The sequence below is a fragment of the Xenorhabdus santafensis genome (assembly GCF_033949405.1).
Taxonomy (GTDB): domain Bacteria; phylum Pseudomonadota; class Gammaproteobacteria; order Enterobacterales; family Enterobacteriaceae; genus Xenorhabdus; species Xenorhabdus santafensis.
Window position 1 is genome coordinate 1 of sequence record NZ_VCDN01000010.1, and the last position, 57,671, is coordinate 57,671.

Genomic DNA, 57,671 nt, shown 5'->3' on the forward strand with positions numbered 1-57,671 from the left:
ATCCCGCTTAGCTCCACCAAAATTTTAAACCCCTGAAGACATCTGTTTTCAGGGGTTTTTCTTTTGGCTAACATATTGCCGTATTTATTTTTTATGAATATACTTCCCGTTAGCTTTATAAATGTGTTATTTCATTACACTTATAACTAAAAATATCCATCTATTTTAATGTAAGCTAGCCTCATTTAGTGCCAACCTCTGCCCTTTATATTTTTCATTAACAAACAATACATCTGAAAGTTAGCAAAAAACTTGTAAAAATTCTTTTTTTAAATTCCGGGAAAAACAATGTAGCAATAAAATCCAATAAGGATAGTTATGCAAAATAAAAATTTGTTCAGTGAATTAAAATACCTGTTTTTATTATCAACACCCATCATAATAACGCAGTTAGCCAGAACAGGGATGGGGGCTACTGATGCGCTCATGTCAGGTCATTATTCAACTATTGATTTAGCCGCCGTTGCTCTGGGTGGAAGTATTTGGTTCCCCATTTTTTTATTGGGGCACGGTGTTATTATGATGCTGTCTGCGGATGTGGCAAAATACAGATCTCACAACAATATTGAAGAAATAAAAGAGAGTGTAAATAACTATATATCCGCCTCTATTCTTCTATCAATTCCGATTATTATTTTTCTATTTGCTGCTGTGCAGCTTCTATCTTTTATTGGTGTTGATGAAGGTGTGGTGAGAGTTACGAAAGGCTATATTACAGCGATGGTTTTCGGTGTTCCCGGGCTGATGCTGTTCAACGTATTTCGTTCATTGCTACAAGGGTTGGAAGACACAAAAATCGCTATGTATATTTCCTGCATCGCTTTTTTGGTTAACATACCTGTCAACTATGCTTTTATATTTGGCAAATTTGGCATGCCGGAAATGGGGGGCATCGGCGCAGGAATTGCAACAACCCTGATCAACACACTTAGCGCCATTGCCCTTATTTTGTATTTTTTATACAAAAAAGAATATAAAAAGTACCAATTTAAACTCTCTTTGCAATTTAATCAGAAATTAAAGCAATTATTTGCAGTAGGTATTCCAAGTGGAATGGCTCTTTTTATTGAAGTGCTTTTTCTTGATATCATTGCATTTGGTGTCGCTACCCTTGGCCCTGTTTACATCGCTGCAAATAATATCAGTATAACCGTGGCATCTTTAATGTTCACTGTAACGGGTGGGTTTTCTACTGTGACAACAGTAAAGGTGAGTTATCTCAATGCCAAAAGAGATATCCAATCGATATTCCGTTTTAGTGGCATAGCAACGGCAGCGGCTTCATTTATCGCTATTGTATTATCCGTTCTTTTTTATCTATACCCCGACTCTATTATTCGTTTGTATACAAAAGATATTTTGGTGATCAATGCGGCCATGAGCCTTGTGATTTTTGTATGTTTCTTCCATTTACTTGATGCTTTTCAGTACATGCTATCGGGTATTTTTCGAGGGTTACATGAAACTAAAATAGTATTCTACGCACCTATTGTAGGTTATTGGGTTATTGGTGTTCCTTTAGGTTTTATCCTAGGGCTGACAGACATCATCACAGAAAAAATGGGGCTGGTTGGTTTTTGGTACGGGCTCGTTCTAGGCTTGATTATCAATGCGATAATACTCTCAATAATATTGAAGATGAAATTTAAAAGATTAGCCAGATAAACAGTTAACAGAGCCTATTCGGTTTTATTCACATGAAATAGGCTCTTCATTTTTTTATAGTTATTACTGTCTTATATTCACTGCCTTGTGATTACTGTATTGCATGTATTGAACTTATTGTGCCGTATAGCCGCCATCAATTGCGTAATAAGCCCCTGTCGTAAACGAACTTTCATCTGATAATAGAAATGCCACGGTCTTAGCCACTTCTGCTCTGGTTGCCATTCGTTTCATTGGGTGCGTGCTTGCCATCCATTCTCTGGCTTCGACGGGTAAAGCTTGCATATGCGGCGTTTCAACATAACCCGGCCCAACTGCGTTGATGCGGATGCCTTTATCAGCAAATTCCAAAGCCGCTGAACGCGTTAACCCGAGTACACCATGTTTAGCTGCCGTGTAAGGAGCAATGCCGGGAATTCCAACAATACCATTGGATGATGACAGGTTAACAATTGCCCCTCCTCCACTGCGGAGAATGGCGGGTATTCCATATTTCAAACCGAAAAATGTGCCGCTGAGATCAGTGTTAATCACATCATTCCAGTCATCGATGGAGTAATTACAGATATTGACGTTATGTGGCCCGGTAATGCCGGCATTGTTGACCAACATATGTAATCCACCGAACTTTTCTACCGTATTATCAACTAATGCCTTGACTGAAAGATGATCCCTGACATCTGATTCCATTGGAATGACATGCTGCCCTGTGGGATCCATCCGTCGAGCCGTTTGTTCGACACTGGCAAGCCGACGGCCGGTAATAATGACCGTTGCGCCCCGCTGACATAATTCTTCTGCAATCCCTTCCCCTATTCCTGTTGTGGCTCCTGTAACAATCGCCACTTTTCCGTCGAAATCATTCATTTTGCCCCTCCGTATATATCGTGTTTTTATCCACTCAACGCTTATCGCCCAATTAATTATGTTAAATATTAGTGCAATATAAATAACGACGAAGGGATCCAATGTCAGAAAAGTGTCGAATAAAATCTATGTATTGGCGTTTTTCAACGGTTTCACCAATGATTCCAGCCCCTCAATTTTGATAGCCAGCGTCATTTCCATTAATGCCCCCAGTTTGCCCTGCGGAAACTCCCCTTTTCTGGCAAACCAAAGTAAATATTCTTCCGGCAAATCAATCAGCATGCGCCCTTTATACTTGCCAAATGGCATGGCTGTATTGGCGATTTCCAGCAAATTTTCTTTATTCATTGTATTAGCCTCTCCAGTTTGCAATACAACATATTTTCATATAAAAAAAGTGGTATCTGTAAAGACACCACTTTCATTCATTATCACCACAAATTACGGGGCAGAGATTAAATACTCATTATCAACCCTGTAATTGCAGCAGACAAGAAGCTAACCAAAGTAGAACCAAACAGCAGTTTCAGTCCAAAACGGGCAACCGTATTGCTCTGTTTCTCATTCAGCCCTTTAATGGCTCCAGCAACAATCCCAATGGAGGAAAAGTTGGCAAAAGAGACCAAAAATACGGACAAAATGCCTTTCGAACGCTCACTCAGTTCACCTGCAATTTCCTGCAACCCCTGCATCGCCACAAATTCGTTGGAAACCAGTTTGGTCGCCATGATACTGCCCACTTTCAGTGCTTCATCACTTGGAATGCCGATAATCCAAGCAAACGGGTAAAACACATATCCCAGGCATTCTTGGAATGTAATACCAAATACTAAGTGGAAAATGGCATTGATGCCCGCAATCAAAGCGATAAAGCCAATCAGCATTGCAGAAACAATCAAGGCGACTTTGAAACCAGCCAGAATATACTCACCCAGCATTTCAAAGAAACTTTGCCCTTCGTGAAGATTGCTCATCTGAATTTCTTCTTCACTGTCAACAGAATAAGGGTTGATGAGCGACAGAACGATAAAGGTGCTGAACATGTTGAGAACCAATGCTGCAACGACGTATTTCGCATCCAGCATTGTCATATAAGCGCCCACGATAGACATGGAAACCGTAGACATTGCCGTCGCAGCCATCGTATACATCCGGCGCTCAGACATTTTTCCCAACACATCTTTATAAGCAATAAAGTTCTCTGATTGCCCCAAAATCAATGAACTGACCGCATTAAACGATTCCAGTTTTCCCATCCCGTTCACTTTCGACAACACCGTGCCTATCGCTCGGATGATAATCGGCAGTACTTTGATATGCTGCAAAATACCAATCAGGGCGGAGATAAAAATGATCGGACACAATACATTCAGGAAGAAAAACGCCAGATTCGCTTCTATCATGCCGCCGAATACAAAGCTGGTACCCTTTGCGGCATAAGACAATAAATGAACAAAAAGATTGTCAAATGCTTTAACAATCCCCAGACCTGCATTAGAATTCAGGAAGAACCATGCCAAAAAGAGCTCAATGACAAGTAACTGAATAATATAGCGAATCTGAATACCTTTTCGGTTATTGCTCGCAAAGACAGCTAAGCCGCCAATCACTGCTAATGCGAGGAAAAAATGAAAAATATGAGACATAAAAAGAACTCCAAACGTGACACTGCGCAAATTTATAACTGTATTTTATGTAACGCAAAGCAATAAATTTTGACTATTATCACATTAATTTACTATTTAGGCGGCTATAAATTTCTATTTAGCCAACCCGATCACATTTTCTTCATCATATGATTGATGTGAAACGGATTGGCTAAACGAAACAAATTACTCACCCAACAAACGAATCATCTCTTCTTCATCAATAACCGGAATACCTAATTCATTGGCTTTAGCTAATTTAGAGCCTGCGGCTTCGCCAGCGATAACCAGATCTGTTTTTTTCGAAACACTCCCTGTTACTTTTGCCCCTAAAGCCATCAACTTATCTTTAGCCTCATCTCTGGATAAACGGCTCAATGAACCGGTCAATACTACGATCTTACCTGTAAATGGGCTATCAACTTCGTACAAGGGCAAGCTTTCAGCAGATTCCCAATGAATACCAATATTATTGACCAAATCATCAATTACAGATTGGTTGTGTGGCTCATTGAAGAAATTCACAACATGGCTGGCAACAATGCCCCCTACATCCTGTACTGCGATTAATGCCTCGATATCCGCCGCACGCAATTTTTCCAGCGTGCCGAAATGAGAAACCAAATTGGCGGCCGTGGCTTCACCAACTTCACGGATCCCCAAAGAATAAATAAAACGGGCAAACGTGGTTTTTTTGGCATTTTCCAAGGCGTTAATGACATTTTGGGCAGATTTAGGCCCCATTCGATCCAGCCCGGTCACTATCCCTGCGGTAAGACGGAAAAGATCGGCTGGTGTTTTAACATATTCTTTATCCACCAACTGCTCAATGATCTTTTCTCCCATGCCATCAACATCCATGGCACGACGGGAAACAAAGTGCTTCAACGCTTCTTTGCGCTGTGCCCCGCAAAATAGCCCTCCGGTACAGCGAGCTACCGCTTCACCTTCAACGCGCTCTATATCAGAGCCACAAACCGGGCAGCTCTCAGGGAAAATCACTTCCCGGCTTTCAGCCAGCCGATGTTCATGCACAACTCCCACCACTTGCGGGATAACGTCCCCAGCCCGGCGGATGACCACCGTATCGCCAATGCGCAAGCCCAAACGTTCAATTTCATCTGCGTTGTGCAATGTGGCATTGCTGACCGTCACTCCCGCAACGGATACCGGTTCCAAACGCGCAACAGGCGTAATGGCACCGGTACGCCCTACTTGAAACTCAACATCACGGACAATCGTCATCTGTTCTTGGGCTGGAAATTTAAAGGCGGTTGCCCAACGTGGCGCTCTGGCAACGAAACCTAACTTTTCTTGTAATGCAAGGGAGTCAACTTTGATTACAACCCCGTCGATATCAAAACCCAGTATTGGCCGCTGCTGCTCAATATCACGGTAAAAATCCATTACCTGCTGGGTTCCCTGACACAATTTCACTTTGTCACTGACGGGCAGGCCCCACTGTTTAAATTGCATCAAACGCTCATAATGGCTTTCAGGCAGCTTCCCATTTTCAAAATTGCCACCTTCAAGAACACCGATACCATAACAGTAAAAAGTAAGTGGGCGCTTGGCCGTAATACGTGGATCAAGCTGGCGCAAGGAACCCGCTGCTGCATTGCGAGGATTGGCGAATACTTTATTGCCGGTACGGCGGGCTTCTTCGTTGAGCTTTTCAAAGCCAGCCTGCTTTATGAAAACTTCGCCGCGAATTTCAACACGATCGGGGATATTCTTCCCTTGTAAACGTAGGGGAATCGCATGAATGGTGCGGACATTGGCTGTAATGTTTTCCCCTGTCGTTCCATCACCACGAGTTGCTGCTCGCACTAATTCACCATTTTCATACAGCAGGCTGACAGCCAGACCGTCCAATTTCAATTCACAGCAAAACACCAAATCCCGGCTATCTTTCAGGCGATCACGGACACGTTTATCAAACGCCAGATAACTTTCCTCATCAAATACGTTATCTAAAGACAACATAGGGATTTCATGGCGAACTTGCTCAAATGCAGTTAATGGCGCAGCACCGACGCGTTGGGTGGGAGAATCTGCCGTAATTAATTCTGGATGCTGTTCTTCCAATGCTTTTAATTCACGCATCAAACGATCGTATTCTGCGTCAGGGATCTCTGGCGTATCCAAAACATGATACAAATATTCATGATGGCGCAAAGTTGTTCTTAGTGTGTTGATTTTTTCGATAATATTTTTCATGACTTCTCACCAGAGATGAAAAAACCCCCGACTGGCGGGGGCTTAAAACTAAAGAAGGATTTATTCACCGATGTTGAGCGTATTGCGGATACGCGCTTTGTAGAGTTCGATCATCTGGGGTGTCAGCATCTTGCGTTCACCATCCAGAACCACTCCTCCTACATCAGCAGCGATGCGCTGTGCTGCCTGCAACATCAATTTAAAATTCTGATTGGAATCACCATATGAAGGCACAAGCATAAACATGGAAATACCCGGTGTTGTGAAATCGGTCATTTGCTCCGGATCGAACGAACCCGGTTTCACCATGTTAGCCAAACTGAATAACACCGCACCACTGCCTGACGGATGAAGGTGGCGGTGGAAGATATTCATGTCGCCAAACCGGAAGCCTGCCTGCAAAATACTTTGCAGCAATGCTTCGCCATCCAATTCCTGACCATGATGGGCAGCAACATGCAGTACCAGCACCGTTTCTTTTGGCGCTTTTTCAGCTTCAACCGACGTTTCTGCTTCCACTGCATTTGGATTCTTTTCAACCATCAGGTCATCAGCGGCGTGCTCCCTGAGCGATTTATCGCCCACATCCCCAGCGGCTGCCTCTTTCGATTCAACTTGCTCAACAGGATCAAATAACCCAAGTTGCGGTTCATCCTGCTGCTCATCAACAGCATTAACTTTCGTCTTTGCTGCTGATTCAGCTGGTTGATTTCTTGCAAGTAAAGGATCAGAACCCTCATCAGGTTCAGCCACGGATGATTCAGATGCACGACGTTCGATAACGGGCTCTGCACGATGTTCAGTATGCGGCTTGCCCGATTTCTGCACATGTGATTTGGGCTCATTATCAAACAGTTCATCGTTATCACTATTTTCCAGCTCTTCCTGACGCTCCTGTTTATGACGTTTAACTGGGCGATCACGAAAGAGTGATGAACGCTCTTTACGGCTGGTCCACAACCCATGTAATAGCAAAGCTATTATGGCTATCGCACCAACAACGATTAATATCAGACGCAAATCCTGCATCATTGCTATCTCTGTTGTTTAAATTAATTGCCACTACGGCGGAATATTCTTTAGATAAGAGTATTTGCCAAATAAGACAAGTGCAAGTCTCTAAATACTTTTCTTACCATAAAGAGATAATCAAACTGTTTTTTAGGATGTTTTTTACACACAAAACTACTGGTCAGTAGAAAATCCTGACTATATCATACCGTCTCAAACATATAGGAGAGAATAAGAAAATATGACGAATTCGACAAAATCGCCAAAACATTTGGGAGGATTTCATTATATTGCGCAAGGATGGCAGCTTATAACCCGTCCTGGCATTAAGAGATTCGTTTTATTACCCTTACTGGCTAATATGTTATTGCTGGGTGGTTCATTCTGGTGGCTATATCAGAAATTGGATGGCTGGATACAATGGACCCTCGATAAAATACCAGATTGGATGCAATGGCTCAGTTATTTAATCTGGCCACTGGCAGTTATTTCTATTTTGCTGATTTTCACCTATTTTTTCAGCACACTGGCCAATTTTATTGCTGCCCCTTTCAACGGGTTGCTGGCAGAAAAGCTGGAAGCCAGCCTGACAGGCATTCCGGCACCTGATACCGGCGTCATGGATTTACTTAAAGACACTCCCCGTATTTTAAAACGTGAAGTGGTGAAAATTATTTATTATATTCCCCGTGCGATTGTCCTATTGTTGCTTTACTTTATTCCCGGTATTGGGCAAACCGTTGCTCCGGTACTTTGGTTTATTTTCAGCGCATGGATGCTGGCTATCCAATATTGTGATTATCCATTTGATAATCACAAGGTTAGTTTTTCCACGATGAGAACAACTCTGAGGCAAGATAAAATTGATAACCTCCAGTTTGGGGCTGCCGTGAGTGTATTAACGATGATCCCTATCGTGAATTTGTTCATTATGCCGGTTGCTGTCTGTGGCGCTACGGCAATGTGGGTTGATCGTTACCGCACACAGCACGCGTTAACTCACAAAAGCTTTAACTCAAATATCTAATCTTTTTAATACCGAATTAATCAAATAACCCCCTGACATCTTTGTCATTTGTCAGGGGATAAATTCCAACCCTAAGATAATACGGCCTAATAGACATTGGAATTTACTGATCTCATTGCCGATTATGCTGATTCTGCCCCTGCGTTATAAGCCTCATTCCTTGAGCAGTGCCATAATTGCTGCATTCTACTTAATAAATCTATGAACCCGATAATGATTACAGTAACTAAGATTATTCTTTGCGTATCGCCTCAAAAACATTCGCAAAGAAACATTTAATTATTTGATTTAATTAATAATGTAAGTTTCTCTATCGAACTGATTTATTGTTCAGCTCTAAAATTGACCATCAAATGATATGTTGTACATTGATGGTTGGTTTTTTAGGAGGTGAGAATGTTAGTCATCAAGGATGATTAATAACTTATTAAAAAAGAGGGACGGATTGTGGCAAAGGAAGGAAAAAAGCCTCACCATGATGGATTATTCAAACATTTTTTAACACAGCCAGAAACAGCCAGAGAGTTTTTATCTCTCTATCTGCCTGAAGAAATCCGGTCATTATGTGATTTAACCACGCTGAAGCTGGAACCCGGTAGCTTTGTAGATAGACAGTTACGTCAGTTGCACAGTGATGTACTGTATTCTGTCGATACAAAACAAGATGTTGGTTATATTTATTGTCTTATTGAGCATCAATCCACGCCCGATCCACTGATGGCTTGGCGGTTAATGTATTATTCTATGTCAGCAATGGCTGCACACCTTAAAAAAGGACATACTGAACTTCCTTTGGTCGTGCCTTTGTTGTTTTATCATGGAGAGGTGAAACCTTACCCCTATTCAAATCGATGGCTGGATTGTTTTACGCTCTCTGAACAAGCCTCTCGTGTGTACAATCAGCCACTTCCGTTGGTGGATATAAGTGCGCTAAGCGACGAAGAGATCTTGACGCATAAGAGCATTGCCTTGATGGAGCTGGTACAAAAACATATCCGCTGCCGGGATATGCTGGTATGGGTTCCCCAACTGGTGGCACTTTTGAATGCTGGTTATAATACAGCCGAACAGCGCAATATTGTGTTACGCTATGTTTTGTCGAATGGGCATACACTGGATCTCTCCCAATTTGTCCATCACCTCATTGAACAATCTCCGGAGAATGAAACAATGTTGATGACTATTGCAGAACAGCTTGAACAAAAAGGCCGGGAGGAAGGTCGAAAAGAAGCTATGCTGGAAATGGCTCGCGCGTTATTGCGAAATGGCGTTAGCGTGGACATCATTGTCACCAGTACCGGACTGAGCCGGGATAAAATTGAAACGTTAACTCACTAATTCCCTCCTTCCCAATAGAAATGCCGAATCTTGAATATCGGCATTTTTTCCCTCTCTCACTGATCATAAATAATCTAAAGAATATAAAACGATCACCAAATATTCTTTTATATAATAAGAATAGATTGAAACCTTATTTCCATAAATAAGATGTTAGCGTATGGTTAAACAGCATTTAACGGTATTTTAGGGGCAATCGAACAATGAGCAAAATTTATGAAGATAATTCGTTTACTATTGGCCACACCCCGCTGGTACGCCTGAAACATTTCTCTGATGGCCGCATTTTGGGAAAAGTAGAATCCCGTAATCCCAGTTTCAGTGTAAAATGCCGCATTGGTGCCAACATGATTTGGGATGCAGAAAAACGCGGTATTTTAACCAAAGATAAAGAATTAATTGAGCCAACCAGTGGCAATACGGGTATCGCACTTGCCTACGTTGCAGCCGCCCGTGGTTATAAGCTGACATTAACCATGCCAGAAACCATGAGCCTTGAGCGTCGCAAATTGTTGAAAGCGTTGGGCGCTAATTTGGTACTGACTGAAGGCGCAAAAGGCATGAAAGGTGCCATTGATAAAGCCAACGAAATTCATGACAGCGATCCCGGCCGTTATATACTTCTGCAACAATTCAGCAATCCAGCAAATCCAGAGATCCACGAACAAACGACCGGCCCTGAAATTTGGGAAGATACTGACGGAAACGTCGATGTTTTTGTTGCTGGTGTCGGCACCGGCGGGACTATTACTGGTGTTGCCCGCTACCTGAAAAACACTCGCGGCAAACAAGTCACTATCGTTGCGGTAGAGCCAGAAGATTCACCTGTTATCAGTCAAAAATTGGCAGGCGAAGAACTTAAACCTGGCCCACATAAAATTCAGGGAATTGGTGCAGGCTTCATTCCTGATAACTTAGATTTAACATTAGTTGACCGCGTATTTAAAATCAGTAATGAAGAAGCCATTCAAACGGCACGCCAAGTTACTGAAAAAGAAGGTATTCTTGCGGGCATTTCTTCCGGTGCAGCCGTTGCCGCTGCCGTCAAATTATCGCAGGAAGATGAATACAAAGACAAAAATATCGTTGTTATTTTGCCTTCTTCCGCTGAACGTTATCTCAGTACTGCACTCTTTTCCGATTTATGATGCGTTCAAAAATCACCCAGAGTGATTTTTCATTATGATGTCAAAAAAGCGCCTTAAGGGTGCTTTTTTGTGCATCAGATCAAAGTTTAAAACTTTCTTAGATGATTTATTCAAGTAGCTTTAGTATTTAACCAGTAATTATTTTGATGCACGAAATTAATCTCCAAGCTGGAGCCTGAAGGGCTATTTCACTAAGCCATTACTCAGATAGTGTGTATTAACACCAAATCAACAATTGAATGCATCAAGTGTGTTAATTTTTTGATAACGATTAATATACCCCCCTGATAAATTTCAAGTGGTTATTTCAACGGAACAACGGCTTGAACTTTAAAGGGTATATCCTTTTTTCATTATCAATTTAACGATTGTACAAGCTAAAGCGAATTCAACTACACTGACTAGAATTCTCTTAGCTTTTCAACGATTATTTAAGTTATTGAGGAAATACTATGTTCCAGCAAGAAGTTACTATCACTGCACCAAATGGCCTTCACACTCGCCCTGCTGCACAATTCGTCAAAGAAGCAAAAGGTTTCTCTTCTGACATTACCCTGACTTCTGGAGGCAAATCTGCCAGTGCAAAAAGCCTGTTTAAATTGCAAACGCTGGGACTCACTCAAGGTACAGTCGTAACTATTGCTGCTGAAGGCGAAGATGAGCAACAAGCTGTTGAACATTTAATTAAACTGATGGGTGAGTTGGAATAACAGCCTGTTTAATAAAGCCAACTTATTTCATTCAGTTCATCCCCGGAGCAATAAAATCCGGGGATATGTAGAGCCTCTCCCTTCGAAGGCGCAATGAAAAGTAATCACCCGCAGTTAAGGTCACAGAGTATGATTTCAGGTATCTTAGTATCACCAGGTATTGCTTTCGGTAAGGCACTATTGCTGAAAGAAGACCCCATCATTATTAATCAGAAAAAAATCACTCCTGAACAAGTCGAACCAGAAATTTCCCGCTTTAAGCAAGGCCGCGATAAATCCTCCGCACAATTAGAAATCATCAGACAAACAGCCGAAAAAAATTTGGGTGCTGAAAAAGCCGAAATCTTCGAAGGTCACATAATGTTGCTGGAAGATGAGGAGCTGGAGCAGGAAATTATTACCCTGATTAAGAAAAATCTGGCAACTGCGGATTCCGCTGTTCACTCCGTCATTGAAGATCAAGCCAAGGCTCTGGAAGAACTGGATGATGAATATTTGAAAGAGCGGGCTGCTGATGTGCGTGATATCGGCAAGCGTTTACTGAAAAATATTCTGGGCATGCCAATTATTGATCTGGGCTCTATTGAAGAAGAAGCCATTCTGGTTGCCAACGATCTGACCCCGTCAGAAACCGCGCAACTGAATCTGGATAAAGTTCTGGGCTTCATCACAGATTTGGGTGGCCGTACTTCCCATACGTCTATCATGGCCCGTTCGCTGGAATTGCCGGCGATTGTTGGTACAACCAACGCAACCAAACAAATTCAAAATGGCAGCTATCTGATTCTGGATGCGGTCAATAATCATATTTATGTCGATCCATCTGATAGCGAAATCGAGCGGCTGAAAGCAGCTAAAAACGAATACCTAACAGAAAAAGCTGAGCTGGCGAAGCTGAAAGATTTACCTGCTATCACCTTGGATGGTCACCAAGTTGAAGTTTGTGCCAATATCGGTACAGTCCGTGATGTCGCAGGCGCAGAGCGCAATGGTGCAGAAGGCGTTGGCTTATACCGCACTGAATTCCTGTTTATGGATCGTGACGCCTTGCCAACTGAAGACGAACAATTCGAGGCTTACAAGGCCGTAGCAGAAGCCGTTGGCAACCAGGCGATTATTATTCGTACCATGGACATCGGAGGGGACAAAGACCTGCCTTACATGAATTTGCCAAAAGAGGAAAACCCGTTCCTTGGTTGGCGCGCAATCCGCATCTGCCTCTCCCGTAAAGATATTTTACATTCTCAATTGCGGGCTATTTTGAGGGCTTCTGCATTTGGTAAATTACGTATCATGTTCCCTATGATCATTTCAGTTGAAGAAATACGGGAGCTGAAAGCCGAAATTGCGTTACTGAAAACGCAGTTACGCAATGAAAACCAAGCATTTGATGAAACAATTGAAGTTGGCATTATGGTGGAAACACCTGCCGCTGCAACCATTGCTCACCATCTTGCAAAAGAAGTTGACTTTTTTAGTATTGGGACGAACGATCTAACTCAGTATACTCTTGCGGTAGACCGTGGTAATGAGCTAATTTCTCATCTTTATAACCCTATGTCACCTGCCGTGTTAAACTTAATCAAGCAAGTGATTGATGCTTCACACGCAGAAGGTAAATGGACGGGCATGTGTGGTGAACTTGCGGGTGATGAACGCGCTACACTACTGCTTTTAGGCATGGGATTGGATGAATTCAGCATGAGTGCAATATCAATTCCGCGTATCAAAAAAATCATCCGTAATACAAACTACGGTGATGCAAAAGCACTGGCGGAACAAGCTTTAACTCAGCCAACAGCACAGGAATTGATGGAGTTGGTTGATACGTTTACCAGAGAAAAAACCCTCTGCTAAACGAAGCACATTAACCAGAACACGGTCCCATTAAACAATTAGGAGAATATTCATGGGTCTGCTTGATAAATTGAAATCTCTGGTTTCAGACGATAAAAAAAACAGTGGCAGTATTGAAATTATCGCCCCATTATCCGGTGAAATAGTCAACATTGAAGATGTGCCAGATGTTGTCTTTGCCGAAAAGATTGTTGGTGATGGCATTGCGATTAAACCCGCCGGCAATAAAATTGTTGCTCCTGTTGACGGCACCATTGGTAAAATTTTCGAAACTAACCATGCGTTTTCTATCGAATCTGATAGTGGCATTGAACTATTCGTCCATTTTGGTATTGATACCGTTGAACTGAAAGGTGAAGGCTTCAAGCGCATCGCCGAAGAAGGTCAGCGGGTACAAAAAGGCGACTTGGTTTTAGAGTTTGATTTGGCATTTCTGGAGGAAAGGGCTAAATCAACCCTGACTCCTGTTGTTATTTCTAACATGGATGAAATCAAAGAGTTATCCAAAGTCAATGGATCTGTCGTCGTGGGTGAATCTGTTATTATGCGCATCAAAAAATAACAGTTCATCTTAAAGCTAAGTCAGCGATTCATATATCGCTGCTGCTTTATCTTTTATAAATTTCGAGTTGCGTCGAGGTAACGAGAGAGTGAACCCCGGGAGTATGAATAACCGTATGTTGATAAAAACGGTGACCGGGGTGAACGAATACAGCCAACAAAGATGCAACTTGAAAAACCATAGATATATTCATTTATTTGTTTATTCAGCCTGATATCCTTTTATTTTATCTTACGGCCATGTGGCTGCACTTTAATTGAACATTTATATTGATCATAATAACTTTTATTTATCATAGAATTAGATCACAGAACCTAAACATATTCACGATTAAAATAACCGTTTCATGTTTCTACATTGACTTTTCTTATTTGTTTGCTTAGCTTAAAAAGCAAACCACTTTTAAAAGACACTCTCTATCATGTTATACATCTTATTCAAGAGTTTTATCAGATGACTATGCTCCGCGCATGTTTCACGATGAAGTGATGCTCGGAGTTAAGTGATCCAATCTTCATCAAATACATAATATTGCTCTCAGAGCAGGCTTATACCTCATAAATTTCAGGTTGCATTCCGGCGGCAAAAAAAGCCTCCGATAAAAAAGCAACGTGAAAGGCTGCGGGTGGCTTTCAGAGCGTTGTATTTGATAACAAGAATAGAGAGCTGGCCGGTGCTGATCTTCCATCACCGGCCTTTTTATATCTGAAATTCAGATACCCCATTTCTTATACACAATGGATTTCAAGTTGCATCGCGGCGGCAAGAGAGAGGCAGCTTGAAAGACGACGTGTATATTATTAAGACGAGGGGCCGGTATTTATATCGGCCCCTCTTTTTTTGGGATAAATATAATGAGTCTTTTATTTGTTAAAGCCCTGAATTATCAATTGCCAGACAAATGGTTATATCGTGATGCGAATTTCACTCTTAACCCTAAAGAACATATCGGGATCACAGGCAAAAACGGAGCGGGGAAAACCACGTTACTTCGTTTGCTGCAAAATGAAATTACGCCAGATTCTGGTGAAATCTGCTGGCAGCCAAACATCAAAATTGGCTATCTAGACCAACATACCCATATCGATCATCACTTATCGATTCGGGATTATCTCAACACCGCATTCCAAGCCTTATTCGATGCAGAACGTGCCATGATAGAAATTTATGAATCACCAGAAAAAAGCATGGACGAGAGTTACTTAAAGCAGGCCGCTGAATGGCAAACCTTACTGGAAAAACACCAATTCTACAGTTTGGCGCACCGTATTGAGCAAGTTGCCTTTGGCTTGGGATTAGATGTATATGGATTAGACACCCCGATTGGGAACCTGAGTGGTGGTCAGCGTCACAAAGTCATGCTGGCTAAATTGCTGCTGGATGAAGTCTCGGTTTTGTTACTGGATGAACCCACTAACTACCTTGATGCAATGCATATCGAATGGCTGACAAATTATTTACGGACTTATTCAGGCGCATTTCTGGTGATTTCTCATGATGTCGCCTTCTTAGATCAAATTACTCACGGTATTTGCGATATCGAACATTGCAGCATAAAGAAATACAAGGGCAATTACAGTAAAGCGATGGCACAGAAAGCGTTAGAGCAGAAAAATGTCGTGAATGCCTTTGATGCTCAGCAAAAAGAGATTGCCAAGCTAAAAGCATTTATCAGCAAAAACAGCGCAGGAGTGAAAGCCAAGAGTGCCAATAGCCGCAAGAAACAGTTGGCAAAAATTGAGCGAATAGAAAAACCACAAGATGATGTGGCTATTTCCATTCAATTTGCGTCATTGCCGCTTAATGCCCAGAAAATAATTAACGCTCATGGATTGCTTATCGGCTATCAAACCCCGCTGTTGCCTGCATTTAACTTGCATTTACAACGAGGGGAAAAAGTCGTGATTGCAGGTTTTAACGGCTTAGGTAAATCAACGCTGCTGAAAACGTTGTTAGGCCAGTTAACGCCATTGTCAGGAAATATTGAGTTAGCTCTGGGGATTAAATGGGGTTACTTTGCCCAAGATTTGCACTGGGAATATCCGGAAAGCACACCGATTCAGATGGTGCGTTCCTCCAACGCGTCACTGAATGATAAAACCGCCCGGCAGCAATTATCCCGGTTTCACTTATCGGGCAAAAAGATGGAACAGTCGCTGTTACAACTGAGCGGCGGTGAACAAACCAAAGTGAAATTGGCGATGATAGCCGCGTCTCCAAGCAATGTGCTGATTTTGGATGAACCGACAACACACTTGGATACCACCATGAAGGCGGCCCTGAAAGAAGCGTTGATTGCCTATTCAGGAACGGTTGTCTTGGTATGTCATGAGGCGGATTTTGTAGAAGGCTGGCCGGATAAAGTGATAGATATGAGTAAATTAGGTTCCTATGACACTGTTCGGTCATAAGAGATGACTTTCTTATTTAATGAAATGATTCGCCACACCAGAGATAAATAGCAGTAATGGCTGTTTGAATACAGGAATAGAGAAATAGAAAAATAGAGGTGGGACCGCGGTCCCACCTCTTTCATCAATAGTTGCACTGCCTGCACCAATAACACAAATCTGCTGGGCTGCTTTAACGCAATGCAACTTCTCAACATTTAATAGGTGTAAAATCCCTTGCCGGATTTGCGCCCCAAATGCCCCGCATCAACCATTGTTCGCATCATTGGACAGACCCGATACTTTGAGTCCTGAAACATCAGATAAAGCACATCAAGGGAATTAACCACCGTATCAATGCCGATTAAATCCGCCGTCTCCAGCGGCCCCATTTTATGGCCGAAGCACCCTTTGAATATCGCATCCACATCTTCAGGCAGGGCTACACCATCCTGCACCGTGAAAGCAGCCTCATTCATAAATAAATGGGAAATCCGGTTAGAAACAAAGCCGGGGCCATCTTTCACCACAACGGCATTTTTACCCAATATGGACAACAGCTCCAAACAACGCTCTTGAGTTTGCTCAGACGTATTCAGGCCGATAATGACCTCCACCGTCGGTTTCAAATAAACCGGATTCATAAAATGCACCCCAATGACCTGAGACGGAGAGCGGTGGAACGAGCCCAGTTTAGTGATGGGAATACAAGAAGTGTTTGCGGCCAATACCGCATCGGGCGCAATGAATTCCGCCATCCGCGCATAGAGTGCCTGTTTTAGCTCAATATTCTCAGTGATATTTTCCACGATCAACTCACAATCGGATATCGCCTGCAAATCTTGCTGCCAAACGATGTTTTGCAGAATCATCTCAGCCGTTTTTCCTTTGGCGAGCGGACTGAACAATGGCGCATAACTTGCGGTTTCCATAATGCGCGCCTTGCTTTGCTCACAGGAAAGCACATCTTTTTCGATAACAACCACATCATGCCCGCGCAAGGCACAATCGAAGGCCAGGCTGGAGCCAATATTGCCCCCACCCACTACAGCTATTTTCAGTTTTGACATAGTGACTATTTTCTTATTTGAGTATTAGTGGTTGTTAATATCCACCCTCGTCTGCGCTATTGCATTATTGGCAATAACGTGAAATTTATCGGGTAGATATCGGATGAATGTCCAGTTGCCGTCATGAACGCGGCAACTGGTAAAATGAAAGGAAAGATTTCAAACTAATTGATTAAAACTGGCTGACTGAATATCAAACACTATTCAGTTTTTCGAATCCGGGGAAACCAGCTCCCATTTGCCAAACAATGTTAACCCCGAGGCTTTCGCCAACGCCACTGATGCGGAATTATCAAGCTGGCACCGGTATTGGGGCTCATATCCCTGAGAATAGGCGAATTTACTGATCGTGCGTACCACCTTACTGGCGTGGCCCTTGCACCGGAAAGATGCCTGAGTCAGTACACCGAGATCGGCGATTTTCGCATTATCCCAAGGGTACATGCTGGCAGCACAAACCAACCTACCTTGATCAAATGAGCCGAACACCGCCCAATGATCCAATTCCACATACGCATCATCCAGATCTTGTTCTGAAACAGCTGATTGGAAATCAGCGAAAACTTTCTCGTCTCCCCCTTCTTCCAGCTTACGCAGATCACCGTCCAGCTTCTCTTGCAGCAAGATGTTTTTTTCTGCTTCAGAGAAGTAAAAAATATAATCGGCTCCGTGCAGCGTAATTTCTGCCTCGCTCAGTTTCTGGCGGAAAATCGACTCAGACATCGTTTCCTGATGATACAGCCCTGCTTTTTCGGCCATTTCCGGCGTCATAACCGTCAATACCCGGCCATCCGTTGTTTCCAGAACCATAAGCCGATCACTTTCTTCCAGATTGGCGTTAGTGGCGATAGTGAGCACATCATCACTATAAATAACGTCCCCATTTAACAAGGGAGCTTGCCAAAAATCCGTTATCGTTGTTGAAAATAAAGACATACTTCTTACTCGCTTTAGGTGAAATATACCCTTCGTCTTTCAAGTTGCCACTTTATTGGCGGTAATGAACTTGAAACCCATTGGGCACAGATATCCAAAAAAGATTGCGTCTCCGGTACAGTCCGCACCATTTACGTTTACTGTTCATGAAGGCGCAATAAGTCATTATCCATCAATGCATCGGATTCAAATCCATGCACAAGACGGATAATCAGATTGTTCATTTCCCATTCAGAAGTCAAATGATCATTAATAATGAAACAGTCGTTAATCATTACGCCATGTCAGGAAGGATATTGCGCTGATAAATACGTTCGAACTCAGGAACAGCCGCAATCGGGGCATTGGCTATCCAACCGTGCCCCCGTTGTCTTTTGAAATTAAAATAATCCCGGTATTCCGCATTGGTAAGAAAATTATACGTTAACGAAATACTGGGCGATAAAGTATGTACTTCATGGGACAACCCTTTCGGGATCAACATAATCTCACCCGGCAACAAATCAAATTGCCAGATACGATCATTCTGGCGGGCAGATTGATGCATGGCAGCTTGGTCAGCCGGGGGCGATAAATCAGCGCGCCCTTCTGCGGTATTCCTGACCACATCTTCCAGTGATTCAGAAAAAATCCAGCCCGCTTTTCGACCAACCACTTGGCACAGCACAGCATTCGTTCTCATGCCATCGACATGCAAGCGGGTACATGCGCCCGGCGCGGAGAAATAAAGCCCCCAATCCTGACACATACGTTGATTGGGATGAAGGGAGCCAACCTGAACCCAAGGGATCTTATAGCCACTTTCGGGCAGGAAATAAGGCCGTTGCCAATGATCCTGAATACGCTGGAACGCCAGAAAGCTGAATGAATCCGTTTTTACCCGGTGGCCCAATCCCCACGTGAATAACAGATGCTTAAAGAATGAATCATAGGTATAGCGGAGATAATCCAGATCATTGCCCATTTCCCCCAATTCAACGGCAGGCAACGAAGCAATTTCCTGTAAATAAGTACGCAACTCAACGTTGCTTTTTGGTTTAAAGCCCGCATCTTGCAACTGTACGGACATGTTCCCGAACTCCTTGGCAAAGTAATCAAAACTCCAGATTTGTCTCGCCTGCCAATCCTTCAAGCCATCCGCCACAATCACGGGTTCTTTTTTCATCAAATAACGTTCACTGAACTCAGCAACCGAGATCCCCGTGACTTTCTCCACTGTTTGGTATTCCGCTGATTCTAGGCGTACCAATGCATCACGGCTTTCCTTCTCTCGCTCTATTTTTTTACTGCGCCGATAAATGCTGACTTCTTCGTGAGCCCACATTGCAATATCACCGAGCGCATTCCAGGTTGTGCCGAAAAAACTCATTTTTTCCCCCTAAAAATTAAACTCTGAATCGACATCCTGATCACTGATCTGAGCGGATGCCATTGATGCATAGCCATCATGGAGATTTGTCAGCAGTTCCTGTATTTCCGTATCAGGATCTGCAATGACTTCATCTATCAACGTAAAGAAGTAATCAAATACTGCCGCCACCGTTTCTTCACTGAACATATGCCGGCGGAACTGAATTGCGCAATCAAACGCGTTTTGGGTTTCAGACACATCCATCGCCAAGTCGAATTTAACGGCCTCCAGTGTCAATTCAATCCGCGAAAATGCATCTCCCTCCTCAAGCTCACCCGCCCCATTCAGGCTCAATGGCAGATAGCCGAATATCACATCAAACAGCGGATGTTTCCCCTGACGGCTCTGGAAGTCACTCTCAGCACTGAGATCTTCCAGCAATGCACTCATCGGATAGGTTTGGTAAGGCACACTTTCAGCCCACTGAGCATTCAGCTCCAGCAAATAATCCGCCATTGAAGCCTCGGCTTCTGGTTCCATTTTCAAAGCCAGCATGTTGACGAGATAACCAACCAGTGCCAGCTCTTCCGGCTGCATGCGCCCTGTTACCGGTACACCGAGCAAGAAAGAATCCGTTCGGGCAATTTTCGCCATCAAGACGCCAAATACCCCAAGGAAAAAGATAAACGCAGAGATCCCAAGCTCATCACAAAGTTGTTTTACCTGTGCACTGGTTTGCAATGGAAGGCGTTTATCCACCGTGATCCCGTGATGATTTTCGGCATCGTTACGCCAATCCCAGTAATAACCGTCCACCACCGGCAATGACAAGTGTGCAGGCAGAGGCAGCAAATTGGCGAGCCAGTAGGCTTTATCTTTCCGTACCTTGTCCTCATTTTCGAATTCCTGCCTGTAGCGCCGATAGGCAGCGAAACTATATTCGGTCGCAGGAAGTGTCTGCCCCTGCAATAATCGTTGAAAATCATCAGTCAAAATCCCGAGAGATACGGCGTCACAGACTATGTGATGGACAACAATCAAGACTTGATGGAATGGCACTGAATCCGATCCGGCGATAATCAGGGCGCGTAGAGGCAAGTCGTTATGCAGGTCAAAAGGCATATTGGCGAACTGTTCGAAACGGGCTAAGTTCCCTTTCTCCGTTTCCTCCACGTCAAGCACCGATACATTCACTTTGGCGCCCAGCTGAGGCAGCATCATCAAATCAGCGCCCTGCCTTTCAAACAGGCACTTCAATACCGGATGCCTGTCAGCCACCCGTTCGATGGCCTCAGCAATGACAGCCGGGCTGAATGAAAGCGGGCACCGAAACGCGATTGGCATGTTATAGCCGCCATTGGCAAATGTTGTTTGGTGGATATACAGCAATTCCTGATCTGTGCTGGCGACAATCGGCCCGGACAAATCAACGGTCGGTAAAACCGGATGGAAAGTGCTCTGTTCGCAGGAAAACTGCCGTTCAATCTCACGAATGGTAGGTTGGGCAAAAAAGTCCTGAATGGCAACGCGCTTGCCGAGTGTTTTATACACTTTTTCTGCCATCACGATAGTTTTCAGACTATCCCCTCCCAGCTCCATAAATTTGTCATCAATCCCCATGTTATCTACGCCGAGGATGTGGCTCCAAATTGCGGCGATCTCCTTTTGCATCTCACTGGCTACCGGCTGATAAACAGAAGTCAGTGTGTCTGGTCTGGGCTTCAATTTGATGCGGCTGACCGTTTGCGGCTTGCTTCCGCCATTGGCTGCCCGCCTGCCTCCCCAAGCATACAATCTGTCCATAAATTGCCCTGCCGAGAATATCTTCTGATTCTCACTGTCGTATTCACGCAAGCTGCGCTCGAACAGGGCGGGAAACTCCACAGCGGAAAGTGCAACTTCATTTGCTCCCCAAGTGACTTCATTCTTTCGGTGTTCCCCGTCAAAATGAATCGTTTCCCAGTTCACCACAATCCAGCGGGGGCTTTGCGAACGCTGGTTCTGCCTCCGTGCCCAGCCATCCAGAAACAGGTTCGCTGTGGCGTAGGGGGCATGTGCAATCCCGCCAAAAAATGCCGACATCGAAGAAGTAACAAAGCAATATTCCACTGGATTGTGTTCAAAAATCGGGTGATCAAAAACCTTGGCAAGCACTTCCGCTACTTGCGCTTTCGGTTTGAGCTGCGCGTGGTAGTGATCCGCATTGAGTTGTACCAAGGGTGAAAACGAATCGCCATCCGTCACCCCTGCGGCATGAATAACCGTGTGAATATGCCCAAAACGCTGGTGAATAGACTCAAACAATGCCAGTGCTTCCGCCTCGGTTTCCAGTGCATAGGGAAAAATTTCCACTGCACTGGCACCCGCCGCCTTCAGCTCTGCCTGCAAGTGTTGCATCGCCGGGGTTTCTGCCGCCTGACGGCTGACCAGTGCCAAGCGCCCCTGAAAACGTTGTGCTATCACCTGCGCCATCGCTCTGCCCATTCGGCCGCCCGCGCCAGTGATGACATACGTTTTCCCCATGAAATGGGATTCATCCACCACCTCGTTTTCTTCAACATCGGGGCAGCGGAAATCTTCCACAAACAGCCCTTCAGCATTCAGCTTAAGCGGGCCATGCAGTGACGTTTGCAACAGTCTGGTCAATGAATCCGACAGCCAATGTGCATTGGGAGCCGATGCGTTTACCTGCTGTAAATTCTGCAAATACAGAAACGCACAAGTGATGCCGGGGATCTCTTGCGGCATGACCAGCGCCAATGCCTTAAGAGCCGCTTCCGTCAGGGAGGATTCTGCTAAGTAGCCGTTATCTTTGATTGTGTCCGGCAAAACTAAATAGATATGCACGGAGGTAAATGCAGAAAAATCTGTCTCCGCCAGCGCCTTGCCCCATTCAGATAACATGTGCAACGAATCCGCCGCAAACGAAAAACCATTCGGCGCAAATGCAAGTGACAGCACTAGAGAGGAATCCCTTGGCTGCCCACCGGACAGGTTTGTCAGTGCGTTTCGGATTTGCAGCGGACACAGCATATTCAGGCTGGTGACTTCAACCTGATTGTTATCGACCCAATCATTTGATAGTTCAGCCAAAGATTGAGCCATCAGCAAAACAGCACGGGGACAATGCTCGTGTTGTGTCATTTTCGGCAGGCGGACAGGTTTCCAGAATGGCAGCAATAAACCCGGTGCATTTTTAGATAAGTTCTTGCCTTCCGGGGCAGCAAGGAGATTGGCAATTTGCCGCCAGGTTTTGTCTGTAATATGCCCCGTGCCATGTTCTTCACGCAGAAAAGCATATCCGGGCACATCCATGAGAGGCTGCCCTTGGTAGACAACTGACAGCGCCTGTGTAGGTTCTTTGGTCTGGCCGGAAATCCAATCGGTGATAGCCTGCTGAACACCGACTTCTTGTTGAGAACCAAGCTGTAAAAAATCAAGGCTCAACGCCAAAACATCCCCTTCCTCCCCCATTTCCAGATAGGTTTTAATTTGCTGTATCAGGGTAAATTTCGAGTCAGCCACAAACATCACCCGACATGGGAAGCTATGCCGTTTGCTCAGGGTGTGGGATAACGCAGGCAAATCCAGATCGGTCTGTACCACCAGCCACTGGGAGATTGATTCTAATTGCTGTGCCAGTGAAACTTTATTTTTCGCGGAAAATGGGAAAAAGCAGATTGCGGCGGATTTTTCCCCGTTCCCCGTCACCGTATCATCCATATTAAGAGGTGCATTTTCCAAAGAGGCATTGGCGTTCGGAGAAATAGCGTTCGGAGAAATATATTGTTGCAGCACCACATGCGCATTGGTTCCCCCTATACCAAAACTACTGACTCCGCCCGTTCTTAATTTCCCGGCTTGTGGTAACCACGGTTCAGCTTGCGTGTTGATATAAAACGGGGATTGTTCAAATGCCAACTGCGAATTAGGTTGCCGGAAGTGCAGTGTCGGCGGAATGATGCCATGTCGGAGCGCCAGTACCATTTTGATAAAACCCGCAATGCCGGCGGCTGAATCCAAGTGCCCGATATTGGTTTTTACGGCTCCCAAAGCGCATTGGTTTAATGCCCCTGCGTTTTTATCGGCCGTTCTTCCTTCACTGAAAACCTCACGCAACGCCATGAATTCAATGCTGTCACCCAATGCTGTCGCCGTTCCATGACATTCAATAAAATCCAAATCCGCGGCATCCAGTTCCGCCATCTGCAAGGCAGAACGGATCACTTCCGCCTGCCCCTTAACACTCGGTGCGGTATAACCAACCTTGCGGGCACCATCATTGTTGATGGCAGAACCTTTCAGGATCGCCCAAATGGGATCATTATCGGCAATCGCATCCCCCGCCCGACGCAACACGACCGCCCCCAAGCCACTCCCGAATACACTGCCAGTGGCATCCTGATCAAATGCCCGGGTCTGACCATCTTTTGAGAACAACATGCCATCCTGATAAAGATGACCATTTTGTTGCGGCAGCAATAGGCTGACACCTCCTGCGACCGCAAAATCACATTCACCGCTGAGCAGGCTTTGCACGGCCTGATGCACACTGACCAAGCTGGTCGAGCATGCTGTCTGGAGCGTAAAGCTGGGGCCTTCCAATCCCAGTTTCCAAGAGATCAGCGTACTCATGGCATCTTTATTGGCTAATTGCGAAGCCAAAAAACCACCGACATTTTCAACCTGTTCAGACAGCATCGCCTGCATTGTCCATTGCACGGTACTGCGGGCGCCCAAGAACAGCCCGATATTGCGCCCCCGTTTATCCGGATCAATACCGGCATTTTCCAATGCATGCCAGACACACTGCATCATCAAACGGGTTTGTGGATCTAAAAGCGCGGCTTCTGCCTGACTGTAACCAAAGAACTCGACGTCAAAATAATTCGCCCCAGCCAGCACGCCATTGACCGGAACAAAATCGATATTGCGTATCTTGCTGATATCATGCCCTGCCTGAACCAGCTCCTCTTCCGTAAAGCGTGAAATCCCCTCCTCGCCCATCAATAAATTCCGCCAAAACTCGTTGCTGTCTTCAGCCCCCGGAAAACGACCTGACAACCCAACCACAGCGATATCCAAATCTTCTCTTATTTCTGTACTCATGATCCCTTACCTTGTTTTAAGTCTGTACCATCAGTTATCTAAAATTGTCAGGTGATAATTGCTTAATGAACTCAGCGTGACTGCCGCGGCAACGATGGACAGCACAATGAGCTGAGCTATGTTCTTCCAGTTGCTGCATCAGCCCGGCAACACCTTCGGCGTCTGCGTCCTCAGAAAAAAACATCTCAACGGGAATAACGGGAATAGCATTCAATGACAGAGCAAGTATTCGCTCATAGAAAGTTTGGCTTGTCAGAATCTGATGCTGTAGCCAATAGTGATGCCATTCTTGGTAGAGAGCCGGGGATACCTGCCGTAATGCCCCGGCATCGATATCGGCCTCTATTTCACGGGTTCCGGCCTGCTGGTTCATCTCACGGAATACCTGCATAAAATCCGCATACAGTGCATCGCCGTTAAAGACATCGGTTTTCAGATTCGGATCGAAAAACACCAGTTTATCGATTCGCGTCAACAAATCGCCTTGCACCAAAGACATCGGTGACAGCAATGCAGCCAGCATCTCAGCCCCGAGGGAATAGCCTCCCAACCAAAGGGGCCGTGACGGAGAATTTTCCTGCGCTTTAAGATGTGACACCAAGGTATCCAACAACATCTCGCTGAACGCCGTTTCAGACATGTTTTCAGTGGCAGCCGGCTGGGCTGTCAACACAGAAACAGTGACCCGGCCAGCCAAATTATTCGCCAATACCTGCAATTCAACCAATCCCCCTAACGCGGGCGGCAGTAACAGCAGTTTGGGAAGGGCCGGATCATCCACGTTCAGGCAGCGTTCTTTCAGGCAGGCATCAGCGTTTCCCGCCGGATTCTGCCGTGCTTGGATTAACGACCACTGTTCGCCAATGGTCGCATTGCGGAATACATCGACCGGGCTGAACATAACATCGAACAACGTTTCCAGCTGGCTGGCCAGACGAACGGCACTCAGGGATGAACCCGATATCAGGAAGAAATCAGAATTCAGTGTCAATGCCCCTTTGTAGCCCAGACATTTTTTCCAGCAATCCATCAGTTTTTGCAGAATTTCATCTGCTGCCGGATCTTGTTCCCCCAGCATTTGCTGCTCGCTTTCCAGCCATTGATGAAACAAGGCCACAATCTTCTGCCTGTCCATCTTGCCGATATCCGTACGGGGTAAATTTGCTACCGAGAAGATTGCCGATGGCAGGTGAGAACGCGGATAGTGACGGGCCAAATATTGTTGCAGACCCGATTGCATATGTTCCTGCCCCGCGTTGTCTTTACCTTCAATCGCCAGCACCAAACAGGCTTCAGGTGTTCCGGCAAATGCCACCGCTGCCCCCGCGGCAATAACGCCCGGATACTGTCTGGCCCGATTCTCCAGTTCACCCAAGCCAATAAAGTTACCGCGAACTTTACAGCTATCATCCATGCGCCCCTTGAGATAAAACAGACCATTTTTGTCCGCCATCGCCAAGTCACCGGTACGGAAGAACAAACCCTGCTCATCCTTACCAAATTTACTGGCGGTCAGAATCGGATCTTGCAGATAGCCATGATGTTCAAAATCGCCATAGATAACCAGTTCTCCCCACTGACCGGCACGGAGCCGGATGCCATTTTTATCTACAATGGCAAACGCAACGTGTTCAAAGGGCATTCCAATGGACAGTGCCGTATCAGAAGCCAGCTGGGCGCAATCGATCATGGAAACAGCAATGCAGGTTTCTGTCGGGCCATAACTGTTCCAAATCTGTGTTCTGCCGAGCAATTGGTCGATATCCCCGGCAACCAAGAAATCGCCACCACTGATACACACCTTGGGCAATGGCGCCAGATCTGGCATACGGTTCCACGCGGAGAAAAGCGCCGGAGCCGCAGAGATGACATCCGGACGGTAACGACGCAAAAATGCATTCGCCTTGCGCTCATCCAATAGGCTGTAGCGATCGGCAACGACACTCGTTCCCTGCAATGCCCAAGCCAACAGGATCTCTTCAATGTGACCGTCAAAACTGGGAGAGAACTGCTGGACGATACGCACTCCTTGCGATGAATTTGTCTGCAATGCATCATTCAACGCCAGTCTATTAATCAGGGAATCGACATACTGCGCGGCGGTATTTGCCGTGACGCAAATGCCTTTCGGTCGCCCGGTTGTACCGGAGCTGTACAATATCCATGCAATGGGATTGTCATCACAGGATTTGATGCTGTGAAAATCGCGCCAATCCATCGTTACCGTTCCGGCTCCAGCGCTGATATTCATATTCACCACCAAATCCGGTTCTGCATGGCGAATAACTTCTTTGATACGCTCTTCCGGAGTATCAATTTCCAACGCCAGATAAGTTGTATGCGTCAACAGACAGGCAGCCAAAAACGCCTGCATTTGGCTGCCTGACCAACCAAGAATGAGGGCCTTGCGTATTGAGGCGGTGTTCAGCATCTGGGCATAGGAGGCAGTTAATTCAGCAAACGCTTCCCAAGTAACAACATCCTCATTGTCAATCACGGCCGGGCGTTCGCCCAGTGTCCGGAATGCAGTCAGCAACATGGCATCGATAGGAGTATAGGAAGCACGCCGTTGTACCGGACGAAACGCTTTCTGATCTTCTGCATCAGGCGCAATCAATGCATTGACCTGCAACACCGAAGGAGAGTGATGCAAAATTTGCTGCAAAATAGCCTGATAACTGCTTGCCATCGCGGACAATTGCGAGGCAGAGAAGACATCAGATTGCGATTCCAGCACTAAGCGGCAACTGTGTTCAGAATGAATGACGGAAAGATTGAGCGGGCCGTGGGTTTCTTTCGACAAATCGTCCTCCTCCAGCTCCGCGTATAATCCTGTGCCCATCTCATCGGCGACATCCATATAGACATAAGACACATTCAGCAACGGATTACTGCCGAACACGCGTGGATCACTGTCCAGCAATGAGAAGGCTTCTTCAACCGGGTAAAACAGGTATTCTGCGGATTGCCACTGCTCATCCTTCAACTGTTTGGCATATTGCGCAAAAGAACCGGCAGCTTTATCAAAACGAAAAGCACAGGGAGAGAGGGATACGAACATGCCAACCGTATCCAGTGCATGTTTCGGGCGCAATGCGTTGGCGATGGAGATTGAGAACACATCGCTGTTCCCCTCACGGGCAACAGTCAGCCCCCATACCGACAGGAAAAACATGGCAGGAGTGATATTTAATGTGCGGCACAGCCGTTGTACTGCGTCTTTGTCCTCTGCCGACAAATCCCAAGACATCAGCCCCGTATTCCAGCCGGCTTCTACCGCCCCATGTCCGAATGGGTCAAACTCCAGCCCTGCCATATAATCTTTCCAGAACGCCTCAGCCTGCTCCCAGATGGGATGCTTGCGGGCTTCAATCAGTGTCGCGGCATAGTGTCTATAGCTCAGGGCTACGGGTGGAAGCGGAATTTGCTTCAACGCGTGTTCAAATTCCTTCAGAAGAATTTCCAGTGAAGGCTTATCCACCAAGATATGGTGAATTTGCAACTGCAAGCAGGCTTGCTGTGTCTGCACATCCTGCAAATGCCCTCTCAGCAGCGGGCCGTTCTCCAGATCGAAAGGCTGCGTCTGCACTTGCTGCCACTGCTTCAAATCATCAAACAGTACCTGTTCCACTTTCAGTGATGGCAATATGTCCGCATAGGGGATACCGTCATCATTGATGCGATATCGGCTCCGCAAAATATCATGGCGATCCAATAACATCTGCAATGCTTGTTTTGCCGTATCCGTAGAGATGTCATCAGGCAGGGGAATATCCAACGGTAAAATAAAAACCCGCGATTCCGGATTCAGCCGATACTGTGCATAAAGGCGAGCTTCCTGAGCTGACAGCACCCCACGTCCGTCAGCCGGCATCGCAGAAGGTATTTCCAGCAAACGCCAGAAATCATTCACCTGCGCTTTTTCATCGCCGGCGTTATTCCCATCGATAAGTTCCGCCAGCATTTCTATCGTGTCGTTTTTGAAAAATTCCGGCAACGTTATCGGCAAGCCAAAGTGTTGCTGAATATCAACCAATGCCTTAACTGCCCGCAACGAATGACCGCCCTGAGAGAAAAAACTCTTCTTCACCGACAGCGCTTCAACCTCCAGCTCCAAATGCCGCCCCCAGCAAGCCGCCAGCCATGTTTGCGTAGCCCCAATCGGGCGGGCATTTTCATCGGGTGCCATTGCACCAAGCTGTTGTTTCAGCGTTTGCCTGTCCACTTTTCCCGTGCTCGTCAACGGCAATTCCGCTATCAGAACAATCTGGCCCGGCACCATATAAGCAGGCATCCGCGCCAGCAGTGCCTCCCTGATACGCTGCTCTGTCACCGACGGCTCCGCCGGAACAATAAAGGCACCCAGCAGTGCGTGTCCCCGTTTATCTACCAGACTTATCACCGCCGCTTCGGACACTATCGGCAGTTCCAGCACATTTTTTTCGACCGCATCCAACTCAATGCGAAAACCGTTTACTTTTAGCTGGCGATCGCGCCGTCCGAGAATTTCGATTTCACCCTGAGCATTCCAGCAGCAAAGATCCCCGCTGCGATAATACCTTCCCTTTAGCCACGCTGTGTTCAGGTTGATAAACGCCTGTTCTGTCAAATCGGGGCGATTAAAGTACCCCGTGCCGACACCCACACCACCTATCAGCAATTCCCCCGGCACCCCGACGGGGCAAAGCGCCAGTGTATCGGGAAATACCACGGCACACTGGCAGCCGCCGAATGGTTTGCCGATAGTGATTTTTTGATCACTGCGCCCGATGGGTAAATAGGTCGTGAGAACCCCCGTTTCACTCGGGCCATAGACGTTAAATAATTGGTAATTATTCTTTTGCAACGTCCGGAGGCTTTCGCCGCCAAAATAGAGTTGCTTCAACGAGGGAATATCGCCCTGCTCCATGATGTCTTCGGCAAATACGGTTGTGGTAAACAGCAGGTCAATCTGTTTTTCCCGCAGGAATTCGACACATTTTTTCGCATCGATGCGTGCGTCTTCCGGAGCTATCACCAAGACAATGTCTTGCGTCAGAAACTGGACGCACTCCAGTACGAAATAATCAAACGAATGGTTGGAGACGGATGCAATGCGCAAGCCCACTGAGCGATACAGCTTGTGCATTTCAGCGCTGATATTGAGTAATGCTCTGTGCGTGTTGAGGCTGCCTTTCGGCTTGCCTTCACTGCCGGAGGTCATGACGGCACACAAAGGCGCGTCGGGGCTGACGGATTCACCTTTGCGCAATAATTCCGCCAATGAAGCCGACTGTGAAACATCGGCCATTTGCGCCAGAGAGGCAGGCTGATACTCAGGCAACATAATTACCCGGCATCCCTGCTGGCGGAAAAATGCCGCCAATAGATAATGCTCTTTCTGTAGCAGTACCGTTCTGGTCTGCTGCAATGTGATGACATCCAGTAGCTGCTTTTCCGGGACGCTATTTGACTGTATACAAAACGGCTTGCCGATGCGGATACACGTCATCGCGGCAAGCGTGATCTCAATTCCCTTCGCTCCCACAATCAGTACACAATCCCCCAATGATTCCCATTCCGGCCATTGAGGATCGGTCAGCAATCGCTCTGTATACTGCGCCAACTGGCGAAAATTAACGGTTTCCCCGCCAACATCCAGACATTGTATGTCAGCCCTGTCACGAATAGACGCAGTGATAGCCTGCGCGACGTTTTGATATTGCGGCGCTTGCATGGGTTGCTGTGCGGATAACGCGAGCATTCGTTCCTGCTCCTGTGGTGTTATCCACTGCATGGATGCAAGCGGCACAACCGGATCAGACACCATGCTGTCCAACAAGAGAATCAGCCTCTCCATCAGCAACTCAATTAACTCAGGAGCCACCACTTGAGGATTAAAGCGCACATGCAGCTCAGTTTTTTCAGGGCGGGCATGACACCAGAGGCTCAATGAATAGTGCTTGCCCTCCATTTTTTGCCGGATATCTTCACCCATTTCTTCCGTCACAAAAGAGGGCTGGGTCTCCGAATACCCCACCAGAACTTGGGGTAACTGAGAGATGGCAGACGATACCATCTTTGGCGACAAACCCGCTGTTAAACCAGCAATCTGCTTCCATTGGTTAAGTTCCTCACCAAACCAGCGTTTGACGGGTTGTTCTTCCTTGTTTTCCGTCAGGTTCCATTTATTAAGAACAAGATAACTGCCCTCAATGGATGAAGGATTGCCCGCCAGCACCGTTTCTCCCAAGGCCCACAACAAACTGCCTTCAGGTTCATGGCAATGCAAAAATGCGAGGTATTTGATGCAGGCAGAAAACAGCGACAAGCGGTGCAGCGGAGAAGCCGCCGCCATTGTAAAAATTCTGTTGTTGAGTTTTTCAGGCAGAGGGAACGGGAGAGTGACACAATCGGCCTCCGATACAGATTGTGCCGCCACAAAAAAGGGGCATCCCTGATATTCCGTATCCGATTGTTGCTGAACATACTCATTTAATGCTTGTTTTTTTGCGTTCATCGCAATGGGATCATTAGCGAACATTTCTCAATTTCCTATTTGATTTATTTCAGCCCACTTTGCAAAATCGAGCTAAACAGGGTTTCCCAGCTTTCTGTATCGCTGGCGGCATTGAATGAGAGTGCTTCCAGATGGATATCAAAACCCGCGGCATGTTCGGCAACCTCACATGTCAGGTTCCAATGCGACTGACCAGCTGAAATATTGGGGGTTTCCAGTTGTTGGCAAGCTGTTCCGGCAATACAGCCGGCAAATCCCTCTTTTTGGAAGTAACCGAAAAAAGCCGTAGGTAACAAGGCTTGTCTGGATAACGCCGGATACCGTACTGACAACTCTTCGGCATCAAACAGGTAGTGGCGGCAGGCTTCACGTATCGCGTTGCTCACGATGTCGAAATCCTGCATTGCCGGTTCCTTGGCATCGCCCTGCAATGCCACCCGCACAGGAAGAACTGTCATCAAAGGGGCAATGACCGTTTGCTGTTCCGGCCTGTCCCTGCCGTGAAAGATCATTGAAGTCAGTTGATCCGACGAGCAGGGAGAAGCGTTGGAAGACGAATTGGAAGAGCCGTGAATACGGGATTCCAAGTGCGCTTTAAACCGTAAAAATATTGTCATGAAGAATTCGGGCACACTGATTTTCAGCCGCGAAGTGAGCGCTTCAACCTGTGCTTTGTGCGCTGCGTTCAGGCTTACCCGCCAAGATCCCGTTACAGTTTGAGCACCCTCAATGTCGGCAAGAGGCTGCCAATCCTGTAATTTCTCCCGCCAGAAATTCCCGTGCGATTGTTTCAGTGCGGCAAACTCACTGCTGTAAAACAGGTCAACATAAGTTGCCAAGCTGATACCTGAATTGCCTCCCAAATCAATGGCGTGACTGGCGGCACTTTCCGCTGCCAACTCACTGCATATTTGCATTAATCCGGAACCATCAATGCAGGCATGGGAAAAATCCAGCAATAATACGGAACGGGATGCAGAATCGCGTTCAGCGACCACCCATCGGCTGCGGACATTCATCCCATCTTCCAACGAGAAGGGACGGACAAAATCTCGCAAATCCTCTTCCAGTGAACCGAGGCTCTGGCGTTTTTCCAGACGGAAGGCAAAACGCTTGGCCGGCTGCAAATACAATTCGTCATCGAGCAGGATAAATTTCGCACTGAGACTGGCGTGACGGGCGAGGACTGACTGCAATAGACGGCTCAACTGCTTAAGATCGGGTTCCGCTTCGAACGACAGGGCAACAAAGCTATTGTTGCTCAAATCCCGGGGATTGAGTTTCAGTGCCTTGTAAATGGCTTTCTGCGCAGGCAATGCCCGGATAAGCCCCGTAAAATCGGGATCGGCAGGTGTCATGGCTCCCGAAGGTGCGCGCATTTCTGCGTTATTCAGTTCAGCATCGATAAGCGCCGCCTGCGAAGCCAGCTCCAAATGGCTGACCAGAGAATTCAAAAGTACCGAAACACCAAACTCCTGATGTATCCGCATCATCAGCGCCACAGCCAGTAATGAGTGCCCGCCGGCTTCAAAAAAGTGAGTCTGGCGACCGGGCGGATTGATGTTCAGCAATTCTGCCCACAATTGGGCCAGCCGCGTTTCCGTTCCCGGACGGGGAGGTTCAGATGATTCATTCGGCAGCATGGTTCCCGCAGGAAGCGGCAATGCTTTGCGATCCAGCTTACCGTTGGCGCTCAGGGGAAATTCTTCCAGCCAAATAATATGGGATGGAACCATAAACGCAGGCAGGCACGTTTGCAGATGTGTTTTCAACGCTGGATTCAAGGCTTCCGCCGTATCAGTCACAGAAGCAGGAATGACATAAGCGACCAGACGGGCATCTCCCGGCGTATCTTCCCGTACCAGCACCAGACACGCTTTCACACTGGCATGTGATGATAATGCGGCTTCCACCTCGCCCAATTCGATACGAAATCCCCGCAATTTAACCTGAAAATCATTGCGCCCCAGATATTCAATATCGCCATTGGGGAGATAGCGGGCCAGATCTCCGGTACGGTACATCACACCATCGGGTGCCGGGCCAAAAGGGTCTTTAATGAATTTTTCCGCAGTCAGTTCAGGTTGATTGAGATAACCACGGGCAACACCAACTCCGGCGATATGCAACTCGCCCACTGTTCCCGCAGGAACTGGCTGACCATAGGGATCAAGGATATAGAGCTGAATGTTGTCAATCGGCTTGCCGATGGGGATGATATTTTTCCCAATGCTCGTTTCCGCAACGCCGTCAGTTGGCTCCCCCATCGCCTGCAAACTGCAATCCCATGCACTGACATCAATCGCAGCTTCCGTCGGCCCATACAGGTTATGCAATTCAACATTGGCAAACCGTTCATGAAAGCGCTGTACACTGCGTGCCGGCAGGGCTTCGCCGCTGCAAAACACGCGTTTCATGCAATGATCGGCACCAAGGGAAGCGTGTTCCAAAAAGACAGCCAGCATGGATGGCACAAAATGCAGGGTTGTGATTTTCTGTTCCCTAATCAGGGCACTTAAGTAAAGGGGATCTTTATGTCCTTCGGGCTTCGCCACTGATAAACGGGCACCAAACATCAGCGGCCAGAAAAACTCCCAAACGGAGACATCAAAACTGAACGGTGTTTTTTGCAGGACAACATCATCCTCCCCCAGAGCATAAGCCTTTTGCATCCACACCAGACGATTGACAACACCACGGTGCTCATTCATCACGCCTTTCGGGCGACCAGTCGATCCTGAGGTATAAATCACATAAGCCAGATGGGAAGCAGTCAGCCCCAACTCCTCGGTCAGTAAATCGTCAGTATCTAGCCCAGACCATGCCGAGATATCGTCATTCAGATCGATGACTGCGGCTCCTGTCTCGCCGGCATAATCCGCCAGCAAAGTACGCACCCCACCTGATACCTCACGATGGGACAGCAATGCGCGGGGAGCAGCATCATGCAGCATGTAATCGAGCCTTTCAGCCGGATAGTGCGGATCAAGGGGCACATAGGCTCCCCCGGCTTTGAGCACCGCCAGCAATGCCACCACCATCTCAATGCTGCGCTCCACACAAACCCCCACCAGCACATCCGGGCCAACACCCAGCTCAGTGCGAAGATAACGGGCCAGTTGGTTCGCTCTTTGGTTCAATTGCCGATAGCTCAAAATAGGGTTCGGCGCATGACCTTCTGTTTCAGCATCATCAAAGAATACGGCGGTGGCGTCCGGTGTCCGTTTTACCTGCTCTTCAATCAGCGTATGCAGACAGGCTTGTTGCGGGAAATCGGCACCCGTCAGGTTCCACTGATACAGCAGCTTGTGCCTTTCCTGTGCAGGCAGTGCATTGATACGACCTATCCGTCTTTGCGGCTCACTTGCCAGCGCGGCGGCGATTTCTGACAACGCTGTCTGCAAGTAATCGCCAATCAGCTCAGGATCAAACCTTTCCCCAACCTGAGTATTGATGACAAAATCGCTGGCAAAATCATCCACATTGACAGAAACAGGATAGTTCGTCCGTTCCATGACGCCGGAATAGCGGACACCTTCCACGGCTGATGGATTAACCGCCTGAAAAGGGTCTGCCGAAGGAACATTGCGCACTTCGCTATGGCGATAATTCAGCAGCGAAGTGAACAACGGTGCTCCTGCGGCTGTTTGTACGGCTTTTTGGGCCAGCGCCAGTGATGCCTGTTCATGCCTGACCAACTGTGTCAGGGTATCCTGCGTCTCCCAGAGGCATTCAAGCACCGGCAAATTGCCCAAACGCATGCGGATGGGGAGTGTATTGATGAATTGCCCCATCACGTTGATGGATGCCTCTCCGGCAAACAGGCGTCCCAATAGAACCGTGCCGAAAACCACATCATTTTGCCCGGACAGGCAGGAAAGCACTTTGGCCCAAGCCAGATGGAAAATGGCAGCGACACTGACGCCGTGCGTTTTGGCCTGTTGACGGATTTGGTCATTCAACGGCTGCGGCAACGGACGCCACGCTTCCGCAATGGTGTCATTGCCTTTTAATGCCTGACTTTCCAGAACACAGGCTTCCTGTTCATTCCCAGCGCCCAACGGTGCCGATGCCGGTTCATAATCCTGCAACAAGTCCGCAAAGAACGCCTGTTGCTCCTCCGGATTCGCCGTGTTGAAAAGAGCAACCATCGTCTGCCGAAACGATAAGGGGGAAACTTCTGCCAATGGCTGCGAAAGCAACTGTGCTTCAATCTCAAGCTGCATCATTTCAATTGAGGCGTGATCGACCGTGATATGGTGAAGCAAATGCAGCAATACCCATTCATCCTGCCTTGCGTCATAACAGTAAAAACAGCGCTGCAAGGGTGCCTTGGCCATGTCAAAGCGCTGCATGGCAGGGTCACAGTATTGTTTCAATCTGGTCAAAGGATCATCATGCCCTGCCGTCAACGGCAGTTCCTCCACGACCAAATCAGCCTCCCGCCAAACTACCTGCACAGGCTGGGAAAGGCCTTCATAATGGACGCTGACACGAAATGCATCATGGCGGGCGATTGTGTGGCGCAGGGCGTCAAGGTAAGCATGCAGCAATAACGGATTGCGAAAGCGGGTTACTTGCCAAAGTACGTAGGGATCTCCCCCTGCATCAGCAAGGGAGTGATACAAAATGCCCTGTTGCAGCGAACCAAGAGGGTAAATATCCTGAATGTTGGCAGCGCCGCCGGGGATCACCGCAGACAATGCCTCTATTTCTGCCGGGCTCAACGGTGCCCACGGGAGGGTATTTTCCATCCCGTCGCGGATCAGGTCTGGAGTATGTTCCTGCCGGAATTCCGGTTGGGAAGCGTACTGTAATTGCTCAGCCAGTTCAGACAATACCGGATATTGATATAGCGTTTGTGCCTCCACCTTGAACCCACGTCGGCGCAATGCCAGCATCACATTGACGGCAAGCAGTGAGTGGCCGCCCAAACTCAAGAAATGTGAATTCCGGCCAATGTTTTTCACGCCGAGCGATTCACTCCATACCTCAGCGACAGTGTGTTCCAAGGCTGTTTTTGGCGGCTCAATGTCTTGTTGCATCAATGTATCAGGAGAAACAACCGGGAATGCCTTACGGTCAATTTTGCCGCTGGCGGATAATGGAAAGTGGTCAACGATAACTATCGCGGCGGGACACAGATAATCCGGTACGGTAGCCCTGATAAAACGCTGGATGCTCTCTTTGACGCCATCCTGAGATTGGCGTTGCAAAGCCCGTTCAGAAACAATGACAAAACCAACCAGCCGTTTTTCTTCTGTATTACCTTTTTGCGGGCTGCCCTTCTGGGAACTTTCCTCCTGAGCATATCCCCCTTGAGCCACGACAACCGCGTCCCGCACCGCAGGGTGTGTCATCAACTGGGCTTCAATTTCCCCCGGCTCTACCCGGTGACCGCGTATTTTGACCTGAAAATCGATTCGGCCCAGCACATTCAGCACGCCATTCGGCCCCCATTGTGCTAAATCACCGGTTCGGTACATGCGTTTGGCTGTATCTCCACCCACTGCAATATCGACAAATTTAGCTGCCGTCTCTTCCGGGCGTTTGTGATAACCGTCCGCCAAAGGCATGCCGGCGATACATAACTCCCCGGCTGAACCGTCCACAATTATCTGGTTCTGCTCATCCAGCAGATAAATTTCAGCATTATCGATTGGCATCCCGACAGAGGGCAGAGCCGGCCAGTCATCAACACTTCCCTTCAAGGTATAAGCTGTCACAACATGGGTTTCTGACGGGCCGTAATGGTTGTGCAGGCGGCACTGGGGCAAGGATTTGAAAAATTGCCTGATGGCGGCTGTAATGACCAATTGCTCCCCTGCGGTAATGACATCAACAAGACTCGCTGGGTAGCAATCTTCAGACACGGCGGCCGATGCCAGACTGTTTAATGCCACATAGGGCAGAAATATCCGCTCAATCCGCTGCTCAGACAAAAACGACAGCAATGCGATTGGATCGAGACGCAACAGATTGGGAATCAATACCAATTCCCCACCGCTGGACAACGTGGAAAAAATCTCCTGAAATGACACATCGAAACTTAACGGCGAGAACTGCAAGGTTTTTTTCGGCGCATCATTGCCGCCCAAACCATCATGTTGATTTTTGTTCTGCCAGACCAGCAGGTTCACCAGCGCCCTGTGCGGCATGCGGACGCCTTTGGGGTTTCCGGTTGAACCTGAGGTATAGATAAGATAAGCGAGGTTGTCAGGCGTGCATGTTGCCGCTAAATTTTCTTCGCCGGCAAGATCCGCTTCATTCTGAGTCACCTTATGCTGATCCAGATCGATATAGTGAATTGAGCCGGGAAGCGAAGGAATAATATCGCCGCACGCAATAACCACGGACACGTTAGAGTCGTGCAAAATATAGGCCTGACGCTCTGCGGGATAACTGAGATCAATCGGTACATAAGCGGCACCCGCTTTTAAGGTAGCGCAGACCGCGACAATCATATCAATGCCCCGATCCAGACAAATGCCCACGGTTGAAATGGCTTTATCAGGCGTTTCACTGCCATTGTTCCCGAACGCTTCCGTTTGCCCGTGGTGAGGCCCAAGGTGATAGCGGTGCAGATCATGTGCCAGCCTGTTCGCCCGACGGTTCAATTGGTCATAAGATAGCGTCTGATCGCCGAACCGAACGGCGATAGCATCCGGTGTTTTTATGACCTGTTGTTCAAACAGTTGATGAACAGCATATTTATGCTGCCCTGATAACCACGACTTCTCACTCATGACTCATTTCCCTCAACTCTCTGTAACCTGTCCTTGGATTTCGCCAAGGGTGAAAAAAACAGGGCAATGGCGTTAACAAAAAGAATCAGCCCCGCAGCCGCAGCTGGCAGGCTTAACGGCCCCCAAACCCATAAATTTGACCATCCCAAACCCAGTAACAGTTTCGGTGCCAGTGCCAGCAACACGATGAGCACCACATTCAGTGCGGTGAAATGGATGGAAAGGTGTTTGATGAAATAGTCATAACTGAAATGTTTTTTCCCGCTTTTGGACTGGTAAATAAACACCAGTAAAAAGAGAGCCCCTCCCAACCAAAAAATCACTGCCATCACAGAAAACACCCAGTCATTCATATCAATGGAAGGATTTTCTGGCAGGAGATGCGGGGAAGCCCCCCGCAAGTATTGAAATATCGACTGCCCCAACGCCATGACTTGAGGGCTGTTACTGTTTCCCAGCAAGGCCACACCGACACCCGCGGCGGGATCAAATGCGACATAAGCGGCTGCGTTGGGATTCTGCCCCGGATGGCTCCAGTGCGTGGCGGCGTAGCCAAGGACGCTGTCGGTTTCCACATCCCAGCCATAAGCGTAACCTTGTCCCCCTTCTCCCGCGTAAGGCCGTTTTGCTTGTTCCAGTGCCTTATATAACGCGGACAATGAGTGGCCTTCGTGCTCCAGTGGCAGGCGATGCAACAAAAACTGCAACCAGACTGCCATATCCTGCGGCGTGCTGAGCACATAGCCTGCGGGCGCATTTTGCCAATACCGGGGAGCGTCATAGGGCAACGCTGTCATGAAGCTGATCTTGTATCCCGCTATGCGCATCATTGGAGGGGCTTCTGCCGACGCACTTTCTGTTGGTATTCCGCCTGTCGGGATGCTTCCTGCTGGAATCATGCTGCCTTCAACCACGGTGTGCTTCATGCCCAAAGGCAGAAACACTTTTTCCCGCAGTAACGTGGCAAAAGAGTGCCCGGTTGCCCGTTCAGCCACCAAACCGAGCAAGCTGTAATTGAGCGTGGCATATTCCTCATGGGTGCCGACCACATGGCTCAGGGGAACATTTTTGAGCAACTCCGGCAGTTGTGATAATGCCGCCTGATTCGTGTTTGGTTGCAGCAAATCAAGGGTATCGCTTGAGATACCGCTGTTATGGAACAGCAGATTTTGTATCTGAATGTCGGAATAGCCCATTTGAGAATTTTCTGCCAGTTCCGGTATCCATTGAGTAATCAAATCCTCACGGCTCAGCACGCCTTCCTGCTCAAGCAATGCAATCAGCAACCCCGTGAAAGCCTTGGAAGTTGAGGCCAGTTCAAACATTCCCTCTTCTTGCTTGCCCAAATGCAGGGCATACACTTTATTGCCGACTACCATGCCCAACCCGCCACTGGGTGCCTGCACGCTATCCCAGTTCTGCTTTAGCTCATCAGCTATTTTCTCCAGATCAATCTGTTGCCTTTCGACCGATTGTTTCTCGATCAGCTTTTTTTTGATCGACTGATTTACACTTGCTGAGTTTGCAGTATCGGAATCCAAACTCACCCGTACCGGGCTGACTTGCTCCGGGCCAATAGGTTCAGCATGCCCCGGCAGGCCAAACCACAGGGCGGCAAGGAAAATACCTATTCGGGTACATCTAAAATTGGTCATTGAATTTACTCCCTTTTCAGATGCACTGATTACTCAGATGCACTGTCCCGTAATTTACGGCGCGCCTGCAATGAACGCCGTTTATCCCCCAATCCGGACTGCGGTACTGGCGATTCATTTTCTGTGGCTGGCTTTTCTACCGAGTGCGATGGAGCCAGTTCCTTGCTCAATTCACGCAAGGAGGCGGCCTTAAATAACAAAGTCACGGGGATATCGCGCTCCAGCCGTTGTTCCAGACGTTTGGCGAATTGGATAAGATCCAGCGAAGTTGCCCCCAAAGAGAAGAAGCTGGCATCCACATCTAAACCGTCCATCCCCAAAAAATCGGCCAGCATGGAACGGAGCGACTTAAGCAACTCTTCCGCATTCGCGCCTTTCAGGGATTGTTGGATGCCATCATTGGTGGCATTCGGTGCATGCAGTGTTGAATTGTTGCTGAACAGCATTTGCTGGGTGTGGCGCTGTTTTTCCAGCACAGAGCCAATCGGCAGTTTAGAAACCGCAACATAGGGCAATGAAGTTTGATGAACCAATGCCGCCATCGCCATGGCGATCTGCGTTCCTTCCGCATTGGACAGCCCTTCTGCCCGCAGTTTTTCCACAAAACTGCGTTCCTCATTGCGCTCATCCATTGCAATAACAATCTTGCCGATATGTTTTCCCTGAGCCATGTATTGAAATGCCCCGGAAATTTCGTTGGCGGGATAGATTTTCGTCGGTAACGGTTTAAGCACTTCTTGTGCCAGCAAAGCGCTAACCTCTGACCAAGCCTCTTGGTAAGCCGGATGTTCCGCCCCGGCTTGTACCGCATGGAAACTGCCCCCTTCGGCAAAAATCGACAGTCCCAATTGCCAGTTTTGCAAAATATCCCGCAATCCCAGTTCCAGAAAACGGCCCTGCGGTGCCAGAAGCGAAACGCTTTCTTCCAGTAATTCCCCTGCCAAGGCGTTGAGGATCACATCAAACGGCCGCTCACCCAATTCACGGCGGAAAACATCCCCGAATTCCCGAGTCCTGGAGTTTGCCGCGCCTTTAGCACCCATGCCCAGCAACAAACGGCGTTTTTCTTCACTGCCTGCGGTAACCCAAACTTCCGCACCCAAATAGAGGGCCATCTGCATTGCGGCCATTCCTACGCCACCCGCCGCAGAGTGAATCAAGATGCGTTGCCCTGCTTTCAAGTTGGCTGTATGTTTCAGGGCAATCCAAGCCGTGGTGAAAGCAACGGGAATCCCCGCCGCCTGCTGGAATCCCAAGATTGACGGGATAGGTGCAACAACATGCTGCGGCATCACGACGTGCTCAGCCAAACAACTGTGCCCTGCGCACATCACGCGATCCCCGACCTGAATACCGGTGACATCCCGCCCGATCTGGGTTACAACCCCGGCGGCTTCCTGACCGAAAGTCATGGTTGGGTCAATTGGTGCCGGCAATACGCCAAGCGCTATCAATACATCCTTGAAGTTAAGCCCTGCCGCCTTGACCTGAATTTCCACTTCCAGCGGGCCGGGAGTTTTACGGGCTTCAAGTTGCGAGACAAAGGAAAAATCAGCATTGCCTGTTTCACTGTGCTGCAAGCGCATGACGTGGTGCACGGGTGCAGTTTCGGCCGGGCTTTGATCCTGCAACACTGCGGAGGCATCAACCAGCAACAGATCACTTATCGCCACCAGCAGGGTATTCGTCTGCGAGTAAATGTTGACCTGCAACAATTTGTTGGTGCCGATATCTTGTACCTGCACATGACTTTTCACCTGATCGCACATGGGGGCAAATTGCATGAATCCGCCGATGGAAACAGGGGCAAACTGCACATCGTCATTTTCTGGGGAGGCAATCAATGTCGCTGTATCCAGCAAAGCAACATGAAGGCCATTGGCTTGTGCTTCCCCTTGGTAGACGAGCGGAAGCTGCAACTGGTTGAGGATTTCATGGCTGCCGGTTTGTTCTGCCGAAATAATCTGGTCAACCGAAATGACATTGTGCCAGCGCGGGCCGAAAGTCAGGGCTGCTTTCGGGCTGACTCCGATATTATCCGCAGCGCGGAACAGGTTCAGGAGTGATGATTCAGGCAGCGGCTTCATTGACGGGATAACTTGGCTATCGTGCGGGGTAATTTTGCCACTGGCATGTTTAGTCCATGTCTCACGGGAGAATTCACCGTGGCCCGAGAAAATTTCAAATCCATTCAAGTCAGCGGCAAACACGACTGCGGCATCAAGGCCAGCATCATCATTTTCTATGATCAGATCATTAACCACGATCTGATCACCAACGGCCCGATCATCAACGACGACCAGCGGCCTTTCAATGGTGATCCCCTGCAATGTAAACGCGGACATTGCTTCACCACGCAATTCACCCGCAGCCCGATGAGCAAGCGCCACAATCCCCATTGCCGGCATCACGGCAGTGGATTCATCAAGGCGATGCTCATCAAGCCACCAGTCATCTTTGGCATGCAATGGATAACGCCAGACCACCGCATCAGTGGCACCATGCGCCACCGAATGCTTAGATGCCGGGTGCATAAGTGCCTGATCCAATTGCTGCGCAGAACGCGTTGCCATGCCGGATTCAGCCCAGTCATCCCACGCGATGGCCTGTGCTTTGCCGCCTTGGTTGCGCACTTGTTCTGCATAGGCTTCCAGACAGGCATTACCGGCAACATAAGCAATCTGCCCGATTTTTTCTTTCGGCAATAAATTTCCCAGACTGGAAAACAGCAACAAGGCCGGATTGCCCAATCGCTTTAAGTTGTCGCAGAAGAAGCGGGTTCCGGTGACTTTGGGAGCCAGTGTCGCAATGGATTCAGCCTCAGAACGCATCTGCAACATGGCACCTTCGCCCCGCCCGGCAGTGTGGAACAAGTAATCGATGCCTACCCCTCGCTTTGCCATCTGGAATATTGGCCCAAACGCTTTTTCCAGAGAATCACTCTGCCCCAGATCAGCATGCAAAAACTCAACCCGGCTCCCTTTAGCTTCAAGCTCCCGCGCCCATTGCAGCAATGCCGCATGGGGAGAACCTTTTTCAATTTCAGCCAGCCACTGCCCTTTTTTCGGCAGCGGCTGGCGCACTAGCAGCAACAAGTTGCAGTGATAGACCCGCGCCAGATATTCAGCAATTGCTGACCCCATGCCGCCATTGGCACCCGTAATCAACACCCAGCTATTTCGGCTGATATTGGGCTGTGTTTGAGCCACAGGCTGTTTTTGCAGCCGTGACGTGATCCGACGCTGCCAAAAACCCTCTTCACCAGCATTATTTTGACGGAAACAGTAAAATTGCCCGCCCTGCCAGCCTTGTTCTCTCCACGGCTGTAACCCACGGGCGGCACACTCTGCATCCGGGCTGACCAAGTCAACACAAAGTGTCGTGATATTGGGGTACTCTTCCGGCAGGATCAGCAACGGCCCCTGAAGCTGGTTTTTTTCCGCATTCAGCGTTTCTGAGCCATTCCATGCCGCCATTTGCGTTGCGGGGAAGAACAACCGCATGTCCGGTACGCGACTTTGTTCTGCGCTCCACCTTGCTAAAGCGGTAGGCAACCAAAATGCCCAGAATTGAGCCTGTTGCGCATTTAAATCATCCAACAATCCGGTGATGATCACATCCATCGCTTCCGATGCCTGTAACCCTTGCTGCACCAGCCACTCCGGCAATTCTGTGTAGCTATTTGAAAAATCACTACCGGGTTCTTTCATCTCAAGAAACGCATCCATTGCGATAAACTGCAACATGTTGTCATTCAGCCCCAATGTGTCAGCCAGCGTACGTTCCCTCTCTGTTACCTGTGGGCAAATTATCCACGTTGTCGGTATTGCGTCCCGCTTGGCGCTGCTCTCTGGTGCCGCAACACTGACTTTTTCCCATTCAAATCCGTAATAATGGGAACCGAAGAATAATGATGAAAGCGCAGGTGAATCCGCTTGCGTAGCCCGCGCTTGTGGCAAACACACCACGCGCTCAAACGCATGGCCGGGCAAATGTAATTTAGGCAGGGATTGCGGGGATTGATGTTGCGGATGATTGTTGAGCCGTGACCAGTCGATATTGCCGCCATGTGCCCAGACCTTGGCAATAAATTGCAATACCGAATTCACTTCCTGATCCACGCCCTCTGCCCCCAGCGTGGGCATCACTCTTTCTCCGCCCATTTGCAGCCACTTGCGCACATGTTGCAACAAATCTACGCTGGTGCCGATCTGTACAAAAAGTGCATTCGGATTATCTTGCCCCATGTATTTTGACGCTGCGCCAAATTGCACAGGCATGAGTATTTGCTTGATCCAATATTGCGGATCACTCATTTCATGCGCGGCAAGTTTCCGGCCCAATGTTGTTGAATAGACCGTGTATTTGGCGGGTTTCAGATGATAGTTTTTCAATAAATCGCCAAACGCTTTCGCCGCCGGTTCAATCATTGGGGTATGAAAAGCATGGGATACCGGCACGCGCTTAAAGGTAAATCCATTCTGCGTTAACCAATTTTCAGCTTCTGCCGCCAATTCTCTTTCGGTCGCCAGTGCCCACGTTTTCGGGCTGAGTTCAGATATGCACCAAATTTTGTCCGGGAACTTGCCATCAAATTCTTTTTTGGCAGAACCGTTTTTCGTGGATCGAAGGCTGGCAGCAAAGGCTGCCCCCTTTGGCATCGGCTCCATCAATTGCGCCCGGGCAACCATCAGCTCCATGCCCTCTTCGGGAGTGAAAACGCCCGCAATCGCCGCCACCGAAAGCTCGCCCATACTGAAACCGCATAAGGCGGCAGGCTGGCAGCCCAGTTTCTGTAACCAAATCCCCAATGCCACCTGCAAGGCATATAAAATCGGCTGGAGATGATAAGTCGACAGTTTTTCCGGTGGCTGTTTAATCCAGCCGATGACCGTTGCTCTATCCACCGATAAAAGCGTCGCCGCTTTATCCAGCAATCCCAGATAAATGTTCCCAAACTCCGGGTATTCTGCCGCAAGGCGCAACCCCATTTCCTGCGATTGCGAGCCTTGCCCTGAAAAGAGCCAAACCTGACCCTCAGTCGTCTCACCAGCGCCACCCAGCAATTCCCAATGGTCAAGCTGGTGTTTCCATTCATCACTGTTCCGGGCCACAAAAGCAGCGCGGCTCTCATACGCTGTCCGATTTTCCTGCAATTGGCAGGCGATAGCGGCCAGATTTGAAGCTTCCCGTCCGCCCTGATTCAGGTTGATCACTTCAAGATGGTTGGAATATCCCTTCACCAAAGCCGCCAATGCCGGCGGTGATTTAGCGGAAAGAGGCAAGATGTGCATTGTCTCGCTGTCTGCTGCGTGCTTTTCATCACTGACTGCTTCCGGCGGCTGTTCAAGCAAGACATGAACATTCGTCCCGCCGATGCCGAATGAGCTGACACCCGCCCGGCGGATTTCCTGTTGCTGCGGCCAATCAGTGGCTTGGGTCGGCACCCAAAAAGGCGTGTTAGCCAAATTCAGATGGGGGTTCGGTTGGTTGAAATGCAACGATGGCGGGATCTTGCCGAAGCGGACGCTTAAGGCCGCTTTAATAAACCCGGCAATCCCCGCCGCTGCATCCAAATGCCCCATATTGGATTTGACACTCCCTACCGCGCACCGGAATTCGCTTAGCTCATCCGGGGACAAGAGTTCCTGCGCCGCTTTGTTCAGGGCCTGAATTTCAATGGGATCGCCCAGCACGGTTGCGGTTCCGTGTGCTTCAATCATCCCCAGACTTGAAAACGGAATGCCTGCCAACTGATAGACCCGTGATATCACTTCCGCCTGCCCCTGAACACTCGGGGCTTCAAAACTCACTTTTCTATCGCCATCATTGTTCATGCCGGATTCAACAATCACTGCGTGGATGGGATCGCCGTCCGCCAGTGCATCTTCCAGCAGCTTGAGCAACACTACCGCAACGCCATTGCCATTCACGGTGCCCTGCCCATCATCGGCAAACGTTTTGCAATGCCCGTCCGGTGACAGGATCATGCCATCCTGATGCAGATAGCCTCCCGCAACCGGATCAGTAATGCAGGCGCCCCCTGCCAGCGCCATCTCACACTCTCCCGCCAGCAGCGCCTTGCATGCCAAATGAATGGCAGATAATGAAGTGGAACAGGCCGTTTGCACATGTACCGCAGGGCCGTTCAATTTCATGCGATAAGCAATTTGCGCCGCAAATGAAGCCGGATCGTTGTAATTGCTGACATCAAACATTTCCGAGATATCCTGGCTGACTCCCGTGAATTGCCCCAATCTGGTCAGATTCAGCGTAGAGCCGATAAAAACACCGGCATTTCTCAATGATTCGCCGGGGGTCATTCCGGCATCCAGAAAGGCGTTGTAACTGACTTCATGCAGTACGCGAAGCTGCGGATCCATTTTGCTGGCTTCGCGGTGTGAATAACCGAAAAAGCCATAATCAAAACATTCAGTATCTTCAAGGACGGCTTTGGCAGGAACGTAGTTGGGCTGGTCAATCATTTCCGGGGTTGCCCCGGTCGCCAGAAGTTCTTCCCGGGAGAAAAAAGACACTAATTCCTGCCCTGCCAACAGATTGCGCCAAAAACTTTGCCAATCAGGGCTTTGGGGAAATTTGCAAGAAATGCCAATAATAGCAACTTCATTACCGGTATATTCACGCTTCATAATGCTGAATTTCCTTTTGCTTTACGCCGCCTGTCCGCCAGTCTGTTTTTACCGGAGCGGGCTGACGACAAAGTGGATTCTTGGGATGGCTGATTGCCGGGATCGGGACGGGTTCCCTCAGAGGCTGCATATTCAGGCGACAGGCAGCTTTGCTTGAGCCAGCCGGCAAAGGCGGCAATGGTCGGGTGTTCAAACAGGGTTGCGACACCAATATCCAGATTGAATGCTTGTTGCATCTGGGATTGCAACGCGATGATCTTGATGGAATCACCCCCTGCATCAAAGAAATTTACGTTGGTGGCAATGGCCTGTGTTTCTAAGATCCCGCACCAGATCTCGTGCACCTGAGTTTCAATGGGATCGGTCAGTGTCACGGGAGCCACGGCAGACTGTGCTTGCTGCCATTCAACCGCGCACGCCCGCAGCCATTTGCGGTCAACTTTGCCCGTGATCGTGCGTTGGAAGCCGTCCACGATCACAATCAGGGCAGGCTCCCACGATGCCGGAAAATGGCGGCGGATATGCTCTCGCACGCGGGGTTCCAGTATCGCTGCCGATTCGCTGCTATCGACAAAAAGGTGCCACTGGCGCTTTCCTGCCTGCGCAGCCGGCAGCAGGTAACACACTTTGACCTGCGCCAACATTTCGACCGTACGTTCCAGCTCACGCGGCTCAATGCGAACACCGTTCACTTTGACTTGATCGTCAATCCGCCCCAGATAATTGAAACCGGATTCATGGGAAAAGGCGACGGCATCCCCTGTGCGATAGAAATGCGGTGCAAGGCTCCGGTATTCGGGTAGCACGCTTTCGTCCTTCAAGTGATTGGCAGGGACGAAATATTTCGCTGATTCGACCGGATTGGTGGTGTACCCGTGGGCAACAGCCCGTCCGCCAACCCAAAGCTCCCCACGAATGCCGGCTGGCAATGGGTTGCCGAATATATCCGCGCAGTAAGCAACAACATTCTGGATGGGCCAGCCAATGGATACCGCAGATGCCAGCGTTTGTCTGGCGCTGAGGCAATCCACCGTAGTCTCACTCGGGCCATAGTGATTGCTGACAGCGTAGCCCTGCTGTAACAAATCATCCCTGAGACGTTTCGGCAGCTCTTCTCCCCCGAATACCCACAGCCGCATGGCCGGGAAAAAGGGCGCTCCCTGAATCAGTTGCGCAATGGCTCCCGGAATAAAATCGATCAATGTGATGGATTCATTTTGCACCAGCTCGATAAATGCCTGTCTTTCCAGCAAGACGTTAGGTGATGGATAAATCAGCGTGGCACCGACGGCAAGGCTGGCAAACAAATCTTCCACACTGGGATCAAAATTAAGGTCAGTTAACCCGAGTACCCGATCTGCGGACGTCAGGCTGGTCTCCTTGATGAACCAATCCAACAAATTCGCCACCGATCCGTTGCGAATGGCGATGCCTTTGGGCGTGCCGGTCGTTCCGGATGTGAAGATGAAATAAAATTCACCTTCTGACGGACGATGGCTCAAATGTATTTTTCCGGCTTCGCGGGCCTGTGGTTCAATCTCGGATGATTCAAGGCCAGATGATTCAATATCCAGCAATAAGCAACGTTCAATGTCAGAACCCAGTTCCCGCGTCAAAGCCGAGTTGGTCAATACCAACCGGCACTCCGCCAATGCCAATAGCTGTTTTCTGCGTTGCAGCGGATCTTTGGGATTGAGGTAAAAGTAGCTCCCGCCACTGAACAGGATAGCCAGAAGCGCCTGTGTGGATAACCGCCCTTTTTCAAGGTGAACAGCCACACGGTCGCCCGGAATAAATCCCGCTTCCTGCAACCGTTCCTGTAAAATGGCAATGCCCGCTAACAAGGTGTGATTGCTTATCCTGTGCTGAGGATCTATCAGGCCGATATCTTGGGGATGGTCATTGAGGCGCTGGTAAATGCGCAATAAAAACTGATTGATATCGGGGCCGTCTTCTTTGATTTCCCCTGCTATCAGTGAACTTTCAGACCCTGTTGCAGACGCTTCTGTTGTGGAATTAACTCTCAGCGCCCTATTTTCAAACAATATTTCCGCAGGTTGATTGAGCAAGTCAGTTGCCAGCGACTCAAACGCGCTGAATACTGCGGCGACTGCGGCGGGATCACCTTCGTAGGTTTCCCCTGAGCTTAATTCAACACGCCATTGTTCGACGCCAGAAACCGTCAGGGTCAAACCAAAGTGAGTTGTTTCTTCACTGTGAAAATCCGTCAGGAATGCCCCGTGGTTTTCATCCCGCAATGTGGCATCAATGGGGTAATTATCGAAAACGACTATCGAATCATACAATTCGTCCCGAGTTCCTGCTTCTTCCCGAATGGTCAGGGGCGGTGTTTTTTCATGCCGTTGGGTCTGCTGCAATATTTGAAAAACGGATCGCAATCCCGTTTCCAGATCCCATTTCCCATTGAGTTCAAGGATCAGTGGCACAGTATTGGTGAACAGCCCCAATGGCTGGTGTTCAGCGTTTTGGCTCAATGCCGCGCCCCTGCCGGAAAAAGTGCAACCAAAGGCAACCGTTTTTTGGTAGGTGAATTTGGATAACGTCATTGCCCAGCACAAATAAATGAAACTGGCGGGCGTTACTCCTGCACGGCGGCACAATGTTTCGATGTCAGCCTTGCGCGCCTTGCTCCACAATGCATGCACCTTGTTCGCCGTGGGCTGGTTTCCTGCCCTGCCCGTACCATCGCTGTCTTGCTTGGTTGTTACAATTGCTGCGGCCTGTTCTGACGGCCGGAACAGCGGCTCATCCAGCAATTTGGTCGCGGCAGAATCTTCTCCGTCCGGCAGTTGCTGGAATTTGTTTTGCCAATATTCCCGGCTGATTACCAACTCTTCCTGACTCAATCCTTTCCACAATTGCTGTGCATATGACCGTGCAGCCAGAGGGACTATTTTTTGTTTACGCAGCCCTTGCAACCACAGGGAAATCAGCAATGAACTGCTCCAGCCATCCATCAAAATATGGTGGAAGGAGAAAGCAATGCTTAAGGTTCCCGCGCCCACATCGTGGAAAACCACAATGCGGAAGACTTCGCTATGCAATGCAAATGGCGTCGCTTTCGACTGAGCCAGCCAATCAAGGCAACGTTGTTTCATCGACAGTGATGGGACTGCGGATTCAACACGGGAATATTCCAGTAAAACGCGCGGCAAAGCATAGACAAGCTGGTGAGGAGCCCGGATGCCTTGCCAGAAAAATACCGATCTCAACGCTGGCTGTGCCTGCTGGATCTGGTGCCATACTTTCCGTATCGCGTCTTCTTCAATGTCAGCGGATAAACTGAATGCCACCCCAATGTGATAGGCGCTGTTACCATCTTTCAAGGCATGAAACAGCAAGCCATTCGCCTGTGGTGTTACCTGTAGCAACTCTTCAATGTAGTTAGAATGTGGATGGCTGTGGTTTACAGAATTGTGGGTTATGTTGTTGTGATTTATGTCGTTGTGATTTGCAGTTGTCATTGTTAATGCCTCACTGCATCAAAGAGGCTCTGCAATTGCGCTTTTTCCATCAACAAGGGGCGCTTGCCGTGCACTTCAAGAACATCCAGCCACTGTTGTGTCATTTGATGGAGAAAATGGTATTCCTCACTATTCAGGTGAGAATTGCTCAGGTGAGAACTGCTGATCCTTTGTCGGGTTTGCTCCCTGATGCGATGCAATTGCTCGATTGCTTTCGGCTCCGCCATCGCCGGCACTTTTGAGCTATAAAGATGGAAATAGCAATACCGGGAAAAACGCGCCAACCGACTCTCTTTGCTGCTCAATTCCTGTGTGAAGGTGAACAGTTCATCGGGTTCACACAACGAACGCATCGGTAATTTTGTACGCTCAGTGAGGTAACTCAAGACGTTTTTCGGCGAGATTTCCAAATAGCGGGTCACGCCTTTTTGCGCAACGTATTGCAAGCTCGGCAACCACTGCACCGGAGAGATCAAGTGCTGCAAAACCGACGCTTTCAGGTTTTCTACCTGTAATTCCGCCCCGCTGACATTACAAACCAAGCGAGAAACCGGAACAGTTTGCGGCTCCCTATCCGGCAAGAAATCAAGCAATGCAGCTAATTTCGTTTTTGCCTCTGCCATCAAAGGTGAGTGAAACGGGCCGCCAATTTTCAGTGGATAAACCAGCCCTCCCAACGTTTCCATGCGGGGGGCAAAGCGGCGGATATCCGCCATCTCGCCAGAAATAGTGACCTGATCAAATGCATCCACGGCGGATATATAAACCTCTATTCCCTCATCGGCGCGGGCGTTTTCTACTTCCTGCATCACAACATCGGCAGGAATGTGCAATACCCAGCACATGTCCCCTTGCTGGAAATGGCGCGCGCAGGCTTCCACTACTTCGGAGCGGATATTGACAATTTTGGTCAAGGTCGCCAGATCAAGGTATCCGGCAGCGCAAAGTGCGGGATACTGGCCCAGACTGTGCCCCATCATAAATTCAGGAACCAGCCCCCCATGCCGACGCAGGATGTTGGCGATGGCAACCGTGGTCGCGGTCAGAGCCAATTGGGCAATGCGTACTTGTTTCAATGTGTCACGGCGCTCACCGTGAATGACTTCATGCAGGTTAACCTGAGACAGCTCTGACACTTCGTCCAAGCAATCCCGATACTCAGGGTATATTTTAAATTCGGCAAACATGTCCGGCCGTTGCACACCGACGCCGGGAAATAAAAATACGGTTTTGGCTGAGTCGAGAGCGATTTTCATGCTGAGGCTCCATGAATAATGAAATCGAGCTCCGATTGTGAGAGCTGACAAAAAGGGAAATCCGCGGGGATCAGTGATTGGTGCAAACCGTGTTCTGTGGGTTTGTCATCTTGCTTTTCAAGCTGGCCGTGATGGATGGCGTTCCAGCTCAAAAGCTTGTCATTCAGTTGGGCTAAATAACGTCTGGCTTCCTCAATGTCGGCGCCAGCAATTCCCAATCTCAGCTCAATAACCACGGCACTTGTTTCACGACAATCACGAATGAGTACGTCAAAATCAGCGATGCTCTTTTCTCCGGGATGGCGGAAACCGCCGGAAAGCGATTGAACCAAACTGACATTGCGCCATGCCCCGATGCTATCCAAGCCCAGACCAATATCGTTGATACAGATAAGCGGCCGCCGGACTGCGGCATTCAGCCCCAACTGTTTTTGCCAGTCGGCAGCATCTGCATGCAAACGATGCTTCAACGTTTGCAACAGGCTGAGCGGGTGATCGGAGGAAACATTCAGCTCCAGATGATGGAAGCCGGTAAACCACCCCACTGCATTCGCCATCTCTGCGTTCCAACTGGCGGGTCTTTCTGCTTTGGAAAACGCTGCGTTGGAGACGCTGGAAAAAAAGCGTCCGTGGTTTTCAAACAACACGCCGGGTTGCTCCGGCAGCAGACCGCTATCCTGCACTACTATCAGCAAGGCGGCGGCAATTAACTGTGCACGATCCGCTTTGGTGCGCTGCTCCATCATGTTGATATCGTTACCGGCAATGGACAGCGCCAACATGACTGGTTCCGTGGCAGGCGGGCTGACATGACTCGGCATTGGCGTCGGTTCCACACCCAATTCTTGCCCTTTGCGCCATGTTTTCTCAAACCACATATTTCCAAGCCATTGGCCCCACAGGAAAGCGCCCCGCTCGGTATCCACGTCAGCGATAATGTCGTTTTGAATAACGGTTCTGTTCAGCGCCTGATCCAGTTCATCCAACAAGAAAATCCATGAATGCACATCGCAAATCAGATGATGGCAAACCCAAAACAGATAGCATTTGTTAGTTGCCGGTTCGAGTATCACCTCATGCACACTCGGTTGGGCATCCAGACTCACGCGTCTTTGTAATTGGCCAAGCCTGTCTGCAAGGGATTCACCTTGCGCCAGCATCGTTCCTTGTTGATTTTCTTCACTCTCTGACAATGCGGGTTTCGATGGTAAAAAATAAAACTCGCTCAAATTTCGATTGGCTCTCAGGGAGAAAATTTGGTGCTTTGCCTTGATGGCTCGGATTGCTGCGTTGATATGTTCAGCCGAGAGGCCGGGAGCCAGCTCAAGCACAACCCCTTGCTGGAATCGATCTGCGTAATGAAAATCCTGCTGCCGGAACCAGCGCACACTGGGTAAGTATTCCAGCCAGTCCGCCGTGAGTTCTTTTTGTAGCATTAATTTATTGGCTGTATGTGCATCAGCGGCGGCAACGTTTTGTTGCTCTGCACAGGCTGTTTCTAACACGGTTCCCAGTGCGGTTGGGCTTAACAGCGCAGACGTTTCAACTCTGACCCCTTCTTTTGCCAATAACGCAACCAAACGGATTGCCTTGATGGAATCCCCGCCCTGCTCCAGAAATGAGGCGCTCAGATCGACAGATTGCGGCCAAATCGGTTTGAGAAATTCAGCACTCAACCACGCAGGAAGTTGATAAGTTTCCGCCTTTCCTTGATTTTGCTCACCGACTATGGCGGCGGTTGCAGAGAGCCGAACCTTGTCACTCAATGCCTTGTTTGCTTTGGCTGCTGCAATAAGGGCAGCCATATCCACTTTACCGTTGGAATTTAGCGGCCAAGGCTGTACCGTACAGTACAAGCCGGGCAACCAAGCCTTGGGAAGCCTGTTTTTCAAGCTGCATTGAAATTCATGGCTGTCATGAGGCACAGAGGCGTTGCTGCACAGGACGAGGATCTCATCTCCCGCCATTTCCTCCGTTTCGCCCATGACCAATTTCAATGCTTTCAATTGCCAACCGTGACCATTGCCGTGCCCAAACTCGGCTAATGTAGCCTCTACTGCTTTCTCAATTTCCGCCGGATGGATCCGCTGTCCGCGGACTTTAAATTCATCGTCGATACGCCCAAGGCAATGGAAGATCCCTTGTTCATCCTGCAACCCCAAATCCCCGGTGCGATACCAACGGTGCGGTTCATTGCTGCTGTACACAAATTTTGCGTCTGTCTGGCTGCGGTCGTTGAGATATCCATCCGCCAGAACAGGGCCTCCTATCCAAATCTCGCCCTGAAACCCTTTAGGCATGCGTTGCCCCCAACGGTTCCTTATCGATAGCTCGGCCCTGCCCAGTGCGGTGCCAATGGGAGTCATGGACGGTAGCGCGGTGTGGACAGCGTCATTGTTGAATGGCTGATTCAGGGGATAAATGCAGCACCCTACGGTTGCTTCCGTCGGCCCATATTCATTGATAATTTTGCTGCCTGACGGAAAGAATGCCAGCGCCTTGCTCACCAGATTGGTGGGTAAATTTTCACCTCCGACAATAAAAGTCAGTGGGTTTTGCCTGGCGGAAGTGTGTTCGATAAATAAAGCAAGGTGGGATGGTGTGCATTTAACGCCCGTCAGCGATTCATCTGTGAGCAGGCTATGCAGCAATTCAGGGTTATCGCGCATGTCCTGTTCGTGAATTTGCATAAATCCACCGGACAGAATCGGTATCAGAATTGCAGTTTGTGTTAAGTCAAATCCAAAAGAGGTAAATAGCGGGGCATTGAACGGGGTTTCATCAGCATAGACAGTTTTGGCTGCCAACGCGTAGTTTGCCAATGCCACGGGAGAAATTGCCACCCCCTTGGGTTCTCCGGTTGAACCGGATGTATACAGAATATAGGCCGGATTGCGGGAAGCAGGTTTTGGCTGCATTCCAGGATAGGGTTCGTTCTCAGCCCAATCCTCTTCTCCTGCATATTTTTCTGACGACATCCCTTGCAGCGCCACCGGCAAGCACGGTAAATGCAGGGCCTGAGCCAAATCCTGATCCGCTTCGGTGTGAATGCACAGAGCTGCCCCCGAAGTACGAATGATCGTCAATAACCTTGTTATCGGCGTTGTGGTCGGGCAAACCGGGATAACCGTCACATTGTCAATCAGGCAGGCCAGATAAGCCAATGTCGTTTCAGGCGTGCGCCTTCCCAAGAGCAAAACCGGAGCTGGCTCCGAAAACGATTTGTTGCCCCTGTGCAACTGGCTTCGCAATTGCGCACTGAATTGGCGGATCCACAGCTGGCCCTGACGATAAGTCACCCCGTCAGATTCTGAGGCTAATTTAAATAATCGGTTATCAGCATAACGTCTGAATGCTCGGGATAGATGTTCGCCTATCGGAGCCGTTGAGCTGTCTTCCTCATTAGCGGAGACTTGAGCGGCAATTTGCCCCTGCCCTGACATTTGCAAGGAGGTGTTTATGCTGCCTTGATTGAGGAGTTCAGCAATGGCTGCCACCGCATTTTCAAGGACGGATTGCAGAAATGCCTGACACTGTTCCAGTGACCAGATTTGGCGGAAATCCGCTTCAAGCCAAAAACAGTTTTGGTCAAAACGGTCATGGATATGAATGGTTGCAAACAGCGCTTCGACAGCCTGAATGTGGTCAATATGCATTTCCCCGCCAGCAACAATGCCCTGAAAGTCATCGATTTGGTAGGAAACACCAAAGGCCGGAATAATTTTCTTCCAGTCTGATGAAGCAAATTCCCCCCAACGGGTAGCCGGCGTATAACGTGAATGCACAATGGCTTTTTGCAGTTGTGCTTTCAGCACCCTGTAGCAGTCAGCAAGTGTGGTATCCGCTTCACGAAATACCGGCAACAGGATCGGTGCCACCGACATGGATATCACCCGTTTTGCCTCTTCGCTCCAGCGGTTGACGATGGGTGCCTGCAATAAAACGCCATTGCTGTCTTCAATCAACATTTGCGTATAGGCAACGGCCGTGAAAAATAACCGGAAAATCGAGCCGCCACTGTTTTTAAAGCGGGATAACAACGCATTTTGCTCATCCGTGACGAGTACTTTTACACGTCGGGAGCGTGGTTCCAGCCCACGATAATCACCTATCGGATAGCGGGCAGAAATTCTATCGGCATTGGTTTGCGCCTGATCGCCAAAAAGACTTTTCCAATACGCAGCATCTTTTTCAAACCGCCGGGAAAGCTCATATTGTCGCTCTTCTTCAATATGCAAAGAAAATAATGGGGACTGCGGTTGCTCTATTCCATCTCCAGCCTGCTCCAAGGCTTTGACCAGAGAATCCGTCAAAATGGCCAATCCGGTCGCATCCACCAAGGCATGGTGTGCTTTAATAAAAAAGCCTGATTGCCCTTGCTTGAACTGAACCGCAAAAATTTGTATCGGTATCAGGGATAAATCATCTTCTATTAATAACTGGCGCTTGGCCCAGTGTTCAAATGCCTGATCAGGGTCGGGGTAGTTGCTGAAATTGACTTTCACTACGTCTGATTGCACGGGATCATGCCGATAGCCATACCACTTGAGTTCAGATGGCTCAATTTCCAATGGTTCCGCTTTTACACCTTGCTCTGCGATGGCTTTTTCCGCAAATACGGCCTTTTCCATGAAACCAATACGAAAGACATCTTGCGTATTGCGAACAATTTCAACGGCACGGACAAGCTGTTCCAGAGACACATCGCCATTCAGACGAATCACGCCCCCCAAATAAAACCGATAGCCAGACAGATAAAACGCGTCTATTTTGAAAACAGACTGCTGCGACCGGGTTAATTCAAAAGCCGATTTATTCATGACCTGTCCCCTCACCTTGCTCGAAAAACAGTTCCCGCAGGTTTTGGGCGATCACTTTCCTGTCGAGTTTTCCGGAGCTGGATCTCGGTAACTGCGGAGCCTGCCAATAGCGCATGGGTAGCATGTAGGCTGGCATTTGTGTGGCAAGAAATTGCCGGATATCCTGCGGCTGAAGTTCTTCTTGCCCTGCCACGATGGCGGCCACCAGCCATTGCGTTTGTTCGTTGTCTTCAACAACACACACTACTGCCTCCGTAATCTCCGGATGATTGAGCAGGTGATGTTCTATCTCGCCCAATTCGATCCGCAGCCCACGCAGTTTGATTTGGGTATCTTTTCGTCCCTGACAGAAAAAGCCTTTTCCTTCCTCATGCCATCCGAGATCACCTGTCAGGTAAATTCGCTCCTGAAGTTCGGGGTGGAAAACAAATGCTTTATCGGTTAAATCCGAGCGGTTGTAATATCCGTCAGCCAGACATATTCCACCGATGGCGATTTCGCCTGTTTCGGATGCTGCTTTTAATGCCAGATTTTCCGGATCAACGATGTATAGCTGGCATCCGGTAAGCGGCTGGCCGATAGGAATGTGCGTTGACGGTGTTTCCATACCCGCTTCACACTTATGGTCATAAAACATACAGTCATAAAAACTGACATCGATGGCCGCTTCCGTCGGGCCATACAAATTGGTCAGCAGGCAATGCGAAGTAAACATGTCCTGAAATTGCGTCACCAGACTGGCAAGCAATGATTCCCCGCTGACATAAACGTTGCGCAATGCCGGCAAGGGTGACTGAGGTTCTGCGCTACTCTGGGGTGCCTGTTCCTGTAGTTCTTGAAGCACAGGCTTCAACAAGCTGGGAACAAAATGAACCACCGTAATATTTTCGTCTGCCATCGCCGCCACAATGCCTCTGGGGAAAGATTCCAGCCCCGGTTGCAGCAGATAGTTGCTGGCACCATTTAACGCGGGCAAAAAAAGCTCCCACAAAGAGACATCAAAAGTCAGGGCCGTCCTTTGCAAAATAATGTCCGCATCAGTCATTTCGCTGTGTGTCTGATGCCATTCCAACCGGTTGATAAATGCCCCATGATTGACCAGAACACCTTTTGGGGTGCCGGTTGTGCCGGAGGTGAAAATCAAATACGCGGGATCGTTCGCCTGCAATTGCAGTGCATTTGGGCCGAATGAGTCTTGCTGGGCTTGTTCCGAAAGTGGCAAGGTGGTTATGTCTGCCAGATGCTCACGGTTAATCAGTTCCAGTTCAACACCTGTCTGAGTAAACACGTTTTCCTGCCCCGCATGACAAAAAGCGATGCGGGACTGCGCTGTCGCAAGCATGGATGCCAAACGGGCGGCAGGTGTTTTCATGTCTACAGGAAAATAAACACCGCCAGCCAGCAACACGCCATAAGCCGCCACTAAAAATTCAGGGCTGCGTTCAAGCCCGATGGCAACGCTATCCCCCTTGCGTACATTGCACTCATTAATCAGGAAATGAGCCAGCCGTTGTGAACGCTGATATAACGCCTCCCAAGATAGAGTATTTCCTTTTCCCCAACGTACTGCCGGAGCCGGGTTATCTCTCGCTGTGCTTTTAAAATAATCAGTAATCAATCGTCCTGTTTTCATGACGCTCTCGTCCTCTGATT

24 protein-coding genes and 1 pseudogene are annotated in these 57,671 nt (G+C 48.5%); 8 read left to right on the plus strand and 17 right to left on the minus strand.

Going from position 1 to position 57,671, the window contains the following annotated elements; translation table 11 throughout:
• Positions 1-318 precede the first annotated feature (318 nt).
• On the plus strand, positions 319-1,665 hold the full coding sequence (locus FE392_RS01535) for an MATE family efflux transporter (RefSeq protein WP_319928474.1): 1,347 nt from the start codon (positions 319-321) through the stop codon (positions 1,663-1,665).
• Positions 1,666-1,779: 114 nt separating this feature from the next.
• Here FE392_RS01535 and FE392_RS01540 read toward each other — a convergent pair whose 3' ends face one another.
• The 5 genes from FE392_RS01540 to zipA all read right to left on the minus strand — a co-directional run bounded on the left by FE392_RS01540 (position 1,780) and on the right by zipA (position 7,430).
• Entirely contained in the window at positions 1,780-2,532 is a 753-nt protein-coding gene (locus FE392_RS01540) for an SDR family NAD(P)-dependent oxidoreductase (protein ID WP_319928475.1), read from the minus strand.
• Between the two features lie 126 nt (positions 2,533-2,658).
• Positions 2,659-2,880, minus strand: a complete 222-nt coding sequence (locus tag FE392_RS01545; protein WP_092507649.1) for a DUF3820 family protein — start codon at positions 2,878-2,880, stop codon at positions 2,659-2,661.
• Between the two features lie 107 nt (positions 2,881-2,987).
• Entirely contained in the window at positions 2,988-4,178 is a 1,191-nt protein-coding gene (locus tag FE392_RS01550; RefSeq protein WP_319928476.1) for a NupC/NupG family nucleoside CNT transporter, read from the minus strand.
• 186 nt (positions 4,179-4,364) lie between these two features.
• The gene (gene ligA, locus FE392_RS01555; RefSeq protein ID WP_319928477.1) at positions 4,365-6,398 is read right to left on the minus strand and encodes an NAD-dependent DNA ligase LigA; all 2,034 of its coding nucleotides are present in this window, start codon (positions 6,396-6,398) and stop codon (positions 4,365-4,367) included.
• Between the two features lie 60 nt (positions 6,399-6,458).
• Positions 6,459-7,430, minus strand: coding sequence for a cell division protein ZipA (zipA, locus tag FE392_RS01560; protein ID WP_319928478.1), 972 nt, complete (start codon positions 7,428-7,430; stop codon positions 6,459-6,461).
• 220 nt (positions 7,431-7,650) lie between these two features.
• Here zipA and cysZ point away from each other — a divergent pair, with 220 nt between their 5' ends.
• The 7 genes from cysZ to FE392_RS01595 all read left to right on the plus strand — a co-directional run bounded on the left by cysZ (position 7,651) and on the right by FE392_RS01595 (position 16,462).
• Positions 7,651-8,436, plus strand: coding sequence for a sulfate transporter CysZ (gene cysZ, locus FE392_RS01565; RefSeq protein WP_319928479.1), 786 nt, complete (start codon positions 7,651-7,653; stop codon positions 8,434-8,436).
• A gap of 447 nt (positions 8,437-8,883) precedes the next feature.
• Positions 8,884-9,774, plus strand: a complete 891-nt coding sequence (locus FE392_RS01570; RefSeq protein WP_319928480.1) for an Rpn family recombination-promoting nuclease/putative transposase — start codon at positions 8,884-8,886, stop codon at positions 9,772-9,774.
• 203 nt (positions 9,775-9,977) lie between these two features.
• Positions 9,978-10,922, plus strand: a complete 945-nt coding sequence (gene cysK / locus FE392_RS01575; RefSeq protein WP_319928481.1) for a cysteine synthase A — start codon at positions 9,978-9,980, stop codon at positions 10,920-10,922.
• A 452-nt stretch (positions 10,923-11,374) separates the two neighbouring features.
• A complete protein-coding gene (ptsH, locus tag FE392_RS01580; RefSeq protein WP_092507663.1) occupies positions 11,375-11,632 on the plus strand; it encodes a phosphocarrier protein Hpr in 258 nt (85 codons plus the stop codon).
• Positions 11,633-11,761: 129 nt separating this feature from the next.
• Positions 11,762-13,489, plus strand: a complete 1,728-nt coding sequence (gene ptsI, locus FE392_RS01585; protein WP_319928482.1) for a phosphoenolpyruvate-protein phosphotransferase PtsI — start codon at positions 11,762-11,764, stop codon at positions 13,487-13,489.
• A gap of 52 nt (positions 13,490-13,541) precedes the next feature.
• The gene (gene crr, locus FE392_RS01590; RefSeq protein ID WP_092507667.1) at positions 13,542-14,051 is read left to right on the plus strand and encodes a PTS glucose transporter subunit IIA; all 510 of its coding nucleotides are present in this window, start codon (positions 13,542-13,544) and stop codon (positions 14,049-14,051) included.
• 854 nt (positions 14,052-14,905) lie between these two features.
• Entirely contained in the window at positions 14,906-16,462 is a 1,557-nt protein-coding gene (locus FE392_RS01595) for an ABC-F family ATP-binding cassette domain-containing protein (RefSeq protein ID WP_319928483.1), read from the plus strand.
• 197 nt (positions 16,463-16,659) lie between these two features.
• On the opposite strand, the gene FE392_RS01600 is transcribed toward FE392_RS01595, so the two are convergent.
• The 12 genes and pseudogenes from FE392_RS01600 to FE392_RS01655 form a co-directional block, all read right to left on the minus strand.
• Positions 16,660-17,511, minus strand: coding sequence for a 3-hydroxyacyl-CoA dehydrogenase family protein (locus FE392_RS01600; RefSeq protein ID WP_319928484.1), 852 nt, complete (start codon positions 17,509-17,511; stop codon positions 16,660-16,662).
• A gap of 204 nt (positions 17,512-17,715) precedes the next feature.
• Positions 17,716-18,447 carry a GNAT family N-acetyltransferase gene (locus FE392_RS01605; protein WP_319928485.1) on the minus strand — a complete coding sequence of 244 codons (732 nt, stop codon included), beginning with the start codon at positions 18,445-18,447 and terminating at the stop codon, positions 17,716-17,718.
• A gap of 274 nt (positions 18,448-18,721) precedes the next feature.
• On the minus strand, positions 18,722-19,816 hold the full coding sequence (locus tag FE392_RS01610; protein ID WP_319928486.1) for a cupin-like domain-containing protein: 1,095 nt from the start codon (positions 19,814-19,816) through the stop codon (positions 18,722-18,724).
• A gap of 9 nt (positions 19,817-19,825) precedes the next feature.
• Positions 19,826-24,907, minus strand: coding sequence for an SDR family NAD(P)-dependent oxidoreductase (locus FE392_RS01615; protein ID WP_319928487.1), 5,082 nt, complete (start codon positions 24,905-24,907; stop codon positions 19,826-19,828).
• Positions 24,908-24,941: 34 nt separating this feature from the next.
• Positions 24,942-31,430: an AMP-binding protein gene (locus FE392_RS01620; RefSeq protein ID WP_319928488.1), complete on the minus strand. Its 6,489-nt coding sequence runs from the start codon at positions 31,428-31,430 to the stop codon at positions 24,942-24,944.
• A 20-nt stretch (positions 31,431-31,450) separates the two neighbouring features.
• Positions 31,451-38,110, minus strand: a pseudogene (locus FE392_RS01625) (amino acid adenylation domain-containing protein); the annotation flags it as partial.
• Between the two features lie 38 nt (positions 38,111-38,148).
• Positions 38,149-39,807, minus strand: coding sequence for a serine hydrolase domain-containing protein (locus FE392_RS01630; protein WP_319928490.1), 1,659 nt, complete (start codon positions 39,805-39,807; stop codon positions 38,149-38,151).
• A gap of 29 nt (positions 39,808-39,836) precedes the next feature.
• Complete coding sequence (locus FE392_RS01635) at positions 39,837-46,457, minus strand: beta-ketoacyl synthase N-terminal-like domain-containing protein (RefSeq protein WP_319928491.1); 6,621 nt, start codon at positions 46,455-46,457, stop codon at positions 39,837-39,839.
• A complete protein-coding gene (locus FE392_RS01640) occupies positions 46,454-49,942 on the minus strand; it encodes an AMP-binding protein (protein WP_319928492.1) in 3,489 nt (1,162 codons plus the stop codon). Before FE392_RS01640 ends, FE392_RS01635 begins: the two co-directional genes overlap by 4 nt.
• 2 nt (positions 49,943-49,944) lie before the next feature.
• Positions 49,945-51,198, minus strand: coding sequence for an ACP S-malonyltransferase (locus tag FE392_RS01645; RefSeq protein WP_319928493.1), 1,254 nt, complete (start codon positions 51,196-51,198; stop codon positions 49,945-49,947).
• Positions 51,195-56,018 (minus strand): AMP-binding protein, encoded by a 4,824-nt coding sequence (locus tag FE392_RS01650; protein WP_319928494.1) that lies wholly within the window; start codon positions 56,016-56,018, stop codon positions 51,195-51,197. The genes FE392_RS01645 and FE392_RS01650 overlap by 4 nt, the downstream gene beginning before the upstream one ends.
• The gene (locus tag FE392_RS01655) at positions 56,011-57,651 is read right to left on the minus strand and encodes an amino acid adenylation domain-containing protein (RefSeq protein WP_319928495.1); all 1,641 of its coding nucleotides are present in this window, start codon (positions 57,649-57,651) and stop codon (positions 56,011-56,013) included. The genes FE392_RS01650 and FE392_RS01655 overlap by 8 nt, the downstream gene beginning before the upstream one ends.
• Positions 57,652-57,671: the final 20 nt, after the last annotated feature.

What these genes read in the sequence shown, in the direction of transcription:
- FE392_RS01535 (WP_319928474.1), top strand. Translation starts at nt 319, where the DNA reads ATGCAAAATAAAAATTTGTTCAGTGAATTAAAATACCTGTTTTTATTA.
- FE392_RS01540 (WP_319928475.1), bottom strand. Translation starts at nt 2,532, where the DNA reads ATGAATGATTTCGACGGAAAAGTGGCGATTGTTACAGGAGCCACAACA.
- FE392_RS01545 (WP_092507649.1), bottom strand. Translation starts at nt 2,880, where the DNA reads ATGAATAAAGAAAATTTGCTGGAAATCGCCAATACAGCCATGCCATTT.
- FE392_RS01550 (WP_319928476.1), bottom strand. Translation starts at nt 4,178, where the DNA reads ATGTCTCATATTTTTCATTTTTTCCTCGCATTAGCAGTGATTGGCGGC.
- ligA (WP_319928477.1), bottom strand. Translation starts at nt 6,398, where the DNA reads ATGAAAAATATTATCGAAAAAATCAACACACTAAGAACAACTTTGCGC.
- zipA (WP_319928478.1), bottom strand. Translation starts at nt 7,430, where the DNA reads ATGATGCAGGATTTGCGTCTGATATTAATCGTTGTTGGTGCGATAGCC.
- cysZ (WP_319928479.1), top strand. Translation starts at nt 7,651, where the DNA reads ATGACGAATTCGACAAAATCGCCAAAACATTTGGGAGGATTTCATTAT.
- cysK (WP_319928481.1), top strand. Translation starts at nt 9,978, where the DNA reads ATGAGCAAAATTTATGAAGATAATTCGTTTACTATTGGCCACACCCCG.
- ptsH (WP_092507663.1), top strand. Translation starts at nt 11,375, where the DNA reads ATGTTCCAGCAAGAAGTTACTATCACTGCACCAAATGGCCTTCACACT.
- ptsI (WP_319928482.1), top strand. Translation starts at nt 11,762, where the DNA reads ATGATTTCAGGTATCTTAGTATCACCAGGTATTGCTTTCGGTAAGGCA.
- crr (WP_092507667.1), top strand. Translation starts at nt 13,542, where the DNA reads ATGGGTCTGCTTGATAAATTGAAATCTCTGGTTTCAGACGATAAAAAA.
- FE392_RS01595 (WP_319928483.1), top strand. Translation starts at nt 14,906, where the DNA reads ATGAGTCTTTTATTTGTTAAAGCCCTGAATTATCAATTGCCAGACAAA.
- FE392_RS01600 (WP_319928484.1), bottom strand. Translation starts at nt 17,511, where the DNA reads ATGTCAAAACTGAAAATAGCTGTAGTGGGTGGGGGCAATATTGGCTCC.
- FE392_RS01605 (WP_319928485.1), bottom strand. Translation starts at nt 18,447, where the DNA reads ATGTCTTTATTTTCAACAACGATAACGGATTTTTGGCAAGCTCCCTTG.
- FE392_RS01610 (WP_319928486.1), bottom strand. Translation starts at nt 19,816, where the DNA reads ATGAGTTTTTTCGGCACAACCTGGAATGCGCTCGGTGATATTGCAATG.
- FE392_RS01615 (WP_319928487.1), bottom strand. Translation starts at nt 24,907, where the DNA reads ATGAGTACAGAAATAAGAGAAGATTTGGATATCGCTGTGGTTGGGTTG.
- FE392_RS01620 (WP_319928488.1), bottom strand. Translation starts at nt 31,430, where the DNA reads ATGTTCGCTAATGATCCCATTGCGATGAACGCAAAAAAACAAGCATTA.
- FE392_RS01630 (WP_319928490.1), bottom strand. Translation starts at nt 39,807, where the DNA reads ATGACCAATTTTAGATGTACCCGAATAGGTATTTTCCTTGCCGCCCTG.
- FE392_RS01635 (WP_319928491.1), bottom strand. Translation starts at nt 46,457, where the DNA reads ATGAAGCGTGAATATACCGGTAATGAAGTTGCTATTATTGGCATTTCT.
- FE392_RS01640 (WP_319928492.1), bottom strand. Translation starts at nt 49,942, where the DNA reads ATGACAACTGCAAATCACAACGACATAAATCACAACAACATAACCCAC.
- FE392_RS01645 (WP_319928493.1), bottom strand. Translation starts at nt 51,198, where the DNA reads ATGAAAATCGCTCTCGACTCAGCCAAAACCGTATTTTTATTTCCCGGC.
- FE392_RS01650 (WP_319928494.1), bottom strand. Translation starts at nt 56,018, where the DNA reads ATGAATAAATCGGCTTTTGAATTAACCCGGTCGCAGCAGTCTGTTTTC.
- FE392_RS01655 (WP_319928495.1), bottom strand. Translation starts at nt 57,651, where the DNA reads ATGAAAACAGGACGATTGATTACTGATTATTTTAAAAGCACAGCGAGA.